This is a genomic window from Streptomyces sp. BB1-1-1 (genome assembly GCF_031597775.1).
Lineage (GTDB): Bacteria > Actinomycetota > Actinomycetes > Streptomycetales > Streptomycetaceae > Streptomyces > Streptomyces thinghirensis.
Genome location: NZ_CP134203.1, coordinates 4,419,811 through 4,476,732, shown reverse-complemented (window position 1 = coordinate 4,476,732; position 56,922 = coordinate 4,419,811). Strand labels below are relative to the sequence as shown.

Annotated in this window: 53 protein-coding genes and 1 riboswitch (2 of these 54 cut by a window edge); of the genes, 28 read left to right on the top strand and 25 right to left on the bottom strand. The window is 69.0% G+C overall.

Annotated elements, in window-relative coordinates:
- A protein-coding gene (locus RI578_RS20585) for a cytochrome ubiquinol oxidase subunit I (RefSeq protein WP_310872432.1) crosses the window boundary here: on the bottom strand, nt 1–610 show its beginning. 896 nt of this gene lie to the left of the window's left edge; the window shows 610 of its 1,506 coding nt (coding positions 1–610); its start codon is at nt 608–610; its stop codon lies off the left edge, out of view.
- Between the two features lie 210 nt (nt 611–820).
- On the opposite strand from RI578_RS20585, the gene RI578_RS20580 reads away from it, so the two are divergent.
- Nucleotides 821–1,195, top strand: a complete 375-nt coding sequence (locus tag RI578_RS20580) for a cyclophilin-like fold protein (protein WP_310872431.1) — start codon at nt 821–823, stop codon at nt 1,193–1,195.
- Nucleotides 1,196–1,269: 74 nt separating this feature from the next.
- Here the strand turns inward: RI578_RS20580 and hisC are convergent, their stop codons facing one another.
- Nucleotides 1,270–2,349: a histidinol-phosphate transaminase gene (gene hisC, locus RI578_RS20575; protein WP_310872430.1), complete on the bottom strand. Its 1,080-nt coding sequence runs from the start codon at nt 2,347–2,349 to the stop codon at nt 1,270–1,272.
- Nucleotides 2,350–2,750: 401 nt separating this feature from the next.
- Here hisC and RI578_RS20570 point away from each other — a divergent pair, with 401 nt between their 5' ends.
- From RI578_RS20570 to RI578_RS20560, 3 genes are all read left to right on the top strand, one after another.
- The gene (locus RI578_RS20570; RefSeq protein WP_310872429.1) at nt 2,751–3,863 is read left to right on the top strand and encodes a LacI family DNA-binding transcriptional regulator; all 1,113 of its coding nucleotides are present in this window, start codon (nt 2,751–2,753) and stop codon (nt 3,861–3,863) included.
- A gap of 326 nt (nt 3,864–4,189) precedes the next feature.
- Nucleotides 4,190–5,296: a Ser/Thr/Tyr protein phosphatase SppA gene (sppA, locus tag RI578_RS20565; RefSeq protein WP_310872428.1), complete on the top strand. Its 1,107-nt coding sequence runs from the start codon at nt 4,190–4,192 to the stop codon at nt 5,294–5,296.
- A gap of 183 nt (nt 5,297–5,479) precedes the next feature.
- Nucleotides 5,480–6,349 carry a hypothetical protein gene (locus RI578_RS20560; RefSeq protein ID WP_310872427.1) on the top strand — a complete coding sequence of 290 codons (870 nt, stop codon included), beginning with the start codon at nt 5,480–5,482 and terminating at the stop codon, nt 6,347–6,349.
- Between the two features lie 25 nt (nt 6,350–6,374).
- On the opposite strand, the gene RI578_RS20555 is transcribed toward RI578_RS20560, so the two are convergent.
- Entirely contained in the window at nt 6,375–7,847 is a 1,473-nt protein-coding gene (locus RI578_RS20555) for a VWA domain-containing protein (RefSeq protein WP_310872426.1), read from the bottom strand.
- Between the two features lie 72 nt (nt 7,848–7,919).
- Nucleotides 7,920–9,713 (bottom strand): phosphomethylpyrimidine synthase ThiC, encoded by a 1,794-nt coding sequence (gene thiC / locus RI578_RS20550; RefSeq protein ID WP_310872425.1) that lies wholly within the window; start codon nt 9,711–9,713, stop codon nt 7,920–7,922.
- A riboswitch (TPP riboswitch) is annotated at nt 9,706–9,895 on the bottom strand. It overlaps the preceding gene by 8 nt.
- A gap of 71 nt (nt 9,896–9,966) precedes the next feature.
- Between thiC and RI578_RS20545 the strand changes: the two genes are divergently transcribed.
- On the top strand, nt 9,967–11,475 hold the full coding sequence (locus RI578_RS20545; RefSeq protein WP_310872424.1) for a YibE/F family protein: 1,509 nt from the start codon (nt 9,967–9,969) through the stop codon (nt 11,473–11,475).
- 60 nt (nt 11,476–11,535) lie between these two features.
- Here RI578_RS20545 and RI578_RS20540 read toward each other — a convergent pair whose 3' ends face one another.
- From RI578_RS20540 to RI578_RS20525, 4 genes are all read right to left on the bottom strand, one after another.
- Entirely contained in the window at nt 11,536–11,973 is a 438-nt protein-coding gene (locus RI578_RS20540) for an SsgA family sporulation/cell division regulator (RefSeq protein ID WP_121747963.1), read from the bottom strand.
- Nucleotides 11,974–12,072: 99 nt separating this feature from the next.
- A complete protein-coding gene (locus RI578_RS20535; protein WP_399060840.1) occupies nt 12,073–12,786 on the bottom strand; it encodes an IclR family transcriptional regulator in 714 nt (237 codons plus the stop codon).
- Between the two features lie 330 nt (nt 12,787–13,116).
- Nucleotides 13,117–13,329, bottom strand: coding sequence for a DUF5326 family protein (locus RI578_RS20530; RefSeq protein ID WP_007388908.1), 213 nt, complete (start codon nt 13,327–13,329; stop codon nt 13,117–13,119).
- Nucleotides 13,330–13,504: 175 nt separating this feature from the next.
- On the bottom strand, nt 13,505–13,822 hold the full coding sequence (locus RI578_RS20525) for a cupin domain-containing protein (protein ID WP_053133839.1): 318 nt from the start codon (nt 13,820–13,822) through the stop codon (nt 13,505–13,507).
- Nucleotides 13,823–13,881: 59 nt separating this feature from the next.
- Between RI578_RS20525 and RI578_RS20520 the strand changes: the two genes are divergently transcribed.
- The 6 genes from RI578_RS20520 (at nt 13,882) to RI578_RS20495 (ending at nt 18,637) form a co-directional block, all read left to right on the top strand.
- On the top strand, nt 13,882–14,259 hold the full coding sequence (locus tag RI578_RS20520; protein ID WP_310872422.1) for a phage holin family protein: 378 nt from the start codon (nt 13,882–13,884) through the stop codon (nt 14,257–14,259).
- Between the two features lie 5 nt (nt 14,260–14,264).
- Nucleotides 14,265–14,759, top strand: coding sequence for a low molecular weight protein-tyrosine-phosphatase (locus RI578_RS20515; protein WP_310872421.1), 495 nt, complete (start codon nt 14,265–14,267; stop codon nt 14,757–14,759).
- Nucleotides 14,756–15,934 carry a cystathionine gamma-lyase gene (locus RI578_RS20510; protein ID WP_310872420.1) on the top strand — a complete coding sequence of 393 codons (1,179 nt, stop codon included), beginning with the start codon at nt 14,756–14,758 and terminating at the stop codon, nt 15,932–15,934. The genes RI578_RS20515 and RI578_RS20510 overlap by 4 nt, the downstream gene beginning before the upstream one ends.
- A 235-nt stretch (nt 15,935–16,169) precedes the next feature.
- Nucleotides 16,170–17,075: a LysR family transcriptional regulator gene (locus RI578_RS20505; protein ID WP_310872419.1), complete on the top strand. Its 906-nt coding sequence runs from the start codon at nt 16,170–16,172 to the stop codon at nt 17,073–17,075.
- A gap of 67 nt (nt 17,076–17,142) precedes the next feature.
- On the top strand, nt 17,143–17,625 hold the full coding sequence (locus RI578_RS20500) for an NUDIX hydrolase (RefSeq protein WP_310872418.1): 483 nt from the start codon (nt 17,143–17,145) through the stop codon (nt 17,623–17,625).
- Nucleotides 17,626–17,770: 145 nt separating this feature from the next.
- Nucleotides 17,771–18,637, top strand: coding sequence for a GNAT family N-acetyltransferase (locus tag RI578_RS20495; protein ID WP_310872417.1), 867 nt, complete (start codon nt 17,771–17,773; stop codon nt 18,635–18,637).
- 35 nt (nt 18,638–18,672) lie between these two features.
- Here the strand turns inward: RI578_RS20495 and RI578_RS20490 are convergent, their stop codons facing one another.
- Nucleotides 18,673–19,092 carry a heme-binding protein gene (locus RI578_RS20490; RefSeq protein WP_310872416.1) on the bottom strand — a complete coding sequence of 140 codons (420 nt, stop codon included), beginning with the start codon at nt 19,090–19,092 and terminating at the stop codon, nt 18,673–18,675.
- Between the two features lie 113 nt (nt 19,093–19,205).
- A complete protein-coding gene (locus RI578_RS20485; protein WP_310872415.1) occupies nt 19,206–20,417 on the bottom strand; it encodes an MFS transporter in 1,212 nt (403 codons plus the stop codon).
- Between the two features lie 140 nt (nt 20,418–20,557).
- On the opposite strand from RI578_RS20485, the gene RI578_RS20480 reads away from it, so the two are divergent.
- Nucleotides 20,558–21,022 carry a MarR family transcriptional regulator gene (locus tag RI578_RS20480; RefSeq protein ID WP_310872414.1) on the top strand — a complete coding sequence of 155 codons (465 nt, stop codon included), beginning with the start codon at nt 20,558–20,560 and terminating at the stop codon, nt 21,020–21,022.
- A gap of 58 nt (nt 21,023–21,080) precedes the next feature.
- Nucleotides 21,081–21,533: a GNAT family N-acetyltransferase gene (locus tag RI578_RS20475; protein ID WP_310872413.1), complete on the top strand. Its 453-nt coding sequence runs from the start codon at nt 21,081–21,083 to the stop codon at nt 21,531–21,533.
- 86 nt (nt 21,534–21,619) lie between these two features.
- Here RI578_RS20475 and RI578_RS20470 read toward each other — a convergent pair whose 3' ends face one another.
- Both RI578_RS20470 and dnaB read right to left on the bottom strand, forming a co-directional pair.
- Nucleotides 21,620–23,005 (bottom strand): serine hydrolase domain-containing protein, encoded by a 1,386-nt coding sequence (locus RI578_RS20470; RefSeq protein ID WP_310872412.1) that lies wholly within the window; start codon nt 23,003–23,005, stop codon nt 21,620–21,622.
- Between the two features lie 59 nt (nt 23,006–23,064).
- Entirely contained in the window at nt 23,065–24,543 is a 1,479-nt protein-coding gene (gene dnaB, locus RI578_RS20465; RefSeq protein ID WP_210960115.1) for a replicative DNA helicase, read from the bottom strand.
- 459 nt (nt 24,544–25,002) lie between these two features.
- Here dnaB and RI578_RS20460 point away from each other — a divergent pair, with 459 nt between their 5' ends.
- Nucleotides 25,003–26,340, top strand: a complete 1,338-nt coding sequence (locus tag RI578_RS20460; RefSeq protein ID WP_310872411.1) for an MATE family efflux transporter — start codon at nt 25,003–25,005, stop codon at nt 26,338–26,340.
- Nucleotides 26,341–26,450: 110 nt separating this feature from the next.
- Here RI578_RS20460 and rplI read toward each other — a convergent pair whose 3' ends face one another.
- The 4 genes from rplI to rpsF all read right to left on the bottom strand — a co-directional run bounded on the left by rplI (nt 26,451) and on the right by rpsF (nt 28,165).
- A complete protein-coding gene (rplI, locus tag RI578_RS20455; protein ID WP_121747978.1) occupies nt 26,451–26,897 on the bottom strand; it encodes a 50S ribosomal protein L9 in 447 nt (148 codons plus the stop codon).
- Nucleotides 26,898–26,915: 18 nt separating this feature from the next.
- Nucleotides 26,916–27,152: a 30S ribosomal protein S18 gene (gene rpsR / locus RI578_RS20450; protein ID WP_003949403.1), complete on the bottom strand. Its 237-nt coding sequence runs from the start codon at nt 27,150–27,152 to the stop codon at nt 26,916–26,918.
- Between the two features lie 42 nt (nt 27,153–27,194).
- Nucleotides 27,195–27,797, bottom strand: a complete 603-nt coding sequence (locus tag RI578_RS20445) for a single-stranded DNA-binding protein (protein WP_210960112.1) — start codon at nt 27,795–27,797, stop codon at nt 27,195–27,197.
- Nucleotides 27,798–27,874: 77 nt separating this feature from the next.
- Complete coding sequence (rpsF, locus tag RI578_RS20440; protein WP_003975025.1) at nt 27,875–28,165, bottom strand: 30S ribosomal protein S6; 291 nt, start codon at nt 28,163–28,165, stop codon at nt 27,875–27,877.
- Between the two features lie 277 nt (nt 28,166–28,442).
- Between rpsF and RI578_RS20435 the strand changes: the two genes are divergently transcribed.
- The 3 genes from RI578_RS20435 (at nt 28,443) to RI578_RS20425 (ending at nt 31,088) form a co-directional block, all read left to right on the top strand.
- Nucleotides 28,443–28,748: a hypothetical protein gene (locus RI578_RS20435; protein WP_310872410.1), complete on the top strand. Its 306-nt coding sequence runs from the start codon at nt 28,443–28,445 to the stop codon at nt 28,746–28,748.
- A 126-nt stretch (nt 28,749–28,874) separates the two neighbouring features.
- Nucleotides 28,875–29,996 (top strand): peptidoglycan bridge formation glycyltransferase FemX, encoded by a 1,122-nt coding sequence (gene femX / locus RI578_RS20430; RefSeq protein ID WP_310872409.1) that lies wholly within the window; start codon nt 28,875–28,877, stop codon nt 29,994–29,996.
- 60 nt (nt 29,997–30,056) lie between these two features.
- Nucleotides 30,057–31,088 carry an alanine racemase gene (locus RI578_RS20425; protein ID WP_310872408.1) on the top strand — a complete coding sequence of 344 codons (1,032 nt, stop codon included), beginning with the start codon at nt 30,057–30,059 and terminating at the stop codon, nt 31,086–31,088.
- 85 nt (nt 31,089–31,173) lie between these two features.
- On the opposite strand, the gene RI578_RS20420 is transcribed toward RI578_RS20425, so the two are convergent.
- Entirely contained in the window at nt 31,174–32,703 is a 1,530-nt protein-coding gene (locus RI578_RS20420; RefSeq protein WP_310872407.1) for a glycosyltransferase 87 family protein, read from the bottom strand.
- Between the two features lie 120 nt (nt 32,704–32,823).
- Nucleotides 32,824–35,517, bottom strand: a complete 2,694-nt coding sequence (locus tag RI578_RS20415) for a transglycosylase domain-containing protein (protein ID WP_310872406.1) — start codon at nt 35,515–35,517, stop codon at nt 32,824–32,826.
- 352 nt (nt 35,518–35,869) lie between these two features.
- On the opposite strand from RI578_RS20415, the gene RI578_RS20410 reads away from it, so the two are divergent.
- The 4 genes from RI578_RS20410 to RI578_RS20395 all read left to right on the top strand — a co-directional run bounded on the left by RI578_RS20410 (nt 35,870) and on the right by RI578_RS20395 (nt 39,664).
- Nucleotides 35,870–36,547 carry a PadR family transcriptional regulator gene (locus tag RI578_RS20410; protein WP_210960106.1) on the top strand — a complete coding sequence of 226 codons (678 nt, stop codon included), beginning with the start codon at nt 35,870–35,872 and terminating at the stop codon, nt 36,545–36,547.
- 44 nt (nt 36,548–36,591) lie between these two features.
- On the top strand, nt 36,592–37,674 hold the full coding sequence (locus RI578_RS20405; protein WP_121747999.1) for an inositol-3-phosphate synthase: 1,083 nt from the start codon (nt 36,592–36,594) through the stop codon (nt 37,672–37,674).
- A 78-nt stretch (nt 37,675–37,752) separates the two neighbouring features.
- Nucleotides 37,753–39,015 carry an MFS transporter gene (locus tag RI578_RS20400; RefSeq protein WP_310872405.1) on the top strand — a complete coding sequence of 421 codons (1,263 nt, stop codon included), beginning with the start codon at nt 37,753–37,755 and terminating at the stop codon, nt 39,013–39,015.
- 103 nt (nt 39,016–39,118) lie between these two features.
- Entirely contained in the window at nt 39,119–39,664 is a 546-nt protein-coding gene (locus RI578_RS20395; protein ID WP_310872404.1) for a hypothetical protein, read from the top strand.
- A gap of 155 nt (nt 39,665–39,819) precedes the next feature.
- Here the strand turns inward: RI578_RS20395 and RI578_RS20390 are convergent, their stop codons facing one another.
- A complete protein-coding gene (locus RI578_RS20390; RefSeq protein ID WP_310872403.1) occupies nt 39,820–41,265 on the bottom strand; it encodes a CCA tRNA nucleotidyltransferase in 1,446 nt (481 codons plus the stop codon).
- A 234-nt stretch (nt 41,266–41,499) separates the two neighbouring features.
- Here RI578_RS20390 and RI578_RS20385 point away from each other — a divergent pair, with 234 nt between their 5' ends.
- The 7 genes from RI578_RS20385 to trxA all read left to right on the top strand — a co-directional run bounded on the left by RI578_RS20385 (nt 41,500) and on the right by trxA (nt 51,376).
- The gene (locus RI578_RS20385) at nt 41,500–43,914 is read left to right on the top strand and encodes a DUF6049 family protein (RefSeq protein ID WP_310872402.1); all 2,415 of its coding nucleotides are present in this window, start codon (nt 41,500–41,502) and stop codon (nt 43,912–43,914) included.
- A 44-nt stretch (nt 43,915–43,958) separates the two neighbouring features.
- Nucleotides 43,959–46,346, top strand: a complete 2,388-nt coding sequence (gene murJ / locus RI578_RS20380) for a murein biosynthesis integral membrane protein MurJ (protein ID WP_310872401.1) — start codon at nt 43,959–43,961, stop codon at nt 46,344–46,346.
- A 140-nt stretch (nt 46,347–46,486) separates the two neighbouring features.
- Nucleotides 46,487–48,208: a protein kinase family protein gene (locus RI578_RS20375; RefSeq protein ID WP_310872400.1), complete on the top strand. Its 1,722-nt coding sequence runs from the start codon at nt 46,487–46,489 to the stop codon at nt 48,206–48,208.
- Between the two features lie 28 nt (nt 48,209–48,236).
- Nucleotides 48,237–48,962, top strand: a complete 726-nt coding sequence (sigM, locus tag RI578_RS20370) for an RNA polymerase sigma factor SigM (RefSeq protein ID WP_310872399.1) — start codon at nt 48,237–48,239, stop codon at nt 48,960–48,962.
- A 17-nt stretch (nt 48,963–48,979) separates the two neighbouring features.
- The gene (locus RI578_RS20365) at nt 48,980–49,870 is read left to right on the top strand and encodes a hypothetical protein (RefSeq protein WP_310875816.1); all 891 of its coding nucleotides are present in this window, start codon (nt 48,980–48,982) and stop codon (nt 49,868–49,870) included.
- Between the two features lie 163 nt (nt 49,871–50,033).
- A complete protein-coding gene (gene trxB / locus RI578_RS20360; RefSeq protein ID WP_121748008.1) occupies nt 50,034–51,002 on the top strand; it encodes a thioredoxin-disulfide reductase in 969 nt (322 codons plus the stop codon).
- A gap of 41 nt (nt 51,003–51,043) precedes the next feature.
- Nucleotides 51,044–51,376: a thioredoxin gene (trxA, locus tag RI578_RS20355; RefSeq protein WP_121748009.1), complete on the top strand. Its 333-nt coding sequence runs from the start codon at nt 51,044–51,046 to the stop codon at nt 51,374–51,376.
- 80 nt (nt 51,377–51,456) lie between these two features.
- Here trxA and RI578_RS20350 read toward each other — a convergent pair whose 3' ends face one another.
- The 6 genes from RI578_RS20350 to yidC form a co-directional block, all read right to left on the bottom strand.
- Nucleotides 51,457–52,074: a GNAT family N-acetyltransferase gene (locus RI578_RS20350; RefSeq protein WP_310872398.1), complete on the bottom strand. Its 618-nt coding sequence runs from the start codon at nt 52,072–52,074 to the stop codon at nt 51,457–51,459.
- A gap of 329 nt (nt 52,075–52,403) precedes the next feature.
- Entirely contained in the window at nt 52,404–53,516 is a 1,113-nt protein-coding gene (locus RI578_RS20345) for a ParB/RepB/Spo0J family partition protein (RefSeq protein WP_310872397.1), read from the bottom strand.
- Nucleotides 53,513–54,586, bottom strand: coding sequence for a ParA family protein (locus RI578_RS20340; protein ID WP_310875815.1), 1,074 nt, complete (start codon nt 54,584–54,586; stop codon nt 53,513–53,515). The genes RI578_RS20345 and RI578_RS20340 overlap by 4 nt, the downstream gene beginning before the upstream one ends.
- A 299-nt stretch (nt 54,587–54,885) precedes the next feature.
- The gene (gene rsmG, locus RI578_RS20335; protein ID WP_310872396.1) at nt 54,886–55,605 is read right to left on the bottom strand and encodes a 16S rRNA (guanine(527)-N(7))-methyltransferase RsmG; all 720 of its coding nucleotides are present in this window, start codon (nt 55,603–55,605) and stop codon (nt 54,886–54,888) included.
- A 124-nt stretch (nt 55,606–55,729) separates the two neighbouring features.
- Nucleotides 55,730–56,242, bottom strand: coding sequence for a R3H domain-containing nucleic acid-binding protein (locus RI578_RS20330; RefSeq protein ID WP_310872395.1), 513 nt, complete (start codon nt 56,240–56,242; stop codon nt 55,730–55,732).
- Nucleotides 56,243–56,257: 15 nt separating this feature from the next.
- Nucleotides 56,258–56,922, bottom strand: partial view of a membrane protein insertase YidC gene (gene yidC, locus RI578_RS20325; RefSeq protein ID WP_310872394.1) — the 3' portion only. Its footprint extends 619 nt past the window's final position; 665 of the gene's 1,284 nt are visible here — the last part of the coding sequence; its start codon lies beyond the right edge, outside the window; the stop codon is at nt 56,258–56,260.

Here is a 56,922-nt window from a genome sequence, read left to right as displayed (position 1 = left end):
CGACCATGAAGGCGCCACCCGTCAGGAAGGCCGCCGAGAAGCTGTGGAAGACCTGGTTGAGCGCGGTGTTCTGGGTCAGGACGGCCCAGAAGTCGGTCAGCTCGGCGCGGCCCTTCTCCTCGTTGATGCGGTAGCCGACGGGGTGCTGCATCCAGGAGTTGGCCGCGAGGATGAAGTACGCCGACAGCAGGGTGCCGATCGAGACCATCCAGATGCAGGCCAGGTGGATCTTCTTGGGCAACTTGTCCCAGCCGAAGATCCACAGACCGATGAAGGTGGACTCGAAGAAGAAGGCGATCAGCGCCTCGAAGGCGAGCGGAGCACCGAAGACATCACCCACGAAGCGGGAGTAGTCGGACCAGTTCATGCCGAACTGGAACTCCTGCACGATGCCGGTGACGACACCCATGGCGATGTTGATCAGGAAGAGCTTGCCCCAGAACTTGGTCGCTCTGAGGTACTTCTCCTTCTCGGTACGGACCCAGGCGGTCTGCAGTCCGGCCGTGAGGGCGGCCAGCGAGATCGTCAGCGGGACGAACAGGAAGTGGTAGACGGTCGTGATGCCGAACTGCCATCGCGCCAGCGTCTCCGGCGCCAGAGCCATGTCCACGTCGTCAGTCTCCTTACATCGCCACATCGCCGTGGCCGGCGGTGCTTTGAGCGTGTATGTCACACCTATCTCGGGCGCAACCGGGACACGCTTGTGAACGCGTTCACATTCACAAGCAATTATGACGTACAGCTTTTCGACACCGGAAGGGGGGTCCCCTGTGACGTCAACCCCTTGGCAAGAGCTTCAACAACTTGTTGAATTCGCCGCATGAAGATTCGGATCTCATGGCCCGCGGGTCACCTCACCGCAGCGCTCGACGACACCCCGACCACGCAGGCGCTGCTCAAGGCCCTGCCGTTCACTGCCTCCGCCCACACATGGGGCGAGGAGGTGTACTTCGACACGGGTATGTCGGTTTCACGTGAAACGGACGCCCGGGAGGTCGTGGAGCCGGGCACGGTCGCCTTCTGGACCGACGGCGACGCTCTGGCGCTGCCGTACGGGCCCACGCCGATCTCGCGAGGCGACGAATGCCGCCTCGCGAGTCCCTGCAATGTCCTGGGTCGTCTCGACGGCGATCCGCGCCTGCTGGCGACGGTGCGCGACGGCGACCCGATACGCGTCGAACGCGTCGACGCGTAGAACCACTACAGCGGCCGACCACCACTACAGCGGTCGCCGACCACCACAGCGGTCTTGCGAAGTCCTACAGCGGCCTACAGCTCGTTGCGGAACTCCTCCGACACCTTGAGGAAGATGTCGTTCGCCTCGCTCTCGCCGACCGTCACCCGCACACCCTCGCCCGGGAACGGTCGAATGACCACGCCTGCCTGCTCACAGGCGTCGGCGAAGGCGACCGTGCGCTCCCCCAGCCGCAGCCACACGAAGTTGGCCTGGGTCTCGGGCACCGTCCAGCCCTGTGCGCGCAGCGTGTCGACCACGCGCGTGCGCTCGCACACCAGCGAACCGACCCGGCCGATCAACTCGTCCTCGGCGCGCAGCGAGGCGATCGCCGCCTCCTGCGCGATCTGGCTGACCCCGAAGGGCACCGCCGTCTTGCGCAGCGCCGCCGCCACCGGCTCGTGGGCGATCGCGAACCCGACCCGCAGGCCGGCGAGGCCGTACGCTTTGGAAAAGGTACGCAGGACGCAGACGTTGGGCCGCTCACGGTAGATCTCGACACCGTCCGGCACCTCGGGGTCCCGGATGAACTCGCGGTAGGCCTCGTCGAGGACCACCAGCACGTCGCTCGGCACCTGACCGAGGAACCGCTCCAGCTCGGCCCGCCGCACCACCGTGCCCGTCGGGTTGTTGGGGTTGCAGACGAAGATCAGCCGGGTCCGGTCCGTGATCGCGGCCGCCATCGCGTCCAGGTCGTGCACGTCGCCCGGTGTCAGCGGCACCTTCACGGACGTCGCGCCGCTGATCTGCGTGATGATCGGGTACGCCTCGAAGGAGCGCCAGGCGTAGATGACCTCGTCGCCCGGGCCCGAGGTCGCCTGGATGAGCTGCTGGGCCACACCGACCGAGCCGGTGCCGGTGGCCAGGTGAGAGAGGGGCACACCGAACCGGTCCGACAGCTCGCTCATCAGGGCCGTACAGGCCATGTCCGGGTACCGGTTGAACGACGAGGCCGTGGCCGTCACCGTCTCCATCACGCCCGGCAGGGGCGGATAGGGGTTCTCGTTGGAGGACAGCTTGTAGGCCACCGGACCGTCGGCCGCGGCGGGCCTGCCCGGCTTGTAGGTGGGAATTCCCTCCAGTTCGGCGCGCAGCTTCGGGCTCGTCTCGCTCACCGCAGTCCTCCTCGTGACCACCACCGGCATCGAATACTTCTCACCTTATGAGGATTCAGCGCCGCTGCGTATAGGTGAGGCCAGACCTCATCCGTCACACCGGCATCAGGGGCATCAGCGCACGAAGGCGCACGATTCGGGGGGCGCGCCGCACATATATCTACGCGCCGGTGGCTCGCGCCGTGGCGCGCATCCCTCGTGCAGGTGAGTTGAGACCTCTTCGCAACATCTGCCACTTGGCAGGCCCTCACTGGTCGACACGCCAGGTAATGGGATGCAGTCAACCAACTTGCTTGCTTTCGAAGGCTGTTGCAGCTTAATGATCATGCAGAAACGTGACTGTCAACGCGTGCATATGCGTCCGCCCTACCCCACCCCATGAGCCCTACTATCGGCTCGCCATGACAGCAGCAGGGAAGCACCAGGTGAGCCGCGCGGAAACCTCACGTCGAGGCAGCCGGCCGGGCCGGGCGGGCATCAGGGACGTGGCCGCCGCCGCCGGAGTATCCATCACTACCGTCTCCGATGCCCTCAACGGCAAGGGCCGACTCCCGGATGCCACCCGGCGCCATGTGCGCGAGGTCGCCGACCGACTGGGCTACCGGCCCTCGGCCGCCGCCCGCACGCTCCGCACCGGCAAGTCCGGACTCATCGGCCTGACCGTGACGACATACGGGGATGAACCTTTCACCTTCACCGAGTTCGCGTACTTCGCCGAGATGGCGCGGGCCGCCACGTCCGCCGCGCTGGCCCGCGGATACGCCCTCGTCATCCTCCCGGCGACCTCCCGTCACGACGTGTGGTCGAACGTCGCGCTCGACGGCACGGTCGTCATCGACCCCTCGGACCACGACCCGGTCGTCAGCGAACTGGTACGCCAGGGTTTACCGGTCGTCTCCGACGGCCGCCCGGCCGGCTCGCTCCCCGTGACCGCCTGGGTCGACAACGACCACGAGGCGGCCGTACTCGGCATCCTCGACCACCTGGCCGACGCCGGTGCCCGCAGGATCGGCCTGCTCACCGGCACCACGACCGACACGTACACCCATCTGTCGACCACCGCCTACCTGCGCTGGTGCGAGCGCGTCGGCCAGGACCCGGTCTACGAGGCCTATCCGGCACACGACCCGTGCGCCGGCGCCGTCGCCGCCGACCGGCTGCTCGCCCGCCCCGACCGGCCCGACGCCGTCTACGGTCTGTTCGACCCGAACGGCACCGACCTGCTCGCCGCCGCCCGCCGCTACGGGCTGCGCGTCCCGGAGGACCTGCTGCTGGTCTGCTGCAGCGAGTCCACCGTGTACGCCAGCACCGAACCGCCCATCACCACCCTGTCGCTGAAGCCCCGCCGCATCGGCACGGCGGTGATCCAGGTCCTCATCGACGCCATCGAGGGGCTCGACTCGGATCAGCCGGTCGAGCAGGTGATACCGACCGAACTGATCGTGCGCACGTCTTCGCAGCGGCGCCCGCCACGGACGACGGTCAGCCCGCCGCGGTCACCCGAGGGCAAGTAGGGCCACCGCCTCGGAAACGGGAAGGCGGGGCCCGGCCGACGCGCCCGCTCGGGAGCGCCGACGGCCCAGCGGGTGCGGCGCCACCCCCGTACGGGAGTGGCGGCGAGGGCGGCGAAGACGGCATCCGGCACGTCCGGGGCATGATCACACCGCACTGCGGACGGTCGAAGCCCGGCCCAATCGGGGCGAAAGCCGCGGTGAAGCGGAGTCCTGTTCTGATTCACCACCCCTGGGTCATCACACAGCGCGATCCGCATTCCTATGATGGGCCCACACACCGTGGGCCGCTGCGACCAGGCAGTCCGAAGCGGTGCAGATGCGGCGCGATGGTGGAGGGGTCGATGACTCAGGGGGCCGGTCAGGGACCCGAGGTGGAGCGGACGGCGACGGTACGCGACTTCCGGGTGCCCGCGTACGTCCACGAGACCGCTCCGTACGCCGCCACCGGCACGCACGCGGGCGAGGCAGCGCCGCCCTCCGAGGAGGAGTACGAAGAGAACCTCCCAGAGGGGTACACGCCCACTCAGCGGGATCTGCCCGTCATCCGTCGGGGTGACACGGTCCAGGTGGCCGTCGACCCCGAACCGATCGTGGTGCAGCAGCCCGCCACGGGCCAGGGGCCGCTGTTCGTCGTCGGCGACGTGCACGGCTACCTCGACGAGCTGCTGGCCGCCCTTCAGGAGAAGGGCCTCATCGACGCCGCCGGACAGTGGTGCGCGGGCACCTCCCGCCTCTGGTTCCTCGGCGACTTCACGGACCGGGGCCCGGACGGCATCGGCGTCATCGACCTGGTGATGCGGCTGTCCGCCGAGGCCGCCGCGGCCGGCGGCTACTGCAAGGCGCTGATGGGCAACCACGAACTGCTGCTGCTCGGCGCCAAGCGATTCGGCGACACGCCCGTCAACTCCGGCGCGGGCACCGCCACCTTCCAGGCGGCCTGGCTGCTGAACGGCGGCCAGAAGACCGACATGGACCGGCTGCAGGACCACCACCTCCAGTGGATGGCCCGCCTCGACGCCCTCGAAGCGGTCGACGGCCACCTCCTGGTCCACTCCGACACCACCACCTACCTCGACTACGGCGGCTCCATCGAGGAGGTCAACGACACCGTCCGCGAGACGCTCACGCGCAACGACGCGGAAGAGGTGTGGGACCTGTTCCGCAAGTTCACCAAGCGCTTCTCCTTCCGCGACGAGGGCGGCGCCGACGCCGTGCGCTCACTGCTGGACACGTACGGCGGCACCCGGATCGTGCACGGCCACAGTCCCATCCCCTACCTGCTGGGCGAGGTCGGCTCCGAGGACGGCGAGGACGACACGCGTACCGCGGTCGAGGGACCTCACGTCTACGCGGACGGGCTGGCCATCGCGATGGACGGCGGCGTGACCATGGCCGGAAAGCTGCTGGTCCAGCAACTTCCGCTGGACGCCTGACGGTTCGCCGGACGGGTTTACACGCGGCGGCGGTCCGTACAGCCCGGCACCCAATTTCTGGAAACCCCCTGTCACCACCCACCGTCACCGCTCTACCATCGGCTTATCCGTAGCAGGCTCCCCTCCGTTTCTGCCCGACGGCTCGTTGGCATGCGAGCCCCAAGCCCTACGGAGCATCGGGGGATGCACATGAACAGCGTTCCGCAGCACCTGTCGAACGAGGACCGCCAAGAGTACGAGCGGGTCCTCGAAGAGGCGCTGCGCTCCGCACCACACCGCCCGGAACTGGCCGCTGTCGGACAGCGGCTCAACTCCGAACAACTGCGCACCATGGCACTCAACGCCACCGCCCTCATCACCGCGGCGGCCACGACCGAGTACCAGCACTACGTGAAGGTCCGCGAGGAACTGCGCCACCCGGCGCCGCCCGCCCAGGTGCCGTCCACGCGCGAGTCCGGCTCCGACGAGCCGGGCACGGGCGCGGCGGGACTCGCCGCCACCATGGGCGAGGTCGCCGAGGCGACCGGCGCGGGCGCCGTCGCCGTACTCGCCGTCCTGGCACCCGTCCTGGCCGGCACCGCCGCGGCGATCTTCCTGCTCGTCGGCTACATCCTGAAGATGCTCGATCCGGGGCAGGCCTTCGCGCAGACCATGCTCACCACCGGATGGGTGTTCGGCGCGTTCACCGCGGTGGCGATCCTCGTCGCCGGAGTGGGGCTGCTGCTCACCGCGCTGCGCAACCGCCCCTCCGCCGAGTCCGGCTTCTACGGCGAACTCGACGAGGAAGTGGTCCGGGCCAGGGACGCCTGGCACGAAGCCCTGCTCGAGCGCGGCATCCTGCCCTTCCTCCGGGAGGCACTCGCCGAGCCGGGCGCCACGGCACTGCACCGTACGGCACCGGCGGCGCCGACCAGCCGTATGCCGCACCTCGGTTACGGCCGGCCTGGGTTCACCAGCCCGGACGGCGGTCCCGAGGCGGGTCCGCGTCCGCGTTACTCGAGCCCGGACTACAGCAGCCCGGACTTCGGCGGCCCGGAACACCGGCCCGAGTAGCCACCGGTCCCGGGCGGGCAGCGGATCAGAGGATGCCCGCCCGGCCGGCGGCAGTGATCCAGGACGGGAACTCGGACAGCAGTCGGTCGTACAGCTCCGGGTCCGGGACGGTGCTGATGTCGTCCACGGCGAAGAAGCCGACGTTGTCGACGCGGCGGCCCGGCAGGGTGTCGAAGCGCTCGAGCACGCCGTAGTTGGCCCGCCCGAGCCCCACGAACTGCCAGAAGACGGGCTCCTCCACCGCCTCCCGCAGCTCCCGCTCGATCTCGGCGTTGCGGTAGACGCCTCCGTCGGAGAAGAACAGCACCAGGGTGGGAGCCGACGCCGGGTTGTCCCGGACGTAGGCCCGGACCTCGGCGATCACCTTCTGTTCCTCGTTCTGGATGCCGACCGCCCGCATGTCGACCTGCTCGGGGTGCAGGCCCTTCTTCCTGCCGCGACGGAAGAGGCTGATCTCCCCCACGCGTACGTGCAGCCGCAGCCACTCGGGGAGCTCGCCGAGGCGGAGGTCGGGCAGCCGGGCCGGGGTCGAGGCGAAGGTCCATGCCTGCATCTCACCGTCGTCGTCCAGTTGCGCGGCGACGGCGGCCATCCGCTCCACGACGTCCGTGACCACGCCCTTGGAGTAGAGGAAGGACATGGACCCGGAGGCGTCCAGGACCAGGACGACGCGCGCGGTGACCCCGGCCGCCCCGTGCTTGCTCAGGCTGACCGCGACCTGTTCCTTGCGCAGGGACAATCGCTTGCGCATGTCGACGGGAAGGTGTTCCTCCCCCTTGGTGAGGCGGGGTCCCGCACCGGTGGGCGCCGGTGGCGCGGTCGGCGCTGCGGGCGGCGGCTGTGCTGCCGGCGGGGCCGGGGCCGGTGGCATGGGCGCCTGCGGTATCGGCGGGGTCGGCCGGGTCGCCGCTGTCGGCCGGGTCGCCGGGGCGGCGGGCGCGGCCGCCGGGGGAGCGTCGTCCACGGTGATGCCGAAGTCCGTGGCCACACCCGCGAGACCGGAGGCGTAACCCTGCCCGACCGCGCGGAACTTCCACTTCCCCTGACGCCGGTACAGCTCGCCGCCGACCAGGGCGGTCTCCGTCCCGGCCGCCATGTCGAACCGGGCCAGTTCGGTGCGGGTCCCGGCGTCCAGCAGCCGCAGTGACAGCCCCGGGACCTGGCCGAACGTCCCGCCGTCCGCCGAGGCACACAGGACGATGCGGTCGACGGCCGCTTCCACCGAGCGCAGGTCCACCTCGACGGCGTCGGTCGTGACGCCCGCGCCGGCACCGGAGCCGCCCTGCTTGCCCAGGTGCCTCACCGCGTCGGACGCGTGGCGGGGCTGGTTGTAGAAGACGAAGTCGCCGTCGTCCCGCACGCGTCCGGCCGAGGTGAGCAGCAGCGCGGAGGCGTCGACCTCGGGCACCCCCGGCCCGGCGGACCAGACGAGTTCGACGCGCACCGCGGGGGAGTCGACGGCGAGATTGGCACCCTTGCTCAGGGAGGTGGCTGTCATGCGCCCAGTCTGCCGAGACGCACCCCCCGGTGGGGAGAGGGCAGACCCGGCGCGTGACGCCGGAGCAGGGACTCAGTCGGCCAACGGCAGGTACACCCTGTTTCCCTGCGCCGCGAACTCCTTCGACTTCTGGGCCATGCCCTCCTCGATCTCGGCCTTGCTGCCTCCGTGTTCACGTCGGATGTCCTGCGAGATCTTCATGGAACAGAACTTCGGACCGCACATCGAGCAGAAGTGGGCCGTCTTGGCGGGCTCGGCCGGCAGTGTCTCGTCGTGGAACTCCCGTGCCGTGTCCGGGTCGAGGGCCAGGTTGAACTGGTCCTCCCACCGGAACTCGAAACGGGCGTCCGACAGCGCGTCGTCCCACTCCTGCGCACCTGGGTGACCCTTGGCGAGGTCGGCGGCATGGGCGGCGATCTTGTAGGTGATGACGCCGGTCTTGACGTCGTCACGGTTGGGCAGGCCCAGGTGCTCCTTGGGCGTGACGTAGCAGAGCATGGCCGTGCCCCACCAGGCGATCATCGCGGCACCGATGCCGGAGGTGATGTGGTCGTACGCCGGCGCGACGTCCGTCGTCAGCGGGCCGAGCGTATAGAACGGAGCTTCATCGCAGATCTCCTGCTGAAGGTCGATGTTCTCCTTGATCTTGTGCATCGGGACATGGCCCGGGCCCTCGATCATGGTCTGTACGTTGAAACGCTTGGCGATCGAGTTGAGTTCCCCGAGCGTGCGCAACTCCGCGAACTGCGCCTCGTCGTTGGCGTCCGCGATCGAGCCCGGCCGCAGGCCGTCGCCGAGGGAGTACGTGACGTCGTAGGCGGCGAGGATCTCGCAGAGCTCCTCGAAGTTGTCGTAGAGGAACGACTCCTTGTGGTGCGCCAGGCACCACGCCGCCATGATCGAGCCGCCGCGCGAGACGATGCCCGTCTTGCGGTTCGCGGTCAGCGGTACGTACGCCAGGCGCACGCCCGCGTGAACCGTCATGTAGTCCACGCCCTGCTCGGCCTGCTCGATGACGGTGTCCTTGTAGATCTCCCAGGTCAGCTCCTCGGCGCGGCCGTCGACCTTCTCCAGGGCCTGGTAGAGCGGCACGGTGCCGATGGGGACGGGGGAGTTGCGCAGCACCCACTCGCGGGTGGTGTGGATGTTGCGGCCGGTGGACAGGTCCATGACCGTGTCGGCACCCCACCGGGTCGCCCAGGTCATCTTGTCGACCTCCTCCTCGATGGAGGACGTGACCGCCGAGTTGCCGATGTTGGCGTTGACCTTCACCAGGAACCGCTTGCCGATGATCATCGGCTCGATCTCCGGGTGGTTGACGTTGGCGGGCAGCACGGCACGACCCGCCGCGATCTCCTCCCGGACCACTTCCGGCGAGACGTTCTCCCGGACGGCCACGTACTCCATCTCCGGCGTGATCTCGCCCCGGCGTGCGTACGCGAGCTGCGTGACCGCGTTGCCGTCCCTCCCCCGGCGCGGCTGACGCGGCCGTCCGGGGAAGACGGCGTCGAGGTTGCGCAGGCCGCCGCGCGGAGAGGTGTGCTTGATTCCGTCGTCCTCGGGACGGACGGGACGGCCCGCGTACTCCTCGGTGTCTCCTCGGGCGATGATCCAGTTCTCCCGCAGCGGCAGCAGCCCCCTGCGGACATCGGTGTCGACGAGCGGATCGGTGTACGGGCCCGACGTGTCGTACAGCGTGACCGACTGCCCGTTGGTGAGGTGCACCTGACGAACCGGCACGCGCAGGTCGGGGCGCGAACCCTCGACGTACGCCTTGTGCCAGCCGATGGACTTCCCGGCCTCCGCGGTCTCCTCCTGGGCGGAGTTCTGCGTGGAGGCAGGCGTGCGTGCGTCCTTGATGGTCATGAGACCTACTCCCTACGCCGGCATTACCCGGTAACAGGTTCGGCGGTCGACGCAGCGGCTTCCGTCTGTCGACGCTTCGTGGGATACATCACTCGGATTCGGTGACGTTTCCCGTGAAACATCGCTGGGACGGAGGTCAGCGCCCTCTCAGCCCGGTGCTCCGAGCTCCCGCGTGTACAAAGGTGCCCCCACGCTAGCGTCAATTCGGGCGCGGTGAACAGAGGGCCCCCCTGGTTCTTGCGATGATCGGTCGGTGACCACACCGCAGCATCCACCGTTTCCGCCGCACGAGCCCCGCCGCGGACCGGGCCCCGAGGACGGCAACGGCCACGGAGCCGGCCCCGCCCCCTCCGGCGCTCACGGCGCGGGCGGCGGCAGACACGACACGGGCGGCGGCCACGGCGATTCCGGCGGGCACGGCGGTCCGGGTGGGCACGGCGGTCCGGGTGGGCACGGGCACTCCCACAGTCACGGACCGGCGGCGCCCGTCTCCCGGCATCTGCGGAAGGTCATCGCCGCGGTCCTCATCCCGTTCGCCGCGGCGGTGCTGGTCGGGCTCGCGTTGCTGTGGCCGGGCGGTGCGCCGCCGCACGAACGCACCGGGGTCGGCTTCGACCGGCAGACGCAGGACGCCACCGTCACCAAGGTGGTCGAGCTGAGCTGTCAGTCCGTCAACGCCTCGGGCGTCCCCCCGACCGGCGACACCTCCACTGCCGAGGGCTCCTCCGCGGTGCAGCAGGCGCAGGGCGACTGCAAGCGGGCGACGATCCGCGTCGACACCGGCAAGCACAAGGGCCTCACGTTCACCGAGATCGTGCAGCCGGACCAGTCGCGGCAGCTGCACGAGGGCCAGAAGGTGGTGGTCGCCTACGAGCCCTCCGCACCGAAGGACCTGCAGTACTCGGTGACCGACATCAACCGCGGGCTGCCGCTGGCCCTGCTCGCCGGCATCTTCGCGCTCGCCGTCGTGGTCGTCGGAAGGCTGCGGGGCCTCATGGCCCTGATCTCGCTGGCCATCAGCTTCCTGCTGCTGAACTTCTTCATCCTGCCCGCGATCCTGCAGGGGTCGAACCCGCTGGCCGTGGCGGTAGTCGGGGCCAGCGCCATCATGCTGATCGCGCTGTATCTGTGCCACGGCCTGTCGGCCCGTACGTCCGTCGCGGTGCTCGGCACCCTGATCTCGCTGTTGCTGATCGGTGTGCTCGGATCGCTGTTCATCGACTGGGCCGCGCTCACCGGCAACACGGACGACAACACCGGCCTCATCCACGGCCTGTATCCGACGATCGACATGAGCGGCCTCCTGCTCGCCGGAGTCATCATCGGTTCGCTCGGTGTGCTCGACGACGTGACGGTCACCCAGACGTCGGCGGTCTGGGAACTGCACGAGGCCAACCCGACGATGGGCTGGCGGGGGCTGTACCGGGCGGGCATCCGGATCGGCCGCGACCACATCGCCTCGGTCGTCAACACGCTCGTCCTCGCCTACGCGGGCGCCGCGCTGCCCCTGCTGCTGCTGTTCTCGATCGCGCAGAGCGGGGTGGGGACGGTCGCCAACAGCGAGTTGGTGGCGGAGGAGATCGTGCGCACGCTGGTCGGCTCGATCGGCCTGGTGGCATCCGTTCCGGTCACCACGGCGCTCGCGGCCCTCGTCGTATCGGCCGACCGACCGACCGGCGCACCGGCGGCACAGGCCGCCGGGACGACGCCGGGTACCGGTGCGGCTCCCGTACGCGGGCGGGGCCGTCGGCGTAAGCGCTGACCCATCGGCAGCCGATCGCGGCGAAGCGTTACGCCACCGTCGTAGAGCTGCCGTAACGGTTCAGCCCGCGCTCTGCTCTTCCGCCAGGATGCGGTCCAGGGCATCGTCGAGGTGGGCGTCGAAGTCGGCGAGCGCCCCCTCCTGCCCCAGCGGCACCAGCTTGTCGGTCCGGTCGAGGAACGCCACCAGCGGCGCCGCCGACGAACGGAACAGCGCCTGGTCGCTGCCGACCTGAAGCCGGATCAGCACCTCCGCCAGCGGCTCGGGATCGACGGGGGCGATGCGCACGTCACCGTCACCGCACGGCCGGCCCACCCCGTCGACCAGCAACTCCCGGCCGAAAGCCCAGGTGACCGGCGCATCCCCGGGCAGATGGAAGGTCAGTCGCACGGCATAGGGATCACAGGTCTCGTAGCGCAGCTCCACCGGAATGCGGAAAGAGAGCTCCTCGGACACGAGAAAGCTCATCATGACCTCTGCCTGTACGGACTCGCCCATTGCCTACCCCGTCATTCGCCGTCGACTGGCCGGGAATCAAACCTCTAACACTGGTGGCATCTTGCTTAACGTACACACCAGATCACAAGGAGTGAGTTTTCAGATACTGATAGAGATCGCGAGCGACCCCAGAAGCCGGCCCACCTCGTCCTGCAACCGCTTCGCCGCGGGCAGCAGCCGGTCGGCCTGGTGGAGGGGCAGGGAGATGGCCATCGTCGCGGCCGTGGTGCCCACGGTGATCGGGATCGCCGCGCAGACCGTCCCCAGGGCGTACTCCTGGCGTTCGGTCACCGGCGTCATCCGCCGCATGCGTTCCAGACGCTTCAGCAGGGCATTGCCATCACGCACCGTGTACGGCGTGACGGGCTGCACCGGGTAGCGGTCCAGGTGGTCGCGGCGGGCGTCCTCGTCCAGCTGGGACAGCAGGCACTGTCCGATCGCGTGCGCGTGCCCGGTCTCGCGGAAGTCCGCCCACTCCTCGACCGCCGGATTGCCCGGGGTGTCGGAGACGCACATGATCTCGATCTCGCCGTCGCGGTACATGGCGTAGTACACGGGCACACCGATCGCATCGCGCCAGCGCGCCAGCGCGTCGACCACGGTGCTGCGACGTTTCTGCTCGGCTCCGCTGCTGCTGAGCCGCTCGGCTGCCTCGCCGAGGAAGAACAGGCCCTTCTCGCGGCGCAGATATCCCTCGTGCACCAGAGTGCGCAGCAGGTGGTACGCCGTGGGGAGCGCCAGCCGCGTCTCACGGGCCAGTTGTTTGGCGGGGGCTCCGTACGCGTGCTCGGCGACGCACTCCAGAAGGCGCATCGCCCGCTGCACGGAGCTGATGAGGGTCGCGGACGGAGGACCCGCGGAGGGAACCGCGGGCGGTGTCCGAGACGTCGAATGGGGCTGCACGGGCAGTGCGTGCAGTGGAACGAACCCGGTGTCAGCCGTGGCCAAGAGTCACTCCCGGAACGCGAGGGGGCAGCCCGTGCGGGGGACACGGGTGGGGGTGTACGCCACTCGCGGGGTCGCCCCCGCGTGGAGTTCCGGACTCTATTCGCCGGTCACCGCCCGCCGACGGCCCGTCCCGGAAACTTCCCTCGCGCGAGGGAACCGGTGATTCCTGTTACCGCCACCGGTGTCCCACGGCTCTCACCAGTCGCTGCGCGACGACGAACTCGACATGAACTTGCGTACGACGTAGATCAGTCCGCCGACGAGCGCGACGAAAACCAGCAGCTTGAACAGCAGTCCGATCACGAAGCCGACCACGCTGGCGATCAGCCCGCCGAACACGACCAGGGCGATGACCGGCACCGCGATCCACTTCACCCACCACGGCAGTCCCGTGAAGATCTCTCGCATCGCCCTCGTCCTTACCTCTCCGCCCGTTCGAGTGCCGGGCCCTTCGACGGCCCGGGGTCCCTCTGGGGTCATCTGATGTCCTGCACCCGATGCTAGGGCCGCGAGGGCCCGGGCAGGGCCCTCGCACCCCTTGTCTCCCCCTGACCGGTCCCCTAGGGAATCCCGGGGTCGCGGCTCAGCTCTCGGGCGGAGAGAACACCACCAGAACCCGCAGATCCTCGCTGATGTGATGGAACTTGTGGGCGACCCCGGCCGGCACGTACACCACGCTGCCGCGGGCGACCTGGGTGGTCTCCATGCCCACGGTGATCGCGGCCCGCCCGCTCACCACGAAGTACACCTCGTCCTGCGCGTGCGGCTTCTGCGGGTCGGCCGTACCCGCGTCGAGGGCGTACAGACCGACCGACATGTTCCGCTCGCGCAAGAACTGCAGGTAGGCACCGTCATTGGCGGCGCGCTCCGCCTCCAGTTCGTCCAGCCGGAATGCCTTCATCGCCTCGTCCGCCCCTGCCTCACCGTTCGTTTCCGATCGCGTCTGCCACGATCAGACACATGAAGAATTTCCTAGTCAAGACGATCGCCAACGCGGGCGCCCTCGCGGTCGCCGTGTGGCTGCTCGACAAGATCACCCTGACCGGGGGCAGCACCGGCGAGAAGGCCGTCACGCTGATCGTGGTCGCCCTGGTGTTCGGCATCGTGAACATGCTGGTCAAGCCGATCGTGCAGGTGCTGACCTTCCCCCTGTTCATCCTGACCCTGGGCCTGTTCACGCTGGTGGTCAACGCGCTGATGCTGTTGCTCACGTCGTGGTTGGCCGACACGCTCGACCTGAGCTTCCACGTCGACGGGTTCTGGACCGCTGTCCTGGGCGGCCTGATCATCTCGGTCGTCTCCTGGGCCCTCAACGCGTTCCTGCCCGACAAGGACTGATCCCGATGACCTACCGCGTCTGCTTCGTGTGCACGGGCAACATCTGCCGCTCCCCGATGGCCGAGGCCGTCTTCCACGCGCGCGTGGCGGACGCCGGGCTGGACGGCCTGGTCGAGGCCGACAGCGCCGGCACCGGCGGCTGGCACGAGGGCGAGGGCGCCGACCCGCGCACCATGGCCGTCCTGGCGGAGAACGGCTACGGCCTCGACCACACGGCCCGCCGGTTCCAGCCGTCCTGGTTCTCCCGCCTCGACCTGGTCGTCGCCCTCGACGCTGGCCACCTGCGGGCACTGCGCCGCCTCGCGCCCACGGAGCAGGACGCGGCCAAGGTACGGCTGCTGCGGTCCTACGACCCCGCCGCCGACCGCGCCGACCTCGACGTACCGGACCCCTACTACGGGGGCGCGGACGGCTTCGAGGAATGCCTTGAGATGGTGGAGGCGGCGAGCACCGGACTGCTCGCCGCGGTACGCGAGCAAGTGGAAGGACGGGCGGCATGAGTGATTCCGCTACGAACAACGGGGCCGGCACGGGCGCGGAGGGCTCCCCTCACGGCGCCGGTGACGGCACGCGCGCGGTGCGGGCCGGGCTGCCCGAGCCGGTCAAGCACGAGCCGACACTGCCCGGCCCCGTGTTCGCCGCCCACTTCCATCTGCCGGGTGAGCCGACCGGCCCGTACACCTACGGCCGCGACGAGAACCCGACCTGGACCCACCTCGAGCGCGCCATCCGTGAGCTGGAGGCGCCCGGGCAGGACGACGTCGAGACGCTGGTGTTCGCCTCCGGCATGGCCGCGATCTCCTCGGTGCTCTTCTCCCAGCTGCGCGCCGGTGACGTAGCCGTCCTGCCCGACGACGGTTACCAGGCGCTGCCGCTGGTCCGCGACCAGCTGGAGGCGTACGGCATCGAGGTGCGCACCGCGCCGACCGGCGGGGACGCCCAGCTCGACGTCCTGGACGGGGCGAAGCTGCTGTGGATCGAGACGCCGTCCAACCCCGGGCTCGACGTGTGCGACGTCCGGCGACTCGCCGAGGCGGCCCACGCGCGTGGCGCCCTGGTCGCCGTGGACAACACGCTCGCCACGCCGCTGGGTCAGCGCCCGCTGGCGCTCGGCGCCGACTTCTCGGTGGCCAGCGGCACCAAGCAGCTCACCGGCCACGGCGACGTCCTGCTGGGCTACGTGGCCGGCCGCGATGCCGGGGCGATGACCGCCGTCCGTCGCTGGCGCAAGATCGTCGGTGCGATTCCCGGGCCCATGGAGGCCTGGCTCGCACATCGTTCGATCGCCACCCTCCAACTGCGTGTGGACCGGCAGAACGCCACTGCGCTGAAGGTGGCCGAAGCCCTCCGTGCGCGGCCCGAGGTCACCGGGCTGCGGTACCCGGGGCTGCCCGACGACCCGTCCCACAAGATCGCCTCGCAGCAGATGCTGCGCTACGGGTGCGTCGTCTCCTTCACGCTGCCCACGCGCGCGCGTGCCGATCGTTTTCTCGACGCGCTGCGACTGGTGGAGGGAGCGACGAGCTTCGGCGGGGTGCGGTCCACGGCCGAGCGGCGTGGGCGCTGGGGCGGCGACGCGGTGCCCGAGGGCTTCGTGCGCCTCTCGGTCGGTGCGGAGGATCCCGCGGACCTGGTGGCCGACCTGCTGCGTGCGCTGGAGGAATCGGCGGACTGAGCGCCGCCGCGCAGCCACCGTGGCTGTTTCCGGCCAGGTACGACGGACGGTCCGAGCCTCCCCCCTCGTGGCTCGGACCGTCCTCCGGTTCCGCAGGCGAAGAACCGCGCGATTAAGGCTAGTTGACTCTGTGTCAGTGTCCAATCACAGTAACGACAGCGACCTATCGACATATTTATAGTTGGGCGCGGCCGGAGGGCTGGGGGAGAACAGAAGAGGGGGAGGGTGGTTCGTCGTGGATCTGGCCTTGCTGCGCACCTTCGTGACCGTGCACCGCGCCGGCTCCTTCACCCGTGCCGCGGCCCTGCTCGGCCTCTCCCAGCCGGCCGTCACCTCACAGATCCGCACGCTGGAACGGCAGCTCGGACGTCCCCTGTTTCTGCGGCAGGCCCGCGGCGTCACCCCGACGACGATCGGTGATGAACTCGCCCACAAGGCGGCACCGCATCTCGACGCCCTGGTCGAGATCGCCGAAACGGGCGTGGACGACGACTCCACGTTCAGGACCCTCCATCTCGCCGGACCACCCGAGTTCACCGCCGAGCGGGCGCTTCCCGTGCTCACGGAACTCACCGGCGAGGACGGACAGGGCTTCGCGCTGCGCGCCTCGTTCGGAAACGCCGAGGAGACCCTGGAGGGTCTCGCCGCCGGACACCACGATCTGGCCATCGGCACGGCCCGGCCGCGCGGTGCGCTGCTCACGGCCACCCCGCTCTGCGACGAGGAACACGTCCTGGTCGCCGCGCCCCACTGGGCGGAGCGGTCCGGCACCGAAAAGCTTGGGCGCTCCGCCGCACCCGTTCTCGAACACGTCCCCGTGGTCGAGGTGCACGAGTCGCTGCCCTTCGTGGCCCGTTACTGGGCATCCGTCTTCGACACCCGCCCGGCCGCCCCGGGCACGGTCATAGCCCCCGACCTGCGTGCTGTCCTCGCCTGTACGGTCGCGGGCGCCGGGCTCGCCGTACTGCCCCGCTATCTGTGCGCTGAGGCACTGGAGCGCGGTGACGTGGTCGCCCTGCATGAACCGGCGGTGCCGCCGCTGCGGACGTACTTCCTGGTGGTGCGGACCGGCACATTGGCGATGCCGCACATTGCCCGCGCCCATGAGTGGCTGCTGCGTGCGGCCGCCGACTGGAACTGAGCCCGGCGATCCGCGAGCGGGCATGCCGCGATGTTTCACGTGGAACCAGCCGGGCCACATTCCTTCCATGACCGTCCGACCCGTGGTCAAGCGCACCGCACGCGCCGTCCTCCTGGACGGCGACCACCTGATCCTGATCAAGCGCACCAAGCCCGGGGTGGACCCCTACTGGGTCACTCCCGGAGGCGGGGTCGAGCCGGACGACACCAGCGTCGTGGATGCCCTGCACCGCGAGGTGTACGAGGAACTCGGCGCCAAGATCACCGATGTGGTCCCGTGCTTCGTGGACACGGTGGAGCACATCGGCGAGGACGCCGGAACCACCGGGGTGAAGGTGCAGCACTTCTTCGTCTGCCACCTGGAGTCCATGGACCCGGCCCTGCGGCACGGCCCCGAGGTCGACGAGCCCGCCGGTGAGTACGAGATCGTCCGGGTGCCGTTCACGCGGGTCGGGATCGCCTCCGTCCACCTCGTCCCGTTGTCACTGCGGCACTATCTGGACGGCAACATCGAGGGTGTGCGTGCGTTGCACGCTTCCGACCTCGGCTGACACCGGCGGCGGCCGGCCTGCCGTCCCGTACGGCGACCAACGGATGACGGGTCCCTGTGCACTCGGCCACCACATGGCCAAAAGCTCGCGTGTTCCGTCGGAAAGTGGTGGACGCGGACGGCCACTGTCGTACAGCCTGACCTGCGTGCCGACACCTTCCCTCGCCTCTCTGCCGATCCGCCGTCTGACGCTCCGCGATCTCACCGCCTGCGCCGACCTGTCCGAGGATCGGGGGTGGCCGCGCGAGGAGCACAAGTGGGGGTTCCTCCTGACCGCCGGGAAGGGCTACGGCATCGACGATCCCGGCGGCGGCCTCGTCAGCGCCTGCACCGTCACCGAGTACGGGCCGCCCGAACGCCCCTCCCTCGCCGCCATCGGCATGGTGCTGGTCGCCGAACGGCACGCCCGTCAGGGAGTCGGACGCCGGCTGATGCGTCACGTCGTCGCCGCTCTGGGCACCACTCCGCTGGCCCTGCACGCGACCCCGTACGGCCGGCCGCTCTACGAGGAGCTCGGCTTCAAGACCACCGGCCGGGCGGAGATGGTGCGCGGGCGCTTCACTCCGGGCGGGCCCGAGCCGAGGACCACGACGCGCGCGGCCACCGCCGACGACCTCGCCGCGATCCTCCGGCTCGACGAGGAGGTGTTCGGCACCGACCGCACCCCCATCATCACGCGACTGCCTGCCTTCGCCGACCAACTGCGCGTCGCCGAGGAGAACGGTCGTCTCATCGGGTACGCCGCGGCCTGGCCCAACATGGACACCCATGTCGTGGGCCCCCTGATCGCCCGCGACACCGAGACGGCCAAGGCGCTGATCAGCTCCCTCGCCGCCCGCACGGACCGGCCGCTGCGCACGGACATCGACGTACGGCACGAGGAACTGCTGGCCTGGGCGAAGGCTCACGGCCTCGCCTCCATCGCGCCCAACGCGGTCATGACGTACGGGATCACGGAACTGCCAGGCGACTGGAACCGGCGGTTCGCTCCGCTGACGGTGGCGGCGGGCTGACTCCGCTCGCCCTCGCGGCAGGACGGCGGCCGACGTCAGGCGAGGGCCTCCACGGCGGCCTCGGCGAAGGCGTGGTCCTGCTCGGGCGCGCCGCCGCCGATCCCGATCGCGCCGATCAGCCGGCCGTCGCGGTGCACGGGCACACCACCGGCGATGAACAGAAGCGGCCGGTCGAGCGCGGTGGGCAGGGTGTGGAAGAGACCTCCGGGCTGGATGGCCTCCACGAGGTCTGCGGTGGGGGCGTTCAGCTGGAGCGCCGTGTAGGCCTTGCGGGTGCTGGTCTCTCCGGAGATCAGCACGGCTCGATCGTCGCGCCGGAAGGCGAGAAGGTGCCCGCCTGCGTCGAGGACGGTGACGCTGACGGTGGCCCCGGCGGCCTCGGCGGCGCGGTGGGCCGCGGCGACGAGAACTTCGGCGTCCTGAATGGTGAGCGGGGCGACAGCGGTGGTGCTCATGGGGCTTTCTCCTTGGTTGCTGCTGAGTCGTGCGGTGCCTCGGTGGTCTTCGAGGCGGGGGAGCCGCGGGGTGCGGGGACGGCCCTGGCCCCGCACCCCGCGTCCGGGGCCGTTCAGTGGTGTGCGACGGCGGCCGGCTGCTCGGCAGGTGCGGGACCCGCGACGGCCTCGCCGGGAGCGCCGTCGCGCCGTTCGAGAGCGGCCGAGACGAAGGCGAGGACCAGCGCCGCGGCGGCGAGCACGGCGCCGACCCAGTTCGGGGCGGTGTAGCCGAAGCCGGCGGCGATGACGACGCCCCCGAGCCAGGCGGAGAGCGCGTTGCCGAGGTTGAATGCGCCGATGTTCACGGCCGAGGCCAGCGTCGGGGCGCCGTGCGCATGGTCCAGGACGCGCTTCTGCAGCGGCGGGACGGTCGCGAAGCCCAGGGCGCCGATCAGGAAGATGGTCACGGCGGACGCGACCTTGTTGTCCGCGGTGAGCGTGAAGAGGGCGAGTACGACGGCCAGGGCGCCCAGGGAGATGTACAGCATCGGCATCAGGGCGCGGTCCGCGAACCTGCCGCCGACGAGGTTGCCGCCGACCATGCCGAGGCCGAAGAGGACCAGCAGCCAGGTGACCGAACCGTCGGCGAAGCCCGCGACGTGGGTCATCATCGGCGCGATGTAGGTGATGGCCGCGAAGACGCCGCCGAAGCCGAGGACGGTCATGGCCATCGCGAGCAGGACCTGGACGTTCTTGAACGCGGCCAGCTCGTGTCGCAGCCGCACTCCCTCGGCCTTGGGCACGTCGGGCACCAGCTTGGCGACACCGGCCAGGCCGACGACACCGAGCACCGCCACGACGGCGAAGGTGACGCGCCAGCCGACGGACTGTCCGACGAGGGTCCCCAGCGGGACGCCGACGACGTTGGCGACGGTCAGTCCGGTGAACATCATCGCGATCGCGCCCGCCTTCTTGTGCGGGGCGACCAGGTCGGCAGCGACGACCGAGCCGATGCCGAAGAAGGCGCCGTGGGCGAGGGAGGCGACCACACGGCCGGCCAGCATGACGGAGAAGGCCGGGGCGAGTGCGGAGAGCAGGTTGCCGACGATGAACAGCCCCATCAGCAGCATGAGCATTCGCTTGCGCGGGACCTTGGTGCCGAGCACGGTCATCAACGGAGCGCCGAACATCACGCCGAGCGCGTATCCGGTCACCAGGAAGCCGGCGGTGGGGATGGAGACCCCGTAGTCGCTCGCGACCTCGGGCAGCAAGCCCATGATCACGAACTCTGTCGTTCCGATTCCGAAGGCCCCGATCGCGAGGGCCAAAAGCGCGAGAGGCATGGAGGGGTACACCTTCCCAGACGATTGCAGGAGCGCTTTGCGTGCGTTCACAATAATTGCAGACGCGGGATACATGCAAACGCAGGCAATTGCGCGACTGGTCTACCCTGGTCTCAGCCGCTCCGGGACGGAGGAAACACATGACAGCGACGGACCCCGCGCTCACCGCCCTCTCCCAGGGCTGGTGCGCCCTCTCCCTGCTGCACGGGAGGATCGAGGCCCACATCGAGCGCGCTCTGCAGGCCGGACACGACCTGAGCGTGCGCGAGTACTCCCTGCTCGACGTGCTCAGCCGGCAGCACGAGGGAGACGGAGGACATCTGCAGATGAAGCAGGTGGCCGACGCCGTCGTCCTCAGCCAGAGCGCCACCACGCGCCTGGTCACCCGGCTCGAGGACCGGGGGCTGCTCGAGCGCTACCTGTGCCCCACCGACCGGCGCGGCATCTACACCAACGTCACGGCGGCCGGCCTCAAGCTGCTGGACGAGGCGCGGCCCACCAATGACGCCGCGCTGCGCGAGGCCCTCGACGAAGCGGCCAGGAACCCCGATCTGGCCCCGCTGGTCCGGGTCGTGGAGACACTCAAGACACCGGTACCCGCTTAGCCGGATGCCGCCGGGCCACACCGTGACCTCTCCTGCCGCCTCTGCGTAGGGTGCGGTCATGGGAGATCTTGAAATACGGCCCACCGCCGAGGACGACATCCCAGCGGTCGTCGCGATGCTCGCCGACGACCCCTTGGGCGCCCAGCGCGAGTCACCGCACGACCTGAGCCCTTACCTGGCCGCGTTCGAACGGCTCAGCGCAGACCCGAATCAGCACCTGGTCGTCGCCGTCCGCGACGACCGCGTCGTCGGCACACTCCAGCTGACGATCGTCCCCGGCCTCTCCCGGCGCGGCGCCACCCGGTCGATCATCGAAGGTGTCCGCATCCACGCCGACGAACGCGGCAGTGGCCTGGGTACCCAGCTCATCGAGTGGGCGGTCGACGAGTCCCGTCGACAGGGATGTCACCTCGTGCAGCTCACCTCCGACAAGACCCGTACCGACGCCCACCGCTTCTACGAGCGCCTCGGCTTCTCGGCCTCGCACACGGGTTTCAAGCTTCAGCTCTGACCACAGGCTCGCGCGGCGAGCGGCCATGACGTGGGGGGCCTGTTTCACGTGAAACAGGCCCCCCACGTCATGGCGTAACAAGGCGCCTAGCCGATCCCCCGCCATCCCTCCGGGTCCACCCCTCCCGGTACAGGGGCCCCCTCGTCGTACGGCTGGCGCGTGAACACGAACGACCCGAGGTCCAGATGGCTCACGGTTCCGTCCGGACGCCGCACGGCCCGCAGAGGCTCCCCGGCGTAGTAGCCCTCAAGCCCTGTCCACGTACCGTCGGCATTCACCCGGAAGCGCGAGCGGCGGCCGTTGCCCGACAGCGGCTCCAGCGAGACTCCCCCGTCGGCCGTCAGCCGTAGGGCGAAAGCGTGTGTCCCCCAGTACCACTGTCCGACCAACTCCAGCACGGAGGTGTCGACTCCCGGCAGCGGTCGCCACGGTTCGGGGATCCGGGGTTCCGCCTCGGCGACGATACGCACGAGATCGGCACCCACCCCGGCCGGCAGCGGCCCGGAAGTGCAGTTGGTCAGTACCACCGCGGCCACGTCGTCCTCGACGCTGATGGTGAGGTTGGCCAGGAAACCCGGCAGGGATCCGGAGTGCCCCACGAGCAGCCGCCCGTCCCAGCGCTGGATCTGCAGGCCGAGGCCGTACGCCGCGCCGTCCAGGACGTCAGCGGCCTCGGCCGCCGCCGCGGGCGCCCGCATCTCCCGCACGGTCTCCGCGCTCAGCACCCTGTCGTCCCCCCGCGCCAGGAACACGGCGAACCGAGCCAGGTCTCCGGTGGTGGACCAGAGCTGACCTGCCGGGGCCATCCGACCGAGGTCCTCGGCCGGCTCGGCCAGCATCACGTCGGCCCACGGATGCACCGCCCAGCCACCGGCGTGCGGCGCTCGCGGACGCCCGGTCGTACGGTCCAGACCCAGCGGTTCCAGCACCTCCCTGCGCAGCACGTCCTCCCACGGAGCACCGCGCAACTTCTCGACCAGCGCACCGAGCAGGGTGTAGCCGGGGTTGGAGTAGTGGTGCCGACGGCCCACCGGGTGCAGGAGCGGCTGCTTGCCCAGCACATCGGCGAGTTCGGGCCGCAGCGAGCCCGGCGTCCGCTCCCACCACGGCGCGGGGGACTCGGCGGCCAGCCCAGCCGAGTGCGCCAGCAACTCGGCGATCGTGGCCTCCCCCGCCCCGGTACCCGGCAGATGCCTCTCCAGCGGGTCCCCGAGATCGAGCAGCCCCTCGTCCCGCAGTCGCAGGACGAGAACGGCGGTGAACGTCTTGGTGATCGAGCCGATCCGGTACTGCACGTTCTCGTCCGGGCCGTGCCCGTCGACCGAAGTCCGCGCTCCGTGCCACACGGTACGTCCACCCCGAACCACCGCCGCGACGAGCGACGGCGTGCGCCCTTCGGCCTGGGCCACGGCGATTCGGTGCAGCAGCGCCCGGCGGGTGGCGGGGAGCAACTCTTCCTGATGTGTCGTCATGCCCCCAGTCCATAGGCCAGGGCACCGCACGTCGAGCCGATTTCCCCCGCGCCGGAGGATCAGGTCTGCGCCATGTCCACGAAACGCGAATAGTGGCCCTGGAAGGCCACGGTGATCGTCGCCGTCGGACCGTTACGGTGCTTGGCGACGATCAGGTCGGCTTCGCCCGCGCGCGGTGACTCCTTCTCGTAGGCGTCCTCACGGTGCAGCAGGATGACCATGTCGGCGTCCTGCTCGATCGAGCCGGACTCACGCAGGTCGGAGACCATCGGCTTCTTGTCGGTGCGCTGCTCGGGACCACGGTTCAGCTGGGAGAGCGCGATGACCGGGAGTTCCAGCTCCTTGGCCAGGAGCTTGAGGTTGCGGGACATGTCCGAGACCTCCTGCTGTCGGCTCTCGGCGCGCTTGGAGCCGCCGGACTGCATCAGCTGGAGGTAGTCGATGATGACCAGCTTGAGCTCATTGCGCTGCTTGAGGCGCCGGCACTTGGCGCGGATCTCCATCATCGACAGGTTCGGGGAGTCGTCGATGTAGAGCGGGGCGGCCGAGACATCCGGCATCCGGCGGGCCAGGCGGGTCCAGTCGTCGTCCGTCATCGTGCCGGACCTCATGTGGTGCAGCGCGACGCGGGCCTCGGCGGACAGCAGACGCATCGCGATCTCGTTGCGCCCCATTTCGAGCGAGAAGATGACGCTCGGGAGGTTGTTCTTGATCGACGCGGCCCGCGCGAAGTCCAGTGCGAGCGTCGACTTACCCATGGCGGGGCGCGCTGCGATGACGATCATCTGACCGGGGTGCAGGCCGTTGGTCAGCGAGTCGAAGTCCGTGAACCCCGTGGGCACCCCGGTCATCTCTCCGCTGCGCGACCCGATCGCCTCGATCTCGTCGAGCGCGCCCTCCATGATGTCGCCGAGCGGCAGATAGTCCTCGCTCGTGCGCTGCTCGGTGACGGCGTAGATCTCGGCCTGGGCGCGATTGACGATCTCGTCGACGTCGTCGTCGGCCGCGTAACCCATCTGAGTGATCCGGGTGCCGGCCTCCACCAGGCGGCGCAGGACGGCACGCTCGTGCACGATCTCCGCGTAGTACGCGGCGTTCGCGGCCGTCGGCACGGTCTGGACGAGGGTGTGCAGGTAGGAGGCCCCGCCGACCTTGTTGATCTCGCCGCGCTTGGTGAGCTCGGCGGCGATCGTGATGGGGTCGGCCGGCTCGCCCTTGGCGTAGACGTCGAGGATGGCCTGGTAGACCGTCTCGTGGGCCGGCTTGTAGAAGTCATGGCCCTTGAGGATCTCTACGACATCGGCGATGGCGTCCTTGGACAGGAGCATGCCACCGAGGACGGACTGCTCGGCGTCCAGGTCCTGCGGCGGCACCCGCTCGAACGACGGCCCGCCGCCGTCCCAGGCGGCGTTGTCCGAACCGCGCTCGTGCTGCTCGTCGCGGCTGCGGCCCCCGTCACCGCGACGACGGGAAGCGGGCAGACGATCACTGGGGCCGCTGTCGGCCCACGGGTCGTCCAAGGGCTCGGAAATGCTCACCGAGCCACCTCCTCCCGTCCGCCGAGCGGACCTCGCCGTGCCCCTCATTTCTACGGCACGGCACTGACAAATAAGACGCCCAACTCCGGTTCTGGCGCGTCGGGTTTGTGATGGTTCACAAGCCGGTGGACGGAGCAGGCGCCGGACCACCGTAGGCCCGCGGGCACCGTCAGCCAATCTGGTTATCCACAGGCCATGTGGACGAGCGGCCAGATGCTGTGGAGAACTCCGCGAAACCTGTGCACGACCCGGTGGACAGCCCTGTGAACAAGCCCTCGTCCCCACCCGCGAAACCACCCTGAGCTGCGGCTTTCTCGTCCACGCCCTGTGCAGAAGAAAAACTTCCCCAGTCGGATCAAGATCGCTTCGAACCGTGCCCAGAAGCACACACGGTGAGACGGCACGTAAGGGCCGCAAAGGCTTTGCATCTCTTACCTGTGGACGATTAGATTGGTGCTCATGACACAGGCCCCCGCGCGCTCCCGGAACGTCCGGCGCCGACACGACCGCGAGATCGTCGCGCTGGCCGTCCCGGCCTTCGGCGCACTCGTCGCCGAGCCCCTCTTCGTCATGGCCGACAGTGCGATCGTCGGCCATCTCGGCACCGCGCAGCTCGCCGGACTCGGCATCGCCTCGGCCCTGCTCACCACAGCCGTCAGCGTCTTCGTCTTCCTCGCCTACGCCACCACGGCGGCCGTCTCCCGGCGCGTCGGCGCGGGCGACCTGCAATCCGCGATCCGCCAGGGCATGGACGGTATCTGGCTGGCGCTGCTGCTCGGTGCCGCCGTCATAGCCGTCGTGCTGCCCACTGCGCCCTCCCTCGTGGAACTCTTCGGCGCCTCCCAAACCGCGGCCCCGTACGCCATCACGTATCTGCGGATCTCCGCCCTCGGAATCCCCGCCATGCTGGTCGTACTGGCCTCGACCGGCGTCCTGCGCGGACTGCAGAACACCCGGACCCCGCTCTACGTCGCCATCGCCGGTTTCCTCGCCAACGCCGTCCTCAATGTCGTACTCGTCTACGGCGCCGACCTCGGCATCGCGGGCTCCGCCTGGGGAACCGTCATCGCCCAGTGCGGCATGGCCGCGGTGTACCTCTGGGTGGTGGTCCGCGGGGCACATCGGCACGGTGCCTCGCTGCGCCCGGACCTCGCCGGCATCAGGGCATCGGCCCAGGCCGGGGCGCCGCTGCTGGTACGCACCCTCTCGCTGCGAGCGATCCTCATGATCGCCACAGCCGTGGCGGCCCGACTCGGTGACGCCGACATCGCGGCCCATCAGATCGTCCTGTCTCTGTGGAGTCTGCTCGCCTTCGCCCTCGATGCCATCGCCATCGCCGGTCAGGCCATCATCGGACGCTATCTGGGAGCCGGTGACACCCAGGGCGCCCGCGATGCCTGCCGGAGAATGGTGGAGTGGGGTGTCGCGGTCGGAGTCGGACTCGGCCTGCTCGTGGTGCTGTCACGCCCAGCGTTCCTGCCCCTGTTCACCGGAGACTCCGCGGTCAAGGACACCGCCCTGCCCGCTCTTGTGATCGTGGCCGTCGCGCAGCCGATCTGCGGAGTGGTCTACGTCCTGGACGGGGTTCTCATGGGTGCCGGCGACGGCCCTTATCTCGCCTGGGCGATGCTGCTTACCCTCGCGGTCTTCACTCCCGTGGCGCTTCTCGTCCCTGCGCTCGGCGGTGGGCTCACCGCCCTGTGGGCGGCCATGACACTGATGATGACGATGCGCCTGGTAACGCTGTGGCTGCGTACCCGATCAGGTCGCTGGATCGTCACGGGCGCGACGCGCTGACGGTTTCACGTGAAACACGATGTTTCACGTGAAACGCGACCATGAAGATGGGGCCGCATCTCCCGACCGGGAGATGCGGCCCCATCTCATCGCTTCAGCGAGAGCAAAGCTCAGGCAGCGACGACCTCGATGCTGACCTTGGCGGCAACCTCGGGGTGCAGACGCACGGACGTCTCGTGGGCGCCCAGGGTCTTGATCGGCGAGCCCAGCTCGATGCGGCGCTTGTCGACCTCGGGACCACCGGCGGCCTTGATCGCCGAAGCGACGTCGGCCGGCGTGACGGAGCCGAAGAGACGACCGGCGTCGCCGGAGCGGACGGCCAGACGGACCTTCACGCCCTCGAGCTGGCCCTTCACCTGGTTGGCCTGCTCGATGGTCTGGATCTCGTGGATCTTGCGAGCACGACGGATCTGCTCGACGTCCTTCTCGCCACCCTTGGTCCAGCGGATGGCGAACTTCCGCGGGATCAGGTAGTTGCGAGCGTAACCGTCCTTGACGTCGACGACGTCGCCCGCGGCACCGAGGCCGGAGACCTCGTGGGTGAGGATGATCTTCATGATTCGGTCACCCTTCCCTTATCGCGCGGTGGAGGTGTAGGGCAGCAGCGCCATCTCACGGCTGTTCTTCACGGCCGTGGCGACGTCACGCTGGTGCTGAGTGCAGTTGCCGGTCACGCGGCGGGCACGGATCTTGCCGCGGTCGGAAATGAACTTCCGCAGCATGTTCGTGTCCTTGTAGTCCACGTACGTGACCTTGTCCTTGCAGAATGCGCAGACCTTCTTCTTCGGCTTGCGCACAGGCGGCTTAGCCATGATGTTTCTCCTGTGTGATCAAGAAGTGTGAGTGGAGCCCGCCTAGAAGGGGGGCTCGTCCGAGTAGCCGCCACCGCCGCCGGAGCCACCGCCCCAGCCGCCGCCCTGCTGACCGCCGCCACCCTGCTGGCCACCGGCGGGAGCGCCGGTCGCCCAGGGGTCGTCGGCCGGAGCGCCGCCGCCCTGCTGGCCACCGCCGGGGCCGCCGCCCCAGCCGCCGCCACCCTGGCCGCCACCGCCACCGCCACCGCCGTAACCGCCCTGGCCTCCGCGGCCCTGGCCCGAGGTCTTCGTGACCTTGGCCGTGGCACTGCGCAGGCTGGCGCCGACCTCGTCGACGTCCAGCTCGTAGACCGTGCGCTTGACGCCCTCACGGTCCTCGTAGGACCGCTGCTTCAGCCGGCCCTGCACGATGACGCGCATGCCTCGCTGGAGCGACTCGGCGACGTTCTCCGCCGCCTGACGCCAGACCGAGCAGGTGAGAAAGAGGCTTTCGCCGTCCTTCCACTCGTTCGTCTGACGGTCGAAGGTGCGGGGGGTCGACGCGACACGGAACTTCGCGACGGCCGCACCGGACGGGGTGAAGCGCAGCTCGGGATCATCGACAAGATTGCCGATGACCGTGATGACGGTCTCGCCTGCCATGGGGGAACCTCTCGGCGGGTTTGCTGCTGGCTGCTTGTGCTGCTACTCGAATCCCGGGATCGGCTGAGCGGAAGGGCTCAGTGCATCTCGGGACGGAGGACCTTGGTCCGGAGGACCGACTCGTTCAGGTTCATCTGGCGGTCGAGCTCCTTGACGACCGCAGGCTCGGCCTGCAGGTCGATGACCGAGTAGATGCCCTCGGGCTTCTTCTTGATCTCGTACGAGAGACGACGACGGCCCCAGGTGTCGACCTTCTCGACCTTTCCGCCGCCGTCACGGACGACAGAGAGGAAGTTCTCGATCAGCGGGGAGACAGAACGCTCCTCGAGATCGGGGTCGAGGATGACCATCACCTCGTAGTGACGCATGTGGAACCCACCTCCTTTGGACTCAGCGGCCACGGTCGTTCCGTGGCAGGAGGGTTGCGATGCGTTGGCACCGGTATCAACGAGTAAACCAGGACCCACTGACAATCGGGCCTCCTCCGAGGAAGCGGCCCGGCCGTGGATGGCAGCAGACACCAGTGCAGAAGGTACAGAGTACCCGGCCACCCGCTTGCGGTTGAAATCCGGCTGTGAGGGGACACAATCGGTACTCAGCGGATGTGAAGGGCGAAGACGCACTGCCTATGGCAGGAGGTTCCCCATGGCACAGATCATGCGACCCGCCAAGCCCCGGACCGGCTTGCTGGCCACCGACGGCAGACCGCACCCCCTTCAGGACACACTGCTGGCCGTGGGCTTGGTCCTGGCCGTGCTCGCCCTGGCCACAGCGAGCTTCCGCGGGCTCCACGTCCTGACCTCCTGGGCAGGTCTGCTGGGTGTCCTGACCGCCGGATACGGCCAGCTCATCTCGGTGACGACGCGCGAGCGCTTCGGCCTGGTACTGGCGCTGGGAGGCTCCGCACTCGGTCTGTTCTTCGGCATCAATCACGGTGGGTTCTTCGGCTGAGCCCGGTCACCGCAGACCCCCTTCCACCCGTACGCCGGACGGGGCGCTCACAGGGCGCAGTAGGCTTCGCGCGAGAGCCGGAGCCCCTGTACCCATGGGGACACACCAGCCCGAGGAGCGCCCCGAATGAGCCTGACCCTGAGGACCATCAGTCGCGAGCAGCATCTGGCCTACATCCAGAGCCTGCCGGCGGCGAGTCACATGCAGGTCCCGGCATGGGCAGACGTCAAGGCGGAATGGCGCTCGGAGAACCTCGGCTGGTTCGACGACCGGACCGGTGAGCTGGTGGGCGTGGGGCTCGTCCTGTACCGGCAGCTGCCCAAGATCAAGCGGTACCTCGCCTACCTCCCCGAGGGCCCGGTCATCAACTGGTACGCGCCGAACCTCCAGGACTGGATGGAGCCCATGCTGGCGCACCTCAAGCAGCAGGGCGCCTTCTCGGTGAAGATGGGCCCGCCCGTGATCATCCGTCGCTGGGACGCCACGTCCATCAAGAAGGGCATCCAGGACCCCGACGTCAAGCGCCTGCGCGACATAGAGGCCGACCACATCGAGCCGCGCGCCTTCGAGGTGGCCGACAAGCTGCGTCGTATGGGCTGGCAGCAGGGCGAGGACGGCGGCGCCGGCTTCGGCGACGTACAGCCCCGCTACGTCTTCCAGGTGCCGCTGGCCAACCGCTCCCTGGAAGAGGTCCACAAGAACTTCAACCAGCTGTGGCGCCGCAACATCAAGAAGGCCGAGAAGGCCGGCGTCGAGGTTGTCCAGGGCGGCTACCACGACCTCGAGGAATGGCAGCGCCTGTACGAGATCACGGCCGTGCGCGACCACTTCCGGCCGCGCCCGCTGTCGTACTTCCAGCGCATGTGGGCGGCCCTCAACAACGAGGACCCCAACCGCATGCGGCTGTACTTCGCCCGGCACAACGGGGTGAATCTGTCGGCGGCGACCATGCTGGTCGTCGGCGGGCACGTCTGGTATTCCTACGGCGCCTCCGACAACATCGGCCGCGAGGTCCGGCCCTCGAACGCGATGCAGTGGGCCATGCTCCGCGACGCCTACGCCCTGGGCGCCACCGTCTACGACCTGCGCGGTATCTCCGACTCCCTGGACGAGAGCGACCACCTCTTCGGCCTGATCCAGTTCAAGGTCGGCACAGGCGGGCAGGCGGCCGAGTACCTCGGCGAGTGGGACTTCCCACTGAACAAGCTGCTCCACAAGGCGCTCGACATCTACATGTCGCGCCGCTGACCCACAGCTCACCCCCAACCCGCACCTCTGACAGCCACGAGAAAGGTCCCAGGTCCGGCCATGGCGCTCACCCTCTACGTCGACACCGCGCGCTGGCGGGCGCATCACAAGCACGTGCAGGAGCAGTTCCCCGGGCTCGTCCCGGTCTGCAAGGGCAACGGCTACGGCTTCGGGCACGAGCGGCTGGCGGAGGAGGCCACGCGGCTGGGCTCGGACGTACTGGCCGTCGGCACGACGTACGAGGCCGCCCGGATCAAGGACTTCTTCGGCGGTGACCTGCTGGTCCTGACGCCGTACCGGCGCGGCGAGGAGCCCGTACCGCTGCCCGACCGCGTCGTCCGCTCGGTATCGTCCATCGACGGCGTGTACGGCCTCGTGGGCGCACGTGTGGTCATCGAGGTGATGTCCTCGATGAAGCGGCACGGCATCAGCGAGCAGGACCTGCCGCAGCTGCACGCCGCCATAGAGAACGTCCGGCTGGAGGGCTTCGCCATCCACCTGCCGCTGGACCGTACCGACGGCTCGGACGCCGTCGAGGAGGTCATCGGCTGGATGGACCGGCTGCGCGCGGCCCGGCTGCCGCTGCACACGATGTTCGTCAGCCACCTCAAGGCGGACGAACTCGCCCGGCTCCAGCAGCAGTTCCCACAGACCCGCTTCCGCGCCCGGATCGGCACCCGGCTGTGGCTGGGCGACCACGACGCCACCGAGTACCGCGGCGCGGTCCTGGACGTCACGCGTGTCGCCAAGGGCGAGCGCTTCGGCTACCGGCAGCAGAAGGCGGCTTCCGACGGCTTCCTGGTGGTCGTGGCGGGCGGGACGTCGCACGGCGTGGGTCTGGAGGCCCCGAAGGCGCTGCACGGCGTCATGCCGCGCGCCAAGGGCGTCGCCCGGGCCGGTCTCGCCACGGTCAACCGCAATCTCGCGCCGTTCGTCTGGGGCGGCAAGCAGCGCTGGTTCGCGGAGCCGCCGCACATGCAGGTCTCGATCCTGTTCGTGCCCTCCGACGCGCCGGAGCCCAAGGTCGGTGACGAACTGGTGGCCCATCTGCGGCACACCACCACGCAGTTCGACCGGATCCTCGACCGCTAGCTCGACGGCTGGCTCGACCGCCGGCTCGACCGCTGTAGAAAAGGCCGTACACGGTGCCTCCGTGTACGGCCTTTCGCGCGTTCGCTCAGAGCGAACCGCCCGTCTGCTGTCTCCCGCCCCATCTCACCCGTGACCCCTCGAAGTGGGCTGCGGGCTGCTCGGTATGAGCCACGGGCTGCTCGTTATGAGCCGCGGGTCCCAGGACGAAGACGTCCTCCGCGCCGTCGAGCACACCACCCGACGGATCGTCGTCCCCCTTCCTCCGAACCGGGTCCCGGTCCGGCATGAGGATGTCCCGCACGACCATGACGCAGAGGAACAGCGTTCCCAGCAGGTGCACGCCGATGGCCCAGTGATAGCCGTCCGTCGGCAGACCCTTGTGGGCGTCGCCGCTGGTCGTGTACGCGAGGTACATCCAGATACCCAGGAAGTAGGCCACCTCGCACGCCTGCCAGATCAGGAAGTCACGCCACTTCGGCCGGGCCAGCGCGGCCAGCGGAACCAGCCACAGCACGTACTGCGGCGAGTAGACCTTGTTGGTGAGGATGAACGCCGCGACGATCAGGAAGGCGAGCTGGGCGAATCGCGGACGCCTGGGGGCGGTCAGTGTGAGCGCCGCGATGGCGCCGCAGCACAGCAGCATCAGCAGGGTGGCGAGCGTGTTGACGGTCTCGGTGCTGGGCGGATTGTCGGTGTTCTGGACCAGGATCAGCCAGAAGGACCCGAAGTCGACGCCGCGTTCCTGGCTGAAGGTATAGAACTTCGACCAGCCGTCGAAGGCGAAGAGCATCACCGGCAGGTTCACCACGAGCCAGGCGACGGCCGCGCCCCCCAGAGCCTTTCCGAACTCCCGCCATCTGCCCGCTCGCCAGCACAGTACGAGCAGCGGACCGAGGATCAGGAAGGGGTAGAGCTTGGCAGCCGTGGCCAGGCCCAGCAGAACGCCGAAGGCCAGTGAGCGCCCCCGCGACCACATGAGGATCGCGGCGGACGTCAGGGCGACCGCCAGCAGGTCCCAGTTGACGGTGGCGGTCAGCGCGAGGGCGGGTGCGAGGGCGACCAGCAGACCGTCCCAGGGCCGCCGGGTGTGCGTGCGGGTCACGCAGACGGCGATGACGGCCGCGCACACCATGAGCATCCCGGCGTTGACCATCCAGTACCACTGTTCCTGGTCCTGAATGGTGCCGCTGCCCGGTGTGAGCCAGGACGCGACCTCCATGAACACGCCGGTCAGCACCGGGTACTCGAGGTACTCCATGTCGCCGGGGAGCTTGTCGAAGTACGGCACCAGGCCGTCGACGAACCCGCGCCCCTGGTAGAGGTGCGGGATGTCGGAGTAGCACGCGTGCGTGTACTGGGAGCTGGCACCGAAGAACCAGGCGCCGTTGTAACAGGGCGCCTTCTGGACCAGGCCGAGGGCGAACATGCCGATCGCCACGAGCGCGATCACCCGCACGGGGGTCCACCAGGACGTCCCGAGCAGGGCCCGGCGGCCGACAGGGCCGCCGATCAGCTCGCTGCCGGCCGCGGCGACCGTGTCCTCCCTGGTCGGCCGCACGGTGTCCGGCTCGTGCGCGCTCGCTGGCGTCGATTCTGCACTGGGCATGGGGCACATCCTGCCGTACGCACCTGGGAATACGGCGAGGCCGCCGCACCCTGTGGATGCGGCGGCCCCTGTTTCACGTGAAACTTGCGGGTGTTTCACGTGAAACACCCATGCCGGACATTCCGGCGGCTAGCCGTTCTGGCCGGAGATGAAGCCGCCGCCTCCGTTCTGGTTGCCTCTGCTGTCGTCCTCTTCCCCTGTCTCACTGGGTGACGTCGAAGGGGACGGACTGCCTTCCGAGCCACCGTTCTCGTTGCCGGCGTTCTCATTGCCGCTGTTGTCGCCGTCCTCGCAGTTGAACTCGAAGACGCCGCAGGTGTTGCTCGGCGAGGGCGAGGGGCTGGTCTCGGTCTCACTGGGCGACGGCGTCGGTGACGGACTCGTCTCCTCCTCCGTCTGGGAGGGCGAGGGAGTCGGGCTGGGCGGCGGGGTGTCGTTGATGACCTCGCCGATGGGCTCCGGCTTCGGGAACTTCTCCGCCTTGGTGCCCTTCAGCGCGTCCTCCATGTAGTCCTGCCAGATGATGGACGGGAAGGACGCACCGTGGATCTTCTTCTCGCCACCCGTTCCGTACATCTCCAGGAACGAGCGGTTCTTGATGGTCTCGTCGTCCGGGTAGCGGAACATGCTGATCGCGGTCGCCAGCTGCGGGGTGTAGCCGACGAACCAGGCGGATTGGTTGCCGTCCGTGGTACCGGTCTTGCCGGCCACCTCTCGGCCGGCCAGCTGGGCGTTGGAACCCGTTCCGTCCTCGACGACGGTCTTCAGGACGTCCGTGACGTTGTCCGCGACCTTCGCGGTGAACGCCTGCTTGGTCTCCACCTTGTGCGTGTAGACCGTGCCGCCCTTGTTCGACACCTTGGTGACGGAGAAGGGCTCGCGCTGCTTGCCACTGTCCGCGAAGGTGGCGTACGCGCCCGCCATGCGGATGGCGCTCGGGTCCGAGACACCGAGGGAGAAGGACGGGTAGGAGGAGCCCGCCAGGCTGTCCTCCAGGAGTCCGGCATCGACGGCGGCCTCCTTCACCTTGTCCAGGCCGACATCCATGCCGAGCTGAACGAAGGCGGAGTTGACCGACTCCCGCATGGCCTCACGCAGGTCGATCTTGTAGTCCGGCGCTTCACCGACGTCTTGCTTGCCGTCGTTCTCCTGGCGCCACTGCTCGCCCTTCTCGTTCTGCCAGACCGAGCCGTCGTAGTTCTTGATCTTGAGGTTGTTCTTGCCGCTGTAGAGGCTCTTCGGGGAGACGACGGTGCGTTCGTCCTGAGCCTGGGTCTCACCGAGCTCGGGATCGCGCACACCCCACTTCATCGCGGCCGCGAGCACGTATGGCTTGAACGTCGAACCGACCTGGGCGCCGGTGACGTCGGCGTTGTTGGTGAAGTGCTTGGTGGCGTCCTCACCGCCGTAGATGGCCTCGATGGCACCGGTCTCGGGGTTCACTGAAGCCCCGCCGAACTGGACATGTGTGTCCGTCTTGGGGCGCTTCTCGGGGTCGATGTTCTTCTTGTAGACCTTCTGGACCGCGGTTTCGAGATCCTTGACCTTCTTCTTGTCGAAGGTCGTGTAGATCGAGTAGCCGCCCTTCTCCAGCTTCTGCTCCGTAGCGACGCCGCTCCGGACCACGGAAGCCTTGGCAAGCCTGACGAGGTAACCGGTCTGGCCGCCCAGCTGCGAGTTCGACTGCGGATTCTCCACCTTGGGGAGTTCCGTGAACCTCGCCCGGTCCTCCTGGCTCAGATGCCCGTACTCCACCATCTTGTCGAGCGTGTCCTGCATCTGGGCGTTGGCCCGCTTGCTGTTGGCCTCCTGCGTGGCGGCCGGGTCGATCGAGGTCGCGCCCGCCGGGTCGTAGTACGTGGCGCCCTTGAGCATCGCGGACAGGAAGGCGCACTGGCCCGCGTTGAGGTCGACGGCGTCCACGTTGAAGTACGCGCGTGCGGCCGCCTGGATGCCGTAGGCGCCACGGCCGTAGTACGCGGAGTTCAGGTAGCCCTCGAGGATCTCATCCTTGGGTACCTCGGTACCGACCTTCATCGAGACGAAGATCTCCTTGACCTTGCGGGAGATCGTCTGCGACTGGTCGTTCAGCATCGCGTTCTTCACGTACTGCTGGGTGATGGTGGAACCACCCTGCGTGTCACCGCCCTTGGCCATGTTGAACACGGCGCGGGCGATGCCCTTGGGGTCGATGCCGCTGTCGGAGTAGAACGTCTTGTTCTCCTGGGAAATGATCGCGTTGCGCATTTCCTTGGGGATCTGGGAGAGGTCGACGCTCTGGCGGTTCCGGTCACCGCCCGTGGCGGCCATCTGGGTGCCGTCGGCCCAGTAGTAGACGTTGTTCTGAGCTTTCGCGATCTTGGCGACGTCCGGGATGCCCACCATGGCGTACGCGATGCCTGCGGCGGCCACCAGACTGCCGAAGAAGCCGATGCACAGCCCGGAGACAAGCTTCCAGGAGGGCATCCAGCGACGCCACCCGTCCCGGTCTCCGCGCGGGTAGTCGATCATCCGCTTCTTGCCGGACGGGGCCGCGCGCCCTCTGCCGACCACGACCGGCCCGGCGGGAGCGGCTCGTCGGCCGCCGCGGCCCGGCTCGGCCGCTCTACGGCGGCCGCCTCCGCTCCGCTGTGCCGCGCGCCGGGCTTCGGCACGGCTGCCGTACGGACGCTCCTCGTCCTCCGGACCGTACGAGCCGGACGGAGACCCTGTGGCGCCTCGCGGTGCCGCACGGCGACCGGAGGACGAGCCGGACTGGCCGCGTCGGGCCGCGGCACGTCCGCCTCCCTGCGGCTGCGGCGGTTTGCGACGGTGCTCGCTCATCGAACGACTACTCCTCGGGCAGGCGCACCTTTGCGCGCCTGGTAAAGGCGGCTGGTTTCCGGTCCCCCCGAAGTACGGATGCGGTCCCTTCCGCATTCACCCGTACTGCACCAGGGACAGGGACGCCCCCACGCGTCACTCGGTTCCCTGTGGTCTGCATGGCGCACAGACTACGCACCGTCAAAACCCCCGAGCCCCGAAGTTCACCTCAAATCAGGCAACTTGCACTCGATGAATCCCTGATGTGATCCCGTTCACGAGTTCCCCTCTTGTCGCAGGCGGAAGCTCGTTCTATCGTGCTGATGTATCGAGTCGATACATCAGCGCGGCATAAGGACGAGAGGAGGCGACGATGAGCCGACGTTCCGGCATCCTCGAGTTCGCCGTACTCGGCCTGCTCCGCGAATCCCCGATGCACGGCTATGAGCTGCGCAAACGACTCAACACGTCACTGGGTGTGTTCCGGGCGTTCAGCTACGGGACGCTCTACCCCTGCCTCAAGACGCTGGTCGCCAACGGCTGGTTGATCGAGGAACCGGGGAACGTCGACGAGGCCGCCGCGTCCCTCACGGGGCGCCGCGCCAAGATCGTCTACCGGTTGACGGCCGACGGTAAGGAACACTTCGAGCAGCTCCTCTCCCAGACGGGCCCGGACGCCTACGAGGACGAGACCTTCGCCGCTCGCTTCGCGTTCTTCGGGCAGACGTCGCGTGACGTGCGCATGCGCGTGCTCGAGGGCCGGCGCAGTCGGCTGGAGGAGCGCCTGGAGAAGATGAGCGCCTCCTTGGCGCGTACCCGGGAGCGACTCGACGACTACACGCTTGAGCTCCAGCGCCACGGAATGGAGTCCGTGGAGCGCGAGGTGCGCTGGCTGAACGAGCTCATCGAGAGCGAGCGGGCGGGGCGGGACCTGCGGGGTTCCGCCGCGGAGGGGACCGCTCAACAGGACAGGACATCTGGAGCGACGGGCGGCCTGCCCCGGCCCGGGGACGACCCCCGGCCGGATACGCCCGGCGACACCGCCACGTGAGCGCCCAGTCAGGGCCTCACTCGTACACACAGGGAGCAACCGGAATGGGTTCGGTTCGCGTAGCCATCGTCGGTGTGGGCAACTGCGCCGCATCGCTGGTGCAGGGCGTCGAGTACTACAAGGACGCCGACCCGGCGGCCAAGGTCCCCGGCCTGATGCACGTCCAGTTCGGCGACTACCACGTCAGTGACATCGAGTTCGTCGCCGCCTTCGACGTGGACGCCAAGAAGGTCGGCCTGGACCTCGCGGACGCCATCGGCGCCTCCGAGAACAACACCATCAAGATTTGCGACGTCCCGAACAGCGGCGTCCAGGTCCAGCGCGGTCACACGCACGACGGTCTCGGCAAGTACTACCGCGAGACCATCGAGGAGTCCGCCGAGGCGCCGGTCGACGTCGTCCAGATTCTCAAGGACAAGCAGGTCGACGTTCTCGTCTGCTACCTGCCCGTCGGTTCCGAGGACGCGGCGAAGTACTACGCCCAGTGCGCCATCGACGCCAAGGTCGCCTTCGTCAACGCCCTTCCGGTCTTCATCGCCGGCACCAAGGAGTGGGCGGACAAGTTCACCGAGGCGGGCGTCCCGATCGTCGGCGACGACATCAAGTCGCAGGTCGGCGCCACCATCACGCACCGCGTCATGGCGAAGCTGTTCGAGGACCGGGGCGTCGTCCTGGACCGCACGATGCAGCTGAACGTCGGCGGCAACATGGACTTCAAGAACATGCTCGAGCGCGAGCGCCTGGAGTCCAAGAAGATCTCCAAGACGCAGGCCGTCACCTCCCAGATCCCCGACCGGGACCTGGGCGCGGACAACGTCCACATCGGCCCGTCCGACTACGTCGCCTGGCTGGACGACCGCAAGTGGGCCTACGTCCGCCTGGAGGGCCGCGCGTTCGGTGACGTCCCGCTGAACCTGGAGTACAAGCTCGAGGTCTGGGACTCCCCGAACTCGGCCGGTGTCATCATCGACGCCCTGCGCGCCGCGAAGATCGCCAAGGACCGCGGCATCGGCGGCCCGATCCTCTCCGCGTCGAGCTACTTCATGAAGTCCCCGCCGGTCCAGTACTTCGACGACGAGGCCCGCGCCAACGTCGAGAAGTTCATCGCCGGCGAGGTCGAGCGCTGACAAGCGCGGACTCCGGTCCGTCGGAGGTCCCCGGGTCGCTTGACCCGGGGGCCTTTCCCGTATGTGAGGCTGTGCCCCATGGCCGTCGTCCGTGACCTGCGCGTCCTGCTGCGCCTGAAGGGTTTCCGGCGCCTGCTCGCCGTACGCCTGCTCTCCCAGGGCGCCGACGGTGTCTACCAGGTCGCGCTCGCCACCTATGTGGTCTTCTCCCCGGAGAAGCAGACCTCGCCCGCGGCGATCGCCTCCGCGATGGCGGTCCTGCTGCTCCCGTACTCCCTGGTGGGCCCCTTCGCCGGCGTTCTGCTGGACCGCTGGCGCCGCCGCCAGGTCTTTCTGTACGGCAACCTGCTGCGCGCCGCACTGGCATCGGCGACGGCCGTGCTGATGATCGCGTCCGTCCCGGACTGGCTCTTCTACGTCTCGGCCCTCTGCGTCACCGCCGTCAACCGCTTCGTTCTCGCAGGCCTGTCCGCCGCGCTGCCGCGTGTGGTGGACGAGGAGCGTCTGGTGATCGCCAACTCGCTCTCTCCGACGGCCGGCACCCTGGCCGCGACGGCCGGCGGCGGCCTCGCCTTCGTCGTACGCCTCGTGGTCGCGGACTCCGATGCCGCCGTGGTGCTGCTCGGGGCCGCCCTGTACCTGTGCGGGGCGCTGGCGTCGCTTCGCATCGCCGTGGAGTTGCTGGGCCCCGATCCCGCGCTCGTCCCGCCTCGGCTGGCCTCGGCTCTCGTCGGCGCCGCCCGCGACCTGGTGGCGGGGGTCCGTCATCTGGCCGCGCCCGCACGCCGGGAAGCGGCCTGGTCGCTCGCGGGCATGACGCTGATGCGGTTCTGCTACGGCGCCCTGTTGGTGATGCTGCTGATGCTGTGCCGGTACGCCCTGACCTCGGACACGGACGAGGGGCTCGCTCTGCTGGGGCTGGCGCTGGGCGTCTCCGGCGCGGGCTTCTTCGCGGCCGCGGTGATCACTCCCTGGGCGGCGGGACGGCTCGGGCCCGGCCGCTGGCTGGCGGTGTGCGCGGGGGCCGCCACGGTGCTGGTCCCGGCACTCGGTCTGCCGTTCGCCACCGTGCCGCTGCTCGCCGCCGCGTTCGTCCTGGGCCTGACGACGCAGGGGGCGAAGATCGCGACCGACACGGTCGTGCAGTCCTCGGTCGACGATGCCTTCCGTGGCCGGATCTTCTCCGTGTACGACGTGCTGTTCAACGTCGCCTTCGTCGGCGCCGCCGGGGTGGCCGCGTTGATGCTGCCGCCGGACGGGCGGTCGGTGCCGCTGGTCGTGACAGTCGCCTTGGTCTACGGAGTGGTTGCGACGGCTATGGCCCGGTTTGAGAGCCAGTAAGTGTCACATCAGTGCCACAGAGCCCCACCGGACTACAGAGATGTCAGTGGGACCCGATAGCTTACGTGCGTCTTATTTCGCGCCATGTCCGCGACACGCACCTATGTATTCAGGGGGACCCCCAGTGACCACTCCGCCGCCGCCCCAGGGCAACCCGTTCGCGCAGGGCCAGCCGCAGGCTCCGCAGCAGCCCCACGGGCAGAACCCCTTCGCCCAGGGCCAGCAGCCGGGCTTCCCGCAGCAGCCTGGTCAGCCCGGTTTCCCTCAGCAGGGTGCACCGTACGCCCCGGTGCCGCCGCAGCCGCCGCGCCGCAACAAGTTCAAGCTGATCAAGAACATCGTCATCGCCGTGGTCGTTGTCGGTGTGGCCGTCGGTGGTTACATCGCCAGCCGGGACGACGCCACCTCGGCCGCGGTCGGCGACTGCATGCACCGTGGCAGCAGCAGCGACAGCAACCCGGATCTCGAGGTCGTCGACTGTGGCGACTCGAAGGCCCAGTACGTGGTGCTGGCCAAGGTCGAGGGTTCCTACTCCGCTCTCACCGCCGAGAACAAGTGCTCGGAAGAGGCCAAGGACTTCCAGTACTCGTACACCGAGAGCGGTAGCGGCAGCGACTTCCTGCTCTGCCTGAAGGACTACAAGAAGTAGGGCAAAGAAGTAGGGCAGAGGTTCGGACGCTTCACGCGGACGGTCTTGAGGGGCGGTGTTTCACGTGAAACACCGCCCCTTCGCTTGTCCGCCGCCAGCCTCACGCTTCGTCACCGGCGTCGTGTTTCACGTGAAACATGACGCCGGTCCACGATTCACGCCTCCTGCTCGGCCCACCACTCCTTGAGCGCCGCCACCGCCGCGTCGTGTTCCATCGGCCCGTTCTCAAGGCGGAGCTCCAGCAGGTGCTTGTAGGCCTGACCGACGGCCGGTCCGGGACGGACGCCGAGGATCTCCATGATCTGGTTGCCATCCAGGTCCGGGCGGATCGCGTCCAGTTCCTCCTGCTCCTGGAGCTGCGCGATCCGCTCCTCCAGCCCGTCATACGCGCGCGACAGCGCCGAGGCCTTGCGCTTGTTGCGGGTCGTGCAGTCCGAACGGGTCAGCTTGTGGAGCCGGTCGAGCAGAGGCCCGGCGTCCCGGACATACCGACGGACCGCGGAGTCCGTCCACTCGCCCGTGCCGTAACCGTGGAAACGCAGGTGCAGCTCGACCAGGCGCGAGACGTCCTTCACCAGGTCGTTGGAGTACTTGAGCGCGGTCATGCGCTTCTTCGTCATCTTGGCCCCGACCACTTCGTGGTGGTGGAACGAGACCCGGCCGTCCTTCTCGAAGCGGCGCGTGCGCGGCTTGCCGATGTCGTGCAGCAGGGCCGCAAGGCGCAGGGTCAGGTCGGGGCCCTCGTTCTCCAGGGCCATCGCCTGCTCCAGGACGATGAGTGTGTGGTCGTAGACGTCCTTGTGCCGGTGGTGCTCGTCCCGCTCCAGGCGCAGCGCCGGCAGCTCGGGCAGGACCCGCTCGGCGATACCGCTCTCCACCAGCAGGCTCAGCCCCTTGCGCGGGTGAGAGGAGAGGACCAGCTTGTTCAGCTCGTCCCGGACCCGCTCGGCCGAGACGATGTCGATGCGTCCGGCCATGTCCTTCATGGCGGCGACCACCTCGGGAGCCACCTCGAAGTCCAGCTGCGCGGCGAACCGCGCGGCCCGCATCATCCGGAGCGGATCGTCGGAGAAGGAATCCTCGGGGGTGCCCGGAGTACGCAGCACACGCGCCGCGAGATCGTCGAGCCCGCCGTGCGGATCGATGAACCTCTTCTCCGGGAGCGCGACGGCCATCGCGTTCACCGTGAAGTCACGCCGAACGAGGTCCTCCTCGATGGAGTCGCCGTACGACACCTCCGGCTTGCGCGAGGTGCGGTCGTACGCCTCCGACCGGTAGGTGGTCACCTCGATCTGCCAGCCGTCTTTCTGCGCCCCGACAGTGCCGAACGCGATCCCGACCTCCCAGACGGCGTCCGCCCAGGGTCGCACGATCTTCAGTACGTCCTGCGGGAGGGCGTCGGTCGTGAAGTCCAGGTCGTTGCCGAGCCGGCCGAGCAACGCGTCCCGGACCGAGCCACCGACCAGGGCAAGAGAGAACCCGGCCTCCTGGAAGCGGCGGGCGAGGTCGTCGGCGACAGGGGCGACCCGCAGCGGTTCGCTCACGGCGCGGGGCTGCTCCTGGCTGAGGGCACTGGGGCTGGCTTCGTTGGCGTTCGGCACAACAGAAGAGGGTACGTGGCCCGAGCGGAGACCGACGTCCCCATTGATCGGGTTGATCGCGCACCGAAACCCCCACTTCCACTGCGCTCCCTTTATAGGCGCACATACGGGGCAGCCGCGCTCGGTGGCGGATCTTGTGGCCTACTCCGCGGCACTTCCCCTCGGCGCGCATCGTTACCATTCGTGGACGCACATTCCGACGACCACTGACGACGACGAGGGACGGGCGAGCGCGTGGCCGAGGCGGCAGACTTCCAGGGGACCAGTCCCTCACCTGCCCGCCGGTGGCTACGGCGCACCACGGCGCTGATCGCCGGGGCGCCGCTGCTGGCCGGCCTGGTGCAGCTGCCGGCCGCCGGATCGGCACACGCCGACGGGCAGTCCTCGGCCAAGGCCGACGCGGATTCGGGCTCGGTGGCCGTCGCGGTCGACTCGCTCACCCCCTCCGCGCCCACGGACGGGGACACGGTGACCGTGTCGGGCACCGTGACCAATCACGGCAAGCAGGCCGTCACCGACGCCCACGTGGGCCTGCGCGTGGGGCCCGAGGTCAACACCCGCTCGTCCCTCGACGCGATCGCCAAGGACAGCAACGATCTTCAGGGGACCATCGCCCCGGAGATCGACGACAAGTACACCGAAAAGTTCTCCAAGCTCAGCCCCGGCGTCGCCGAGCACTTCAACATCTCCGTGCCGGTCGACGACCTGGACCTGGGCGAGGACGGCGTCTACGAATTCGCCGTCTCGCTGTCCGGGGAGACCTCCGCGCAGCCCTGGGAGCAGATCCTCGGCATCCAGCGGACCTTCCTGCCCTGGCAGCCCGACGAGGCCGACCCCAAGACGAAGACGACGGCTCTGTGGCCGCTCGTGTCGACCACGCACATGGCCGCCGAGACGGGACCGAACGAGGAGCAGACACCGGTCTTCCTCAACGACGACCTGGCCAAGGAGATCTCCCCCGGGGGCCGGCTGAACCAGATGGTGACGCTGGGCAAGGACCTCGACGTCACCTGGGTGGTCGACCCGGACCTGCTGGCCTCCGTCGACGCGATGACGGGCAGCTACCGCGTCCGGGACGGCGACAAGACGGTCGCCGGCACCCATCAGACGGTCGCCAAGGAGTGGCTCGCCGAGCTGCAGGACGCGGTGGCCGACAAGGAGGTCGTCGCCCTTCCCTTCGCCGACCCGGACCTGGCGTCCCTCGCCCACAACGGCACGGATGTCACCGGGTCGCTGAACCAGCTGAAGAGTGCCACGGACGTCATCGACAACACGGTCGAGCCGATCCTCCACGTGAAGCCGAACACCGACTTCGCCTGGCCCGTGGACGGCGCCGTCGACGGGTCGATCGTCAAGGTCGCCACCTCCGCGGGCGCCGACAAGGTGATCGCCCGCAGCGACAGCCTCCAGGAGACCAGCGGCTTGCCGTACACGCCCTCCGCGGCCCGCCCCATCGGCGGCGGCACGACGGCCGTCGTCGCGGACGCCCGGCTGTCCACCGCGTTCGAGGGCGATCTGACGAGGGCCTCCGCGTCCACGCTCGCGGTGCAGCGGTTCCTTGCCCAGAGCCTGTCCCTGGGCCTCCAGACCGGCAAGCAGCGCAGCGTCGTCATCGCGCCGCAGCGCATGCCCTCCGGGAACCAGGCACGCGCGATGGCCGAGGCGCTGCGGGCGATGCAGGGCGGCACCTGGTCCGAGTCGCAGAAGCTGGCGGCGGCCGCCACGGCCAAGCCGGACCCGGACGCCACCACCAAGGTGCCCGGAATCTCCTCCTACCCCTCGGCGCTGCGCGAGAAGGAACTGCCCCGGACGGCGTTCGTGCAGACCGCGCGGACCCAGGACACGCTCGACAACTTCAAGGTCGTCCTGTCGGACCCGTCCCGGGTGGTGACGCCGTTCGGGCGCGCACTGAACCGGGAGATGTCCGCGTCGTGGCGAGGCCGGGCCGCCGAGGCGGAGTCCTTCCGCGACGATGTGAAGTTGTACCTCGACGGGCTGACCGGCCGGGTCAGACTGATCGACAAGTCGGAGACGAAGCTCTCCGGTCGCAGCGCCACGATTCCCGTGACGGTGCAGAACAACCTGGTGCAGGACGTCGGCCCCTTGGTCCTGCGGCTCACCTCGACCAACCCGACGCGGCTCGAGATCGATGGCGCCGCCTACGAGGAGCAGCCGATCTCGGTCTCCGGCGGCCACAGCCAGTCGGTGAAGTTCACCACGTCGGCCAACGCCAACGGCCGTGCGACGGTGATCGCCCAGCTGTACACGATGGACGGGCGGAAGTACGGCGAGCCCGTCACCTTCGACGTGAAGGTCACCGAGATCACGGCCACCGTGATGCTCGTCATCGGCGGCGGTGTCCTGCTGCTCGTCCTCGCCGGCTTCCGGATGTACACACAGCGCAAGCGGGCCGCCGCCCGCGACGCGGAGAAGAGCGAAACCGGCGAGACGAAGGAGCCCGAGGGCTCGGAGGGCTCGGAGAACTCCGGGAACGGTCCGCAGAACCCGGAAGGCTCCGACGAACGTCTCAAGGAAGAGTCCGAGGCACGCCCCCGGGCAGGCGACCCGGAGCAGCCGAGTGACCCGACACCGGACACCGCAGCGGAAAGCGCCGACCCGTCCGGCACGGGTGAGAGAGTGGACCGTTGAGGATGTCGTGGCCGGTGGGCCCGGGACGATGAGGTGGGGTAACCATGAACGCGCCGTACGACGGTGACCGCGGTCAGACCGTGGACGGCTCGGGTAACCCCGAGGGTCCGCCGCCCGACCCCGGCCAGGCACCGCCGCAGCCGCCCGCGGACATGTACCTCCAGGACGCCTACGACCAGGATCCCTACCGGGCGCAGGACCTCTCCGCCCAGGACCCGGTCTCCGAGGCGCTCTACGACCGCGCCGCGCACCCCCCGCCGCCCCCGGGCACGTATCCGCCGCAGCAGCCGCTGTACTCCCAGCCCTCCCAGTCTCCCTACGCCCCCGACCCACGCGTCTGGGCCCAGACCCCGGCCCCCGAGCCGGAGGGCCCGACGCAGTACCTGCCGTACGGCGACGACCCGCGGACCACCCAGTACGTCGGCGTGGACGACCTGGTCACCCAGGCCGGCGAGCAGCGCCACGAGCCGGACGCCTTCGCCCACCTCTTCCGGGACCAGCAGCAGGGCGGCGGCCACCCCTCCTACGACGACCACGCCTCCGTGCCCGCCCCCGCACCGGCGCCGGGGCAGTACGACGGGACACCGGGGCCGGGACAGTACGGCGCGCACCAGGGACCCGACCCGTACGGGAACGCACCGGCCTACGGTCAGTACGGCGGCCCCGCTCCGGCGCCCGGGCAGCAGCAGCACGCGGCGCCCGCGCCTGGCCAGTACGCGGTGGCGCCCACTCCGGAAGCGGCCGAGGCGCCCCTCCAGGAGCCCGAGCCCGCCGCCGCACCGGCCGCCGCGCCCAAGAAGGGCGGGCGTGCGGGGGGCCTGCTGAAGTCGAGCGCCGTAATGGCGGCGGGCACGATGGTGTCGCGGCTCACCGGGTTCATCCGGTCCGCGATGATCGTCTCGGCGCTGGGACTCGCGCTGCTGGGCGAGTCGTTCCAGATCGCCTACCAACTGCCGACGATGATCTACATCCTGACCGTCGGCGGCGGCCTCAACTCGGTCTTCGTCCCGCAGCTCGTGCGCGCCATGAAGGAGGACAAGGACGGCGGCGAGGCCTACGCCAACCGGCTTCTGACCCTGGTCATGGTCGCCCTCGGAGTGCTCACCGCGCTCGCCATGCTCGCGGCACCGCTGCTGGTTCGCGCGCTGTCGAACCCGGTCGCCTCCAACCCGGCGGCCAACGAGACGGCCGTCACCTTCACCCGGTACTTCCTGCCGTCCATCTTCTTCATGGGCGTCCACGTGGTGATGGGGCAGATCCTCAACGCCCGCGGCCGGTTCGGCGCGATGATGTGGACCCCAGTCCTGAACAACATCGTCATCATCGTCACGCTCGGCACGTTCATCTGGGTCTACGGCACCGCCGGCGACTCCGGCATGACGGTCCAGAACATCCCGCCGGAAGGCGAGCGGCTGCTCGGCGTCGGCGTACTCCTCGGCCTCGTGGTCCAGGCCCTGGCGATGATCCCCTACCTGCGCGAGACCGGATTCAAGCTGCGGCTGCGGTTCGACTGGAAGGGTCACGGCCTGGGCAAGGCCGCGATGCTCGCCAAGTGGACGATCCTGTTCGTCCTCGCCAACCAGGCCGGCGCCCTCGTCGTCACCCAGCTGGCCACGGCGTCGGTCACGGACACCAACATCCCCGGCACCGGTTTCAGTGCCTATGCCAACGCCCAGCTGATCTGGGGCCTGCCGCAGGCCATCATCACCGTCTCCCTGATGGCCGCGCTGCTTCCCCGCATCTCCCGCTCGGCATCCGAGAACGACGGCGGCGCGGTCCGCGACGACATCTCCCAGGGCCTGCGCACGACGGCCGTCGCGATCGTGCCGGTCTCCTTCGGCTTCGTCGCCCTCGGCATCCCGATGTGCACGCTGATCTTCGGCTCCTCGGGTACGGGCGCTGCCACCAACATGGGCTACATGCTGATGGCCTTCGGCCTCGGTCTCGTCCCGTACTCCGTGCAGTACGTCGTCCTGCGTGCCTTCTACGCCTATGAGGACACCCGGACGCCCTTCTACAACACGGTCATCGTGGCCGCGGTCAACGCCACTGCCGCAGGGCTCTGTTACTTCCTGCTCCCGGCGCGCTGGGCCGTCGTAGGCATGGCCGCCTCCTACGGCCTGGCCTACGTGATCGGCGTGGGCGTCGCCTGGCGCAGGCTGCGCAAGCGGCTCGGCGGGGACCTGGACGGCGCCCGGGTGCTGCGGACGTACGCCCGGCTGTGCATCGCGTCCGTCCCGGCCGCCCTGCTCAGCGGTGCGGCCTGCTACGCGATCAGCCGTGCGCTCGGCCAGGGCGTACTGGGGTCGTTCGCGGCGCTGCTGGCCGGCGGGCTGCTCCTGTTCGGCGTCTTCTTCGTCGCCGCCCGCCGGATGCGTATCGAGGAAGTCAACTCGCTGGTCGGCATGGTGCGCGGACGCCTGGGACGCTGAGACCCGGGGTAGGCGCACAACCATCGTCCGCCGCCGTGTGTCGTGCATAGCGCCGGACTGTGGGCACAATTGGGTTCGGCGTCGGACTGCGCGCATCGGGAGTCGGCCGGCGCGCATCGAATGGGGAGGCAGGAACGACGGTGGCGGAACGGAGCACAGCTGCCGTCGACGTGGCAGACAACAGCGGCGATGAGCCGCTGACCGCCCAGGCGGACCAGTCCACGGCCGACGGGGTGGCCAACAACCGGGAGCGGGAAACGGACAGCGACGAGGCACAGGGGAGCCCCACGAGCGAGGATTCCGGCAAGGCCTCGCCTCCCGAACTGCACAGCGGGCACAAACTCGCCAGACGCTACCGCCTCGAGGAGTGCGTCACCCGTCTGGACGGCTTCAGCAGTTGGCGGGCCGTCGACGAGAAACTCCGCCGCGCCGTCGGGGTCCACATCCTTCCGGCGGATCACTCACGCGCCCGCTCCGTGCTGGCCGCGGCACGTTCCTCCGCCCTTCTCGGCGACCCCCGCTTCGTCCAGGTCCTCGACGCCGTCGAGGACAACGACATCGTCTACGTCGTGCACGAGTGGCTCCCCGACGCCACCGAGCTGACCGCTCTGCTCGCCTCCGGCCCGCTGGAGGTGTACGACGCCTACCAGATGGTGAGTCAGGTCGCGGGCGCCATGGCGGCCGCCCACCGTGAGGGCCTCGCCCATCTGCGCCTGAGCCCCACCGCGGTGCTGCGGACGTCGACGGGCCAGTGGCGGATTCGCGGACTCGCCGTCAACGCCGCGCTGCGCGGCATCAGTTCCGACACCCCGCAGCGCACCGACACCGAGGCCATCGGTGCCCTGCTGTACGCCACGCTCACCCAGCGCTGGCCGTACGAGAGCGACGCCCACGGTCTGGCCGGTCTGCCCAAGGACATCGGGCTGATCCCCCCGGACCAGGTGCGCGCGGGTGTCCACCGCGGCCTGTCCGAGCTCGCCATGCGGGCGCTCGCCAACGACGGCGCCACCGCCTCCCGCCACGAGTCTCCGTGCACCACGCCGGAGGAACTGGTGAAGGCAATCGGCGAGATGCCCCGCATCCGCCCGCCGGAGCCGACGTACACCGCCCCGCCCCAGTACCAGCGCACGGCCTACCAGCAGGGCGCCTACGGCCGTCCGGCACCGCACCCCGGCGCCACCCAGCCGGTGCCGACCCCGCCACCCCCGCTGCAGAGCCGTACCGGCAAGGCACTGAAGTGGAGCGTCTCCGCTCTGCTGATCGCCGCGCTCGGCCTGGGCAGCTGGCAGCTCGCGGACGCGATCATGGAGCGGGGCGGCAAGGCGGACGACCAGAATCAGACGCAGACGACGGACGGCGACAACGACAAGAACGACGAGCAGCCCAAGCCCGTCAAGCCGATCAGCATCCAAGGCTCCCAGGAGTACGTCGCCGAGGGCAGCGCCCAGGCACCGGGGGACGTGGCCAAGACCTACGACGGCGACCCTTCCACGTACTGGCGTACGAACAGGTACAACGACGGGCCGACGCTCGCGCCCTACAAGCCGGGCGTCGGAATTGTCTACGACCTCGGTTCGGCCAAGGAGCTCTCGACAGCGTCGATAGGTCTCCGGTACGCCGGTGATCACACGACGGTGCACCTCTACGCCACCGATTCGCTGTCGCCCTCGACGGGGATCGATGGGATGAAGGAGATCGCGACCGCCACCACCAGTGGCACCTCGCTGACGGCCAAGGCGGCGAAGCCGCTCAAAACCCAGTACGTTCTGCTGTGGATCACCGCCGTGCCGAGTGCTCCCTCCGACGGCTACAGCGGCGCCGGGTACAAGCAGGCCGTCACCGATGTGACGTTCAAGGGCTGAGAGCCCGCCGGGGAAAAGGGGGAGGCCTATGGCGGATGACACCGCATACGGCGGCATCAGCGATCAGGACCTCCTCGCCCGCCACGTAGAAGGCGACCCCGACGCCTTCGGTGAGCTCGTGCGCCGTCACCGGGACCGGCTCTGGGCGGTGGCCCTGCGGACGCTGGGGGATCGGGAGGAGGCCGCTGACGCCGTTCAGGACGCGCTCGTCTCCGCCTACCGCGCCGCCCACACCTTTCGCGGACAGGCAGCCGTCACGACGTGGCTGCACCGGATCACGGTCAACGCCTGCCTGGACCGCGCCCGCAAGGCCGCCTCCCGGAAGACCGCCCCCGTCGACGACACCGAGCGCCTGGAGCAGCTCCTGGAGCCGCACGAGTCGGCCTCGGCGCCCGCCGAGCGCAACGACCTGCATCGCCAGCTGCTGGAGGCCCTGGGTACCCTGCCGGCCGACCAGCGGGCCGCCCTCGTCCTGGTGGACATGCAGGGCTACCCCGTCGCGGAGGCTGCCCGGATCCTCGACGTGCCGACCGGCACGATCAAGAGCCGGTGCGCCCGGGGCAGAGCCAGACTCCTGCCGCTCCTCACCCACCTGCGACCGGACGGCAGCGGCGAGGACACGAAGCCGGGTGCGAAACGGAACCGGACGCAGGGGCCATCCGTCCCACCCGCAGCGGGACCGCACCGTGCGGGCCCGCCGGACGCGGGGCCGAGCGATTCAGCCGCAGTGAAGGGCGGAGGTGGACGAGCGTGACGTCGTCGACGACAGACATGACCGGGCACCCGGACGTCGCGGAGATCTCCGACCTCGCCGAAGGCCTGCTCCCGCCGTCCCGGACCGCGGACGTACGACAGCACCTGGAGACCTGCGAGCTGTGCGCGGACGTGCTCGCGTCGCTGGAGGAGATCCAAGGGCTGCTCGGCACGCTGCCTGGGCCGACGCGGATGCCCGACGACGTGGCCGGCCGTATCGACGCCGCCCTGGCGGCCGAGGCACTGCTGAGCGCCACCGTTACGGAACCCCCGGAGCCGACGCCTGCCGCTGCCGCGCCCGCCGCATCCGACAGGAACGACAGCGCGCGTCGTGTTTCACGTGAAACATCGGCCACAACGGACCGACCTTCCGGGCACGCCCGTCCTTCCTCCACCGGGCCGGGCCGCAAGGACCGCAAGCGAAGCGGGCGGCGCAGGATCGCCGTACTCGGCGCCGTGGCCGCCGCTGCCGCCATCGGGCTCGGCTCCGTGATCGTCTCCTCGGTCACCGGGGGGAGCCCGTCCGACGACACCGCGCTTGCGGACACCTTCTCCGAAGGAAAGTTGAAGGAGCAGGTCGCCGCTCTCATCGCCGACGACCAGGGCGGCGCGCAGAACGGACCGCGTACACCGCGCAGCTTCGGCATGGAATCCGAGACCGGTGGTGAGAACCGCGTCTTCAAGCAGCCGACGGTTCCCGAATGCATCCGGAAGGGCATCGGACGCAACGACGCGGCGCTGGCCACGAAGGACGGCGTCTACAAGGGCAAGGAAGCACTCCTCGTAGTGCTGCCCGGCGCCTCCAACGACAGCCGAGTGACCGCCTACATCGTCGAGTCGGCGTGTGTGTCTCAGCCTGCTGTCAGCAAGGCCGAGATCCTTTTGAAGCACTCCTACGCTCGTTCCTGAGCGCTCGCGCCCGGCCCTCTTCGGCGTATGCCCGACCCCTCGACTCCGTGTGCCCGGACACAGCGGGAATGCGCGCCCCGTAGGATCCGTTGGGTGGGGTGAGAGCTCCGAGAGAAGCTCCACCCGGCCCTGAAGACGCAGTCCAGAGACGAGGAATGAAGCCGTGAGCGACGTCCGAAACGTGATCATCATCGGCTCCGGGCCCGCCGGCTACACGGCGGCGCTCTACACCGCGCGCGCGTCGCTGAAGCCGCTGGTGTTCGAGGGCGCCGTCACCGCGGGTGGTGCCCTGATGAACACCACCGAGGTGGAGAACTTCCCGGGCTTCCAGGACGGCATCATGGGCCCCGAGCTCATGGACAACATGCGCGCCCAGGCCGAGCGCTTCGGCGCCGAGCTGATCCCGGACGATGTCGTCGCCGTCGACCTGAGCGGCGAGATCAAGAAGGTCACCGACACCGCGGGTACCGTCCACCAGGCCAAGGCCGTCATCATCACCACCGGTTCCCAGCACCGCAAGCTCGGCCTGCCCAACGAGGACGCCCTCTCCGGCCGCGGCGTCTCCTGGTGCGCGACCTGCGACGGCTTCTTCTTCAAGGACCAGGACATCGCCGTGATCGGCGGCGGTGACACCGCGATGGAGGAGGCCACGTTCCTCTCCCGCTTCGCCAAGTCCGTGACGATCGTCCACCGCCGTGACACGCTGCGCGCGTCCAAGGCGATGCAGGAGCGCGCCTTCGCCGACCCCAAGATCTCGTTCGTCTGGGACAGCGAGGTCGCCGAGGTCCAGGGCGACCAGAAGCTGTCGGGCCTGAAGCTGCGCAACGTCAAGACCGGCGAGCTCTCGGACCTGGCGGTGACCGGCCTGTTCATCGCGATCGGTCACGACCCGCGTACCGAGCTCTTCAAGGGCCAGCTCGACCTGGACCCGGAGGGCTACCTGAAGGTCGACGCCCCGTCGACCCGCACCAACCTGACCGGCGTCTTCGGCGCCGGAGACGTGGTCGACCACACCTACCGCCAGGCGATCACCGCCGCCGGCACGGGCTGCTCCGCCGCCCTCGACGCCGAGCGCTTCCTCGCCGCGCTCACCGACGAGGACAAGGCCGAGCCCGAGAAGACCACTGTCTGACCCCCATCCGCCCCACGCATCAACCAGTTAAGGAGCCCGCAGTGGCCGGCACCCTGAAGCAAGTGACCGACGACTCCTTCGAGCAGGACGTCCTCAAGAACGACAAGCCCGTCCTGGTGGACTTCTGGGCCGCTTGGTGCGGTCCGTGCCGTCAGATCGCGCCGTCCCTCGAGGCCATCGCCGCCGAGTACGGTGACAAGATCGAGATCGTCAAGCTCAACATCGACGAGAACCCGGGTACGGCCGCCAAGTACGGCGTCATGTCCATCCCGACCCTGAACGTCTACCAGGGTGGCGAGGTCGCCAAGACCATCGTCGGCGCCAAGCCGAAGGCCGCGATCGTTCGCGACCTCGAGGACTTCATCGCCGACTGACGTTTCACGTGAAACACGAATGGGCCGACCCGGATGGGTCGGCCCATTCGCTTTACAGCGGTCCTCCGCACCGCACTCCGCTACAGCGGTCGCAGCGCGGGTTCCTTCTGGACGGCTCCGAGCAGCCGGTCCAGTGCCATCTCCACGTCTTCCTTCCAAGACAGCGTGGACCGGAGATCCAACCGCAGCCTCGGATGGCTGGGATGGGGCCGAACCGTCTTGAAGCCCACAGCCAGCAGATGGTCCGCCGGCAGGACGCAGGCGGGCTCCTTCCAGCGGGCGTCCCCGAACGCCTCGATCGCCTTGAAGCCCCGGCGCAGCAAATCCTTGGCGACCGTCTGAACCATCACCCGGCCCAGCCCTTGCCCCTGATAGCCCGGCATCACGAAGGCGGTCATCAACTGCACAGCGTCGGGCGAGACGGGACTCGTGGGAAACGCGGTCGAGCGCGGTACGTATGCGGGAGGTGCGTAGAGGACGAAGCCCACCGGAACGTCGTCGACGTAGACCACCCGGCCGCATGATCCCCAGTCCAGCAGGACAGCGGAGATCCAGGACTCCTTCTCCAGGGTCGGCGTGCCCGCCTTTACCGCGGCTTCGCCGCTGACGGGGTCCAGCTCCCAGAAGACACACGAGCGACAGCGCTGGGGAAGGTCCTGAAGGTTGTCCAGCGTGAGCGGTACGAGCCGGCGCCCCATGAAGGCTGTTCCTCGCTTCCTTCGCCCGCCGCGTCGCGGGCGGCTGTCAGAGCGCTCCGTTCCCTGAGCAGGCTGCCGATGAACCCACCGACCGCGCCCAGCCCCAAGCCCGCGCTCACCAGTCCGGTGCGGCTCATCGATCGCATGGCCCCTGCCTTCCTCTCAGAGGTGCTGCCAGGTGCTTGCGCCTTCCCGATCGCATCGTATCCACGATGCGGTGACCCCGACACCGACGGAAAGCAAAGGGCGGGCCGTGTTCCGGTACGCACCGGACACGACCCGCCCCATCGGCCGGTGGAGCACCGACGAGTGCTCCACCGGCCCGAGTCTCAGGAGTCGGACTCTTCCGCTTCGCCCTCCAGGAGGCCCTTCTGCAGCACGGGCCCCTCACCGGGAGCGAGGCTCCCAAGGATCCGCTCAAGATCCTCCATGGAGGCGAACTCCACGGTGATCTTGCCCTTCTTCTGTCCCAGGTCGACCTTCACGCGCGTCTCGAAGCGGTCCGAGAGCCGCGTCGCCAGATCAGAGAGCGCCGGCGAGACGAGGGAACCGGCCCGCGGGCCCTTGGCCCGCTGCGCCTTCTGCGGCCGGGACCCCATCAGGGTCACGATCTCCTCGACCGACCGCACCGAGAGCCCCTCGGCCACGATCCGATGGGCCAGCCGGTCCTGGTCCTCCGGGTCCTCCACGGAGAGCAGCGCACGAGCGTGCCCGGCGGAGAGCACTCCGGCAGCCACTCGGTTCTGAACCTTCGGCGAGAGCTTCAGCAGACGCAGCGTGTTGGAGACCTGCGGGCGGGAGCGGCCAATTCGGTCCGCCAGCTGGTCGTGCGTGCAGTTGAAGTCCTTCAGCAGCTGGTCGTAGGCGAAGGCCTCTTCCAGCGGGTTCAGCTGAGCCCGGTGAAGGTTCTCCAGCAGCGCGTCCAGGAGAAGCTTCTCGTCCTCCGTGGCCCGCACGATCGCCGGGATGGTCTCCATCTCCAGTTCCCGGCATGCCCGGAACCGGCGCTCACCCATGATGAGCTCGTAGCGTCCGGGCCCCGTCTGCCGGACGACGACAGGCTGGAGAAGGCCGACCTCCCTGATGGAGGTGACCAGCTCGGCCAGCGCGTCGTCGTCGAAGTCCTTACGCGGCTGCTTCGGGTTCGGCGTGATGGAGTCGAGCGGGACCTCTGCGAAGTGCGCCCCCACGGGCGACCTCAGCGCGTCCACCCCACTCGATGCCGGACCGGTTGCCGCCGACTCCTCCGTTTCACGTGGAACAGGCGGCAGCGTGGCTACCTTCGCCGCGGCCACACCGCGGTCATTCGGCAGCAGGGGCATCGCCCCCGGGGACGCGGAAGCCGCATTCCCCAGCGCCGCCGACGCCACCGACTTCTCCGTCGGAGCATTGGGGATCAGTGCGCCCAGACCTCGGCCCAGCCCCCTCCGTCGCTCACTCACTGGATCCCCTCCACCATGCTCGGGTCGTTCTGTGCGCCGATATGGGCATGCGTCGCGTCGTAGCTGACGCCCACGCCCTTCAGCGCGATCTCGCGTGCCGCCTCCAGATAGGAGAGGGCTCCGCTCGATCCTGGATCGTAGGTCAGTACCGTCTGCCCATAGCTCGGGGCCTCGGAGATACGGACCGAGCGAGGAATGCTCGTCCGCAGTACCTCGTCGCCGAAGTGGCTGCGCACCTCGTCGGCGACCTGGGACGCGAGCCGCGTCCGGCCGTCGTACATGGTGAGCAGGATCGTCGACACATGCAGGGTGGGGTTGAGGTGCCCGCGAACCAGGTCGACGTTGCGCAGCAGCTGTCCCAGCCCCTCCAGCGCGTAGTACTCGCACTGGATCGGGATCAGCACCTCCTGGCCCGCGACGAGGGCGTTGACCGTCAGCAGGCCGAGGGAGGGCGGGCAGTCGATGAGGATGTAGTCCAGCGGCTGCTCGTATGCCTGGATCGCCCGCTGAAGCCGGCTCTCACGTGCCACCAGAGAGACCAGCTCGATCTCCGCACCGGCGAGATCGATGGTGGCGGGCGCGCAGAAGAGGCCCTCGACGTCGGGGACCGGCTGGACCACCTCCGAGAGCGGCCTGCTCTCGACCAGTACGTCGTAGATGGATGGGACGTCGGCGTGGTGGTCGATGCCCAGCGCAGTGGAGGCGTTGCCCTGCGGGTCGAGGTCGACGACCAGGACCCGGGCACCGTGCAGGGCAAGCGACGCGGCAAGGTTGACGGTCGTCGTCGTCTTGCCCACACCGCCCTTCTGATTGGCGACCACCATGACCCTGGTCTGCTCGGGCCGCGGCAATCCCTCGCCGGCGCGGTCCAAGGCTTCCACCGCCAGTTGGGCAGCACGACCGATCGGAGTGTCGTCCATCGGAGGCGGTGTTTCACGTGAAACATCCGCCCCCATCGACTCGGTACGGGGACCGGGGACCGGATCGGTCATCGGTCCCGCGATATTGGCGTCGGACCGCAAGGATTCACTCTCCTCGACTTCAGGCTCGCAATGAACAGAGCCTCCCATGTCTTCGGGGTCATGAACCAGTGAGGCCTGGCCTTCTGTGGAGAAATCCACCTCTGTGGACAACTCCCCGCCCTCTCCGAGCGACCCGAGAGGCTTTCGATCGCGGGGGTCGGCCGCGGCGCGGCCGCGACTGATGATGCCGTGCAGCAGTGAGCGACGTTTCACGTGAAACACGATGCACAGCAGCCGATGCCGAAATGCCGCGACACTCCGGCATGCATAGGTTTGGCAGCTTGTGTGGAGTACGGCTCACCATCAGGACGCATCAGCGCCGTCGGTGACGCAGCAACCGAATGAGGCTATCCGCGACGCCTCCGGGCACGCCCCGTCCGGGCCGCCTTGGCCCGCTTGGCAGCGAAACGCACGCCACCCGGGCTCTCCCCGACCTCGACCCGCACCACGGTGGACATGGGGTCCACGACCCCCTCGCCGACATGCAGGATGGACGTCTCCACCGCACCCAGCTTGCTCAGCGCCGTGGCCGCGGCCTTCAACTCCTCCTCGGCCGTGTCGCCCTTGAGGGCGAGCATCTCGCCGTACGGGCGCAGCAGCGGAACCCCCCACGTGGCGAGGCGGTCCAGCGGAGCAACGGCACGGGCGGTCACCACATGCACCGGCGGCATCTTCCCCATGACCTCCTCGGCCCGGCCACGCACGACGGTGACATGGTCCAGGCCCAGCAGCTCCACGACCTCGGTCAGGAAGTTCGTGCGCCGCAGCAGCGGCTCCAGGAGCGTGATCTTCAGATCCTCCCGGACGAGCGCCAGTGGGATCCCCGGCAATCCGGCACCCGAACCGACGTCGCACACCGTCACGCCCTCGGGCACGACCTCCGAGAGCACCGCGCAGTTCAGCAGATGCCGCTCCCACAGGCGGGGAACCTCACGGGGACCGATCAGACCGCGCTTCACCCCTGCCTCGGCGAGCAGTTCCGCGTAGCGGACCGCGTCCGCGTACCGATCGCCGAACACGTCACGTGCCTGCTCGGGCACAGGGGGAAGCTCCGCTGCCTCCGTCACGGGGACCGTCCTTCCGTACGGCACCGGCGCACCAGTCGCCGCTATCAGAACCACCAGAACTATCAGGCTGACAAAGTTCGGCCCCGCCTGCGCAACAGACGGGGCCGGAGAACGAGAGGACCGATCAGGCAGGAAGCACGACGACGAAGCGCTCCGGCTCCTCGCCCTCGGACTCGCTGCGCAGCCCCGCCGCCTTGACCGCGTCGTGCACGACCTTGCGCTCGAACGGTGTCATCGGCTTCATTCGCACGGACTCGCCGCTGCTCCTGACCTCGGCTGCGGCCTTGGCGCCCAGCTCGGAGAGCTCGGCCCGCTTCGTGGCCCGGTAACCCGCGATGTCGAGCATCAGCCGGCTGCGGTCGCCGGTCTCCCGGTGCACGGCCAGGCGCGTGAGCTCCTGCAGAGCCTCCAGCACCTCGCCGTCCCGGCCGACCAGCTTCTGCAGGTCACGGCTGTTCGAATCGCTGATGATCGAGACAGAGGCACGGTCGGCCTCGACGTCCATGTCGATGTCGCCGTCGAGGTCGGCGATGTCGAGCAGACCCTCCAGGTAGTCCGCGGCGATCTCGCCCTCGTTCTCGAGGCGAGTCAGGGTGTCTGCGCCCTCGGCAGCGGCGGAGGTGGTGCCTTCCGTCACGGGATGGACTCCTTTTTACTTCTTCGACGGGGACTTGGGCCGCTGCGGGCCCTTGCGCTGTCCGGACTGGGCCTTGCTGCGGCCACCGCCGCCGGACTTCTGCGCCGGCTTCTTGGCGGCGGCAGGCTTGGCGTCCTGCTTGCCGTCCTGCGGCTCGTCCGACTTGGTCAGCGAGGTCTTGGGCTCGGACTCGCCGGCCGCCTTCACGGACTGGCGCTGAGACTTGCTCTGCCGCTTGGGCTGCTGGCGCTTGGGAGTGGCCGGAGTGGCCACGGTCGCGCCGTCCTCGGTCTGGGTGGCGACGGCCGTGTCGCTCTTCAGCACGGTGCCGTCGGGCTGAGCCGCCAGGCCCGCCTTGTTCAGACCGTTGATGAACTTCCGCTCGAACTCGTTGCGGTCCCGGCCCTTGGCGACGATGGCCTTGACGACGGCCTTCTCACCACGGCCACGCGTCTTGCCGTGCTGGGTGACGCTCTTGTGCAGGCGCTCCAGGTAGGACGCCTGGGCCTTGGAACCCGGTGTCGGGTTGTTGCGGATGACGTACATCTGCTGACCCATGGTCCACACGTTCGTGGTGAGCCAGTAGACGAGGACACCGACGGGGAAGTTGATGCCGAAGACGGCGAACATGACCGGGAAGACGTACATCAGCATCTTCTGCTGCTGCATGAACGGCGTCT

Excerpts from the sequence above, each read along its gene's own strand:
- RI578_RS20580 (WP_310872431.1), top strand. The coding sequence starts at position 821 with ATGAAGATTCGGATCTCATGGCCCGCGGGTCACCTCACCGCAGCGCTC.
- RI578_RS20570 (WP_310872429.1), top strand. The coding sequence starts at position 2,751 with ATGACAGCAGCAGGGAAGCACCAGGTGAGCCGCGCGGAAACCTCACGT.
- sppA (WP_310872428.1), top strand. The coding sequence starts at position 4,190 with ATGGTGGAGGGGTCGATGACTCAGGGGGCCGGTCAGGGACCCGAGGTG.
- RI578_RS20560 (WP_310872427.1), top strand. The coding sequence starts at position 5,480 with ATGCACATGAACAGCGTTCCGCAGCACCTGTCGAACGAGGACCGCCAA.
- RI578_RS20555 (WP_310872426.1), bottom strand. The coding sequence starts at position 7,847 with ATGACAGCCACCTCCCTGAGCAAGGGTGCCAATCTCGCCGTCGACTCC.
- thiC (WP_310872425.1), bottom strand. The coding sequence starts at position 9,713 with ATGACCATCAAGGACGCACGCACGCCTGCCTCCACGCAGAACTCCGCC.
- RI578_RS20540 (WP_121747963.1), bottom strand. The coding sequence starts at position 11,973 with ATGGGCGAGTCCGTACAGGCAGAGGTCATGATGAGCTTTCTCGTGTCC.
- RI578_RS20535 (WP_399060840.1), bottom strand. The coding sequence starts at position 12,786 with ATGCGCCTTCTGGAGTGCGTCGCCGAGCACGCGTACGGAGCCCCCGCC.
- RI578_RS20530 (WP_007388908.1), bottom strand. The coding sequence starts at position 13,329 with ATGCGAGAGATCTTCACGGGACTGCCGTGGTGGGTGAAGTGGATCGCG.
- RI578_RS20525 (WP_053133839.1), bottom strand. The coding sequence starts at position 13,822 with ATGAAGGCATTCCGGCTGGACGAACTGGAGGCGGAGCGCGCCGCCAAT.
- RI578_RS20520 (WP_310872422.1), top strand. The coding sequence starts at position 13,882 with ATGAAGAATTTCCTAGTCAAGACGATCGCCAACGCGGGCGCCCTCGCG.
- RI578_RS20515 (WP_310872421.1), top strand. The coding sequence starts at position 14,265 with ATGACCTACCGCGTCTGCTTCGTGTGCACGGGCAACATCTGCCGCTCC.
- RI578_RS20510 (WP_310872420.1), top strand. The coding sequence starts at position 14,756 with ATGAGTGATTCCGCTACGAACAACGGGGCCGGCACGGGCGCGGAGGGC.
- RI578_RS20500 (WP_310872418.1), top strand. The coding sequence starts at position 17,143 with ATGACCGTCCGACCCGTGGTCAAGCGCACCGCACGCGCCGTCCTCCTG.
- RI578_RS20490 (WP_310872416.1), bottom strand. The coding sequence starts at position 19,092 with ATGAGCACCACCGCTGTCGCCCCGCTCACCATTCAGGACGCCGAAGTT.
- RI578_RS20485 (WP_310872415.1), bottom strand. The coding sequence starts at position 20,417 with ATGCCTCTCGCGCTTTTGGCCCTCGCGATCGGGGCCTTCGGAATCGGA.
- RI578_RS20480 (WP_310872414.1), top strand. The coding sequence starts at position 20,558 with ATGACAGCGACGGACCCCGCGCTCACCGCCCTCTCCCAGGGCTGGTGC.
- RI578_RS20475 (WP_310872413.1), top strand. The coding sequence starts at position 21,081 with ATGGGAGATCTTGAAATACGGCCCACCGCCGAGGACGACATCCCAGCG.
- RI578_RS20470 (WP_310872412.1), bottom strand. The coding sequence starts at position 23,005 with ATGACGACACATCAGGAAGAGTTGCTCCCCGCCACCCGCCGGGCGCTG.
- RI578_RS20460 (WP_310872411.1), top strand. The coding sequence starts at position 25,003 with ATGACACAGGCCCCCGCGCGCTCCCGGAACGTCCGGCGCCGACACGAC.
- rplI (WP_121747978.1), bottom strand. The coding sequence starts at position 26,897 with ATGAAGATCATCCTCACCCACGAGGTCTCCGGCCTCGGTGCCGCGGGC.
- rpsR (WP_003949403.1), bottom strand. The coding sequence starts at position 27,152 with ATGGCTAAGCCGCCTGTGCGCAAGCCGAAGAAGAAGGTCTGCGCATTC.
- RI578_RS20445 (WP_210960112.1), bottom strand. The coding sequence starts at position 27,797 with ATGGCAGGCGAGACCGTCATCACGGTCATCGGCAATCTTGTCGATGAT.
- rpsF (WP_003975025.1), bottom strand. The coding sequence starts at position 28,165 with ATGCGTCACTACGAGGTGATGGTCATCCTCGACCCCGATCTCGAGGAG.
- RI578_RS20435 (WP_310872410.1), top strand. The coding sequence starts at position 28,443 with ATGGCACAGATCATGCGACCCGCCAAGCCCCGGACCGGCTTGCTGGCC.
- femX (WP_310872409.1), top strand. The coding sequence starts at position 28,875 with ATGAGCCTGACCCTGAGGACCATCAGTCGCGAGCAGCATCTGGCCTAC.
- RI578_RS20425 (WP_310872408.1), top strand. The coding sequence starts at position 30,057 with ATGGCGCTCACCCTCTACGTCGACACCGCGCGCTGGCGGGCGCATCAC.
- RI578_RS20420 (WP_310872407.1), bottom strand. The coding sequence starts at position 32,703 with ATGTGCCCCATGCCCAGTGCAGAATCGACGCCAGCGAGCGCGCACGAG.
- RI578_RS20415 (WP_310872406.1), bottom strand. The coding sequence starts at position 35,517 with ATGAGCGAGCACCGTCGCAAACCGCCGCAGCCGCAGGGAGGCGGACGT.
- RI578_RS20410 (WP_210960106.1), top strand. The coding sequence starts at position 35,870 with ATGAGCCGACGTTCCGGCATCCTCGAGTTCGCCGTACTCGGCCTGCTC.
- RI578_RS20405 (WP_121747999.1), top strand. The coding sequence starts at position 36,592 with ATGGGTTCGGTTCGCGTAGCCATCGTCGGTGTGGGCAACTGCGCCGCA.
- RI578_RS20400 (WP_310872405.1), top strand. The coding sequence starts at position 37,753 with ATGGCCGTCGTCCGTGACCTGCGCGTCCTGCTGCGCCTGAAGGGTTTC.
- RI578_RS20395 (WP_310872404.1), top strand. The coding sequence starts at position 39,119 with ATGTATTCAGGGGGACCCCCAGTGACCACTCCGCCGCCGCCCCAGGGC.
- murJ (WP_310872401.1), top strand. The coding sequence starts at position 43,959 with ATGAACGCGCCGTACGACGGTGACCGCGGTCAGACCGTGGACGGCTCG.
- sigM (WP_310872399.1), top strand. The coding sequence starts at position 48,237 with ATGGCGGATGACACCGCATACGGCGGCATCAGCGATCAGGACCTCCTC.
- RI578_RS20365 (WP_310875816.1), top strand. The coding sequence starts at position 48,980 with ATGACCGGGCACCCGGACGTCGCGGAGATCTCCGACCTCGCCGAAGGC.
- RI578_RS20350 (WP_310872398.1), bottom strand. The coding sequence starts at position 52,074 with ATGGGGCGCCGGCTCGTACCGCTCACGCTGGACAACCTTCAGGACCTT.
- RI578_RS20340 (WP_310875815.1), bottom strand. The coding sequence starts at position 54,586 with ATGGGAGGCTCTGTTCATTGCGAGCCTGAAGTCGAGGAGAGTGAATCC.